The sequence below is a fragment of the Kitasatospora sp. DSM 101779 genome (genome assembly GCF_025655475.1).
Classification (GTDB): Bacteria; Actinomycetota; Actinomycetes; order Streptomycetales; family Streptomycetaceae; genus Kitasatospora.
In genome coordinates this window covers 7,470,374-7,524,845 of sequence record NZ_JAHTIK010000001.1, presented here as the reverse complement: position 1 = coordinate 7,524,845, position 54,472 = coordinate 7,470,374, and the positions used below count along the sequence as shown (strand labels likewise).

The 54,472-nt window shown below is 74.0% G+C and carries 59 protein-coding genes (2 of these 59 cut by a window edge); 43 read left to right on the top strand and 16 right to left on the bottom strand.

Annotated features, from left to right (window positions below; genetic code table 11):
* The 6 genes in view from KSNIM_RS34185 to KSNIM_RS34160 are tightly spaced (at most 48 nt apart) and all read left to right on the top strand, a layout consistent with a single transcriptional unit that may run on beyond the window.
* On the top strand, positions 1-474 hold the 3' end of the coding sequence (locus KSNIM_RS34185; protein WP_263107049.1) for a hypothetical protein. 546 nt of this gene lie to the left of the window's left edge; the window shows 474 of its 1,020 coding nt (coding positions 547-1,020); its start codon lies beyond the left edge, outside the window; the stop codon is at positions 472-474.
* Positions 471-1,457, top strand: coding sequence for a sugar phosphate isomerase/epimerase family protein (locus tag KSNIM_RS34180; RefSeq protein ID WP_263107048.1), 987 nt, complete (start codon positions 471-473; stop codon positions 1,455-1,457). The genes KSNIM_RS34185 and KSNIM_RS34180 overlap by 4 nt, the downstream gene beginning before the upstream one ends.
* Positions 1,454-2,731 (top strand): M20/M25/M40 family metallo-hydrolase, encoded by a 1,278-nt coding sequence (locus KSNIM_RS34175; RefSeq protein WP_263107047.1) that lies wholly within the window; start codon positions 1,454-1,456, stop codon positions 2,729-2,731. The genes KSNIM_RS34180 and KSNIM_RS34175 overlap by 4 nt, the downstream gene beginning before the upstream one ends.
* A 48-nt stretch (positions 2,732-2,779) precedes the next feature.
* Positions 2,780-3,946: an Ldh family oxidoreductase gene (locus KSNIM_RS34170; RefSeq protein WP_263107046.1), complete on the top strand. Its 1,167-nt coding sequence runs from the start codon at positions 2,780-2,782 to the stop codon at positions 3,944-3,946.
* Entirely contained in the window at positions 3,943-4,875 is a 933-nt protein-coding gene (locus KSNIM_RS34165; RefSeq protein ID WP_263107045.1) for a Gfo/Idh/MocA family protein, read from the top strand. Before KSNIM_RS34170 ends, KSNIM_RS34165 begins: the two co-directional genes overlap by 4 nt.
* A complete protein-coding gene (locus KSNIM_RS34160; protein ID WP_263107044.1) occupies positions 4,875-5,282 on the top strand; it encodes a DUF6917 domain-containing protein in 408 nt (135 codons plus the stop codon). The genes KSNIM_RS34165 and KSNIM_RS34160 overlap by 1 nt, the downstream gene beginning before the upstream one ends.
* Positions 5,283-5,365: 83 nt before the next feature.
* On the opposite strand, the gene KSNIM_RS34155 is transcribed toward KSNIM_RS34160, so the two are convergent.
* Positions 5,366-5,905, bottom strand: a complete 540-nt coding sequence (locus KSNIM_RS34155) for an EF-hand domain-containing protein (RefSeq protein WP_263107043.1) — start codon at positions 5,903-5,905, stop codon at positions 5,366-5,368.
* Between the two features lie 331 nt (positions 5,906-6,236).
* On the opposite strand from KSNIM_RS34155, the gene KSNIM_RS34150 reads away from it, so the two are divergent.
* On the top strand, positions 6,237-6,704 hold the full coding sequence (locus KSNIM_RS34150) for a carboxymuconolactone decarboxylase family protein (protein WP_263107042.1): 468 nt from the start codon (positions 6,237-6,239) through the stop codon (positions 6,702-6,704).
* 2 nt (positions 6,705-6,706) lie between these two features.
* A complete protein-coding gene (locus KSNIM_RS34145) occupies positions 6,707-7,543 on the top strand; it encodes an NADH-quinone oxidoreductase subunit J (RefSeq protein WP_263107041.1) in 837 nt (278 codons plus the stop codon).
* 7 nt (positions 7,544-7,550) lie between these two features.
* Here the strand turns inward: KSNIM_RS34145 and KSNIM_RS34140 are convergent, their stop codons facing one another.
* Positions 7,551-8,069 carry a hypothetical protein gene (locus tag KSNIM_RS34140; RefSeq protein ID WP_263107040.1) on the bottom strand — a complete coding sequence of 173 codons (519 nt, stop codon included), beginning with the start codon at positions 8,067-8,069 and terminating at the stop codon, positions 7,551-7,553.
* Between the two features lie 10 nt (positions 8,070-8,079).
* Positions 8,080-8,526, bottom strand: a complete 447-nt coding sequence (locus KSNIM_RS34135) for a hypothetical protein (protein WP_263107039.1) — start codon at positions 8,524-8,526, stop codon at positions 8,080-8,082.
* A 118-nt stretch (positions 8,527-8,644) separates the two neighbouring features.
* Here KSNIM_RS34135 and KSNIM_RS34130 point away from each other — a divergent pair, with 118 nt between their 5' ends.
* The 5 genes from KSNIM_RS34130 to KSNIM_RS34110 all read left to right on the top strand — a co-directional run bounded on the left by KSNIM_RS34130 (position 8,645) and on the right by KSNIM_RS34110 (position 13,982).
* On the top strand, positions 8,645-9,010 hold the full coding sequence (locus tag KSNIM_RS34130; RefSeq protein WP_263107038.1) for an ACT domain-containing protein: 366 nt from the start codon (positions 8,645-8,647) through the stop codon (positions 9,008-9,010).
* A gap of 829 nt (positions 9,011-9,839) precedes the next feature.
* Positions 9,840-10,214, top strand: coding sequence for a hypothetical protein (locus KSNIM_RS34125; protein WP_263107037.1), 375 nt, complete (start codon positions 9,840-9,842; stop codon positions 10,212-10,214).
* 462 nt (positions 10,215-10,676) lie between these two features.
* Positions 10,677-11,249: a DUF6529 family protein gene (locus KSNIM_RS34120; RefSeq protein WP_263107036.1), complete on the top strand. Its 573-nt coding sequence runs from the start codon at positions 10,677-10,679 to the stop codon at positions 11,247-11,249.
* Positions 11,250-11,381: 132 nt separating this feature from the next.
* The gene (locus KSNIM_RS34115) at positions 11,382-11,918 is read left to right on the top strand and encodes a hypothetical protein (protein ID WP_263107034.1); all 537 of its coding nucleotides are present in this window, start codon (positions 11,382-11,384) and stop codon (positions 11,916-11,918) included.
* A gap of 231 nt (positions 11,919-12,149) precedes the next feature.
* Complete coding sequence (locus tag KSNIM_RS34110) at positions 12,150-13,982, top strand: glycoside hydrolase family 15 protein (RefSeq protein ID WP_263107033.1); 1,833 nt, start codon at positions 12,150-12,152, stop codon at positions 13,980-13,982.
* Positions 13,983-14,290: 308 nt separating this feature from the next.
* On the opposite strand, the gene KSNIM_RS34105 is transcribed toward KSNIM_RS34110, so the two are convergent.
* Entirely contained in the window at positions 14,291-14,986 is a 696-nt protein-coding gene (locus KSNIM_RS34105) for an alpha/beta fold hydrolase (RefSeq protein ID WP_263107032.1), read from the bottom strand.
* A 279-nt stretch (positions 14,987-15,265) separates the two neighbouring features.
* Here KSNIM_RS34105 and KSNIM_RS34100 point away from each other — a divergent pair, with 279 nt between their 5' ends.
* Together KSNIM_RS34100 and KSNIM_RS34095 are read left to right on the top strand one after the other, a co-directional pair.
* Complete coding sequence (locus KSNIM_RS34100) at positions 15,266-15,724, top strand: hypothetical protein (RefSeq protein ID WP_263107031.1); 459 nt, start codon at positions 15,266-15,268, stop codon at positions 15,722-15,724.
* 107 nt (positions 15,725-15,831) lie between these two features.
* Positions 15,832-16,248, top strand: a complete 417-nt coding sequence (locus tag KSNIM_RS34095) for an acetyltransferase (protein ID WP_263107030.1) — start codon at positions 15,832-15,834, stop codon at positions 16,246-16,248.
* Between the two features lie 225 nt (positions 16,249-16,473).
* Here the strand turns inward: KSNIM_RS34095 and KSNIM_RS34090 are convergent, their stop codons facing one another.
* Positions 16,474-16,983: a hypothetical protein gene (locus KSNIM_RS34090; RefSeq protein WP_263107029.1), complete on the bottom strand. Its 510-nt coding sequence runs from the start codon at positions 16,981-16,983 to the stop codon at positions 16,474-16,476.
* 765 nt (positions 16,984-17,748) lie between these two features.
* Here KSNIM_RS34090 and KSNIM_RS34085 point away from each other — a divergent pair.
* The 3 genes from KSNIM_RS34085 (at position 17,749) to KSNIM_RS34075 (ending at position 21,732) form a co-directional block, all read left to right on the top strand.
* Positions 17,749-19,161, top strand: coding sequence for a family 2B encapsulin nanocompartment shell protein (locus KSNIM_RS34085; protein WP_263107028.1), 1,413 nt, complete (start codon positions 17,749-17,751; stop codon positions 19,159-19,161).
* A 358-nt stretch (positions 19,162-19,519) separates the two neighbouring features.
* Positions 19,520-20,836 carry a family 2 encapsulin nanocompartment cargo protein terpene cyclase gene (locus KSNIM_RS34080; RefSeq protein ID WP_263107027.1) on the top strand — a complete coding sequence of 439 codons (1,317 nt, stop codon included), beginning with the start codon at positions 19,520-19,522 and terminating at the stop codon, positions 20,834-20,836.
* A gap of 14 nt (positions 20,837-20,850) precedes the next feature.
* Positions 20,851-21,732: a geranyl diphosphate 2-C-methyltransferase gene (locus KSNIM_RS34075; protein WP_263107026.1), complete on the top strand. Its 882-nt coding sequence runs from the start codon at positions 20,851-20,853 to the stop codon at positions 21,730-21,732.
* Positions 21,733-21,872: 140 nt separating this feature from the next.
* Here the strand turns inward: KSNIM_RS34075 and KSNIM_RS34070 are convergent, their stop codons facing one another.
* Positions 21,873-22,652 carry an alpha/beta hydrolase family protein gene (locus tag KSNIM_RS34070; RefSeq protein WP_263107025.1) on the bottom strand — a complete coding sequence of 260 codons (780 nt, stop codon included), beginning with the start codon at positions 22,650-22,652 and terminating at the stop codon, positions 21,873-21,875.
* A gap of 455 nt (positions 22,653-23,107) precedes the next feature.
* The gene (locus tag KSNIM_RS34065; RefSeq protein ID WP_263107024.1) at positions 23,108-23,677 is read right to left on the bottom strand and encodes a TetR/AcrR family transcriptional regulator; all 570 of its coding nucleotides are present in this window, start codon (positions 23,675-23,677) and stop codon (positions 23,108-23,110) included.
* Positions 23,678-23,773: 96 nt separating this feature from the next.
* On the opposite strand from KSNIM_RS34065, the gene KSNIM_RS34060 reads away from it, so the two are divergent.
* The 5 genes from KSNIM_RS34060 to KSNIM_RS34040 all read left to right on the top strand — a co-directional run bounded on the left by KSNIM_RS34060 (position 23,774) and on the right by KSNIM_RS34040 (position 27,878).
* A complete protein-coding gene (locus tag KSNIM_RS34060) occupies positions 23,774-25,246 on the top strand; it encodes a DHA2 family efflux MFS transporter permease subunit (RefSeq protein ID WP_263107023.1) in 1,473 nt (490 codons plus the stop codon).
* Between the two features lie 246 nt (positions 25,247-25,492).
* Entirely contained in the window at positions 25,493-25,708 is a 216-nt protein-coding gene (locus KSNIM_RS34055) for a hypothetical protein (RefSeq protein ID WP_263107022.1), read from the top strand.
* A gap of 129 nt (positions 25,709-25,837) precedes the next feature.
* A complete protein-coding gene (locus KSNIM_RS34050; RefSeq protein WP_263107021.1) occupies positions 25,838-26,467 on the top strand; it encodes a hypothetical protein in 630 nt (209 codons plus the stop codon).
* A gap of 49 nt (positions 26,468-26,516) precedes the next feature.
* Complete coding sequence (locus KSNIM_RS34045; RefSeq protein ID WP_263108226.1) at positions 26,517-26,840, top strand: darcynin family protein; 324 nt, start codon at positions 26,517-26,519, stop codon at positions 26,838-26,840.
* 141 nt (positions 26,841-26,981) lie between these two features.
* Positions 26,982-27,878 carry an IS5 family transposase gene (locus KSNIM_RS34040; RefSeq protein WP_263108050.1) on the top strand — a complete coding sequence of 299 codons (897 nt, stop codon included), beginning with the start codon at positions 26,982-26,984 and terminating at the stop codon, positions 27,876-27,878.
* Between the two features lie 23 nt (positions 27,879-27,901).
* Here the strand turns inward: KSNIM_RS34040 and KSNIM_RS34035 are convergent, their stop codons facing one another.
* The gene (locus tag KSNIM_RS34035; RefSeq protein WP_263107020.1) at positions 27,902-29,641 is read right to left on the bottom strand and encodes a hypothetical protein; all 1,740 of its coding nucleotides are present in this window, start codon (positions 29,639-29,641) and stop codon (positions 27,902-27,904) included.
* Positions 29,638-30,396 carry an ABC transporter ATP-binding protein gene (locus KSNIM_RS34030; protein WP_263107016.1) on the bottom strand — a complete coding sequence of 253 codons (759 nt, stop codon included), beginning with the start codon at positions 30,394-30,396 and terminating at the stop codon, positions 29,638-29,640. Before KSNIM_RS34030 ends, KSNIM_RS34035 begins: the two co-directional genes overlap by 4 nt.
* Positions 30,397-30,543: 147 nt before the next feature.
* Between KSNIM_RS34030 and KSNIM_RS34025 the strand changes: the two genes are divergently transcribed.
* The 3 genes from KSNIM_RS34025 (at position 30,544) to KSNIM_RS34010 (ending at position 33,026) form a co-directional block, all read left to right on the top strand.
* A complete protein-coding gene (locus tag KSNIM_RS34025; RefSeq protein ID WP_263107015.1) occupies positions 30,544-31,179 on the top strand; it encodes a DUF1345 domain-containing protein in 636 nt (211 codons plus the stop codon).
* Between the two features lie 218 nt (positions 31,180-31,397).
* Complete coding sequence (locus KSNIM_RS39220) at positions 31,398-32,042, top strand: transglycosylase family protein (RefSeq protein ID WP_317634090.1); 645 nt, start codon at positions 31,398-31,400, stop codon at positions 32,040-32,042.
* 516 nt (positions 32,043-32,558) lie between these two features.
* Complete coding sequence (locus tag KSNIM_RS34010; RefSeq protein ID WP_263107014.1) at positions 32,559-33,026, top strand: hypothetical protein; 468 nt, start codon at positions 32,559-32,561, stop codon at positions 33,024-33,026.
* A gap of 101 nt (positions 33,027-33,127) precedes the next feature.
* Here KSNIM_RS34010 and KSNIM_RS34005 read toward each other — a convergent pair whose 3' ends face one another.
* Together KSNIM_RS34005 and KSNIM_RS34000 are read right to left on the bottom strand one after the other, a co-directional pair.
* Entirely contained in the window at positions 33,128-33,676 is a 549-nt protein-coding gene (locus KSNIM_RS34005) for an NIPSNAP family protein (protein ID WP_263107013.1), read from the bottom strand.
* On the bottom strand, positions 33,673-34,143 hold the full coding sequence (locus tag KSNIM_RS34000) for a hypothetical protein (RefSeq protein WP_317634089.1): 471 nt from the start codon (positions 34,141-34,143) through the stop codon (positions 33,673-33,675). The genes KSNIM_RS34005 and KSNIM_RS34000 overlap by 4 nt, the downstream gene beginning before the upstream one ends.
* A 56-nt stretch (positions 34,144-34,199) precedes the next feature.
* Between KSNIM_RS34000 and KSNIM_RS33995 the strand changes: the two genes are divergently transcribed.
* From KSNIM_RS33995 to KSNIM_RS33955, 9 genes are all read left to right on the top strand, one after another.
* The gene (locus KSNIM_RS33995) at positions 34,200-35,165 is read left to right on the top strand and encodes a helix-turn-helix transcriptional regulator (RefSeq protein ID WP_263107010.1); all 966 of its coding nucleotides are present in this window, start codon (positions 34,200-34,202) and stop codon (positions 35,163-35,165) included.
* A 381-nt stretch (positions 35,166-35,546) separates the two neighbouring features.
* Entirely contained in the window at positions 35,547-36,260 is a 714-nt protein-coding gene (locus KSNIM_RS33990; RefSeq protein ID WP_263107009.1) for a VIT family protein, read from the top strand.
* Positions 36,261-36,795: 535 nt separating this feature from the next.
* A complete protein-coding gene (locus KSNIM_RS33985; protein WP_263107008.1) occupies positions 36,796-37,980 on the top strand; it encodes a 4Fe-4S dicluster domain-containing protein in 1,185 nt (394 codons plus the stop codon).
* Entirely contained in the window at positions 37,977-38,438 is a 462-nt protein-coding gene (locus KSNIM_RS33980; RefSeq protein ID WP_263107007.1) for a cyclic nucleotide-binding domain-containing protein, read from the top strand. Before KSNIM_RS33985 ends, KSNIM_RS33980 begins: the two co-directional genes overlap by 4 nt.
* Entirely contained in the window at positions 38,435-39,232 is a 798-nt protein-coding gene (locus tag KSNIM_RS33975) for an FAD/NAD(P)-binding protein (RefSeq protein ID WP_263107006.1), read from the top strand. Before KSNIM_RS33980 ends, KSNIM_RS33975 begins: the two co-directional genes overlap by 4 nt.
* A gap of 2 nt (positions 39,233-39,234) precedes the next feature.
* Positions 39,235-40,068: an oxidoreductase gene (locus KSNIM_RS33970; protein WP_263107005.1), complete on the top strand. Its 834-nt coding sequence runs from the start codon at positions 39,235-39,237 to the stop codon at positions 40,066-40,068.
* Positions 40,065-41,411: a Ni/Fe hydrogenase subunit alpha gene (locus KSNIM_RS33965; protein ID WP_263107004.1), complete on the top strand. Its 1,347-nt coding sequence runs from the start codon at positions 40,065-40,067 to the stop codon at positions 41,409-41,411. The genes KSNIM_RS33970 and KSNIM_RS33965 overlap by 4 nt, the downstream gene beginning before the upstream one ends.
* Positions 41,408-41,899 carry a hydrogenase maturation protease gene (locus KSNIM_RS33960; protein ID WP_263107003.1) on the top strand — a complete coding sequence of 164 codons (492 nt, stop codon included), beginning with the start codon at positions 41,408-41,410 and terminating at the stop codon, positions 41,897-41,899. Before KSNIM_RS33965 ends, KSNIM_RS33960 begins: the two co-directional genes overlap by 4 nt.
* Positions 41,900-42,111: 212 nt before the next feature.
* Positions 42,112-42,951: a universal stress protein gene (locus tag KSNIM_RS33955; protein WP_263107002.1), complete on the top strand. Its 840-nt coding sequence runs from the start codon at positions 42,112-42,114 to the stop codon at positions 42,949-42,951.
* A gap of 568 nt (positions 42,952-43,519) precedes the next feature.
* On the opposite strand, the gene KSNIM_RS33950 is transcribed toward KSNIM_RS33955, so the two are convergent.
* Positions 43,520-44,254 (bottom strand): hypothetical protein, encoded by a 735-nt coding sequence (locus KSNIM_RS33950; protein ID WP_263107001.1) that lies wholly within the window; start codon positions 44,252-44,254, stop codon positions 43,520-43,522.
* A 97-nt stretch (positions 44,255-44,351) separates the two neighbouring features.
* Positions 44,352-44,618, bottom strand: coding sequence for a metal-sensitive transcriptional regulator (locus KSNIM_RS33945; RefSeq protein ID WP_263107000.1), 267 nt, complete (start codon positions 44,616-44,618; stop codon positions 44,352-44,354).
* A gap of 189 nt (positions 44,619-44,807) precedes the next feature.
* On the opposite strand from KSNIM_RS33945, the gene KSNIM_RS33940 reads away from it, so the two are divergent.
* Together KSNIM_RS33940 and KSNIM_RS33935 are read left to right on the top strand one after the other, a co-directional pair.
* Complete coding sequence (locus tag KSNIM_RS33940) at positions 44,808-45,170, top strand: thioredoxin family protein (protein ID WP_263106999.1); 363 nt, start codon at positions 44,808-44,810, stop codon at positions 45,168-45,170.
* Between the two features lie 138 nt (positions 45,171-45,308).
* Complete coding sequence (locus KSNIM_RS33935) at positions 45,309-46,553, top strand: GNAT family N-acetyltransferase (RefSeq protein WP_263106998.1); 1,245 nt, start codon at positions 45,309-45,311, stop codon at positions 46,551-46,553.
* Between the two features lie 113 nt (positions 46,554-46,666).
* Here KSNIM_RS33935 and KSNIM_RS33930 read toward each other — a convergent pair whose 3' ends face one another.
* Positions 46,667-48,049, bottom strand: a complete 1,383-nt coding sequence (locus KSNIM_RS33930; protein ID WP_263106997.1) for an MBL fold metallo-hydrolase — start codon at positions 48,047-48,049, stop codon at positions 46,667-46,669.
* Between the two features lie 299 nt (positions 48,050-48,348).
* On the opposite strand from KSNIM_RS33930, the gene KSNIM_RS33925 reads away from it, so the two are divergent.
* The 5 genes from KSNIM_RS33925 to KSNIM_RS33905 all read left to right on the top strand — a co-directional run bounded on the left by KSNIM_RS33925 (position 48,349) and on the right by KSNIM_RS33905 (position 51,441).
* On the top strand, positions 48,349-49,134 hold the full coding sequence (locus KSNIM_RS33925; RefSeq protein ID WP_263106996.1) for a sulfite exporter TauE/SafE family protein: 786 nt from the start codon (positions 48,349-48,351) through the stop codon (positions 49,132-49,134).
* Positions 49,135-49,209: 75 nt separating this feature from the next.
* Positions 49,210-49,776 (top strand): rhodanese-like domain-containing protein, encoded by a 567-nt coding sequence (locus KSNIM_RS33920; RefSeq protein WP_263106995.1) that lies wholly within the window; start codon positions 49,210-49,212, stop codon positions 49,774-49,776.
* Between the two features lie 186 nt (positions 49,777-49,962).
* Complete coding sequence (locus KSNIM_RS33915; RefSeq protein WP_263106994.1) at positions 49,963-50,244, top strand: DUF1876 domain-containing protein; 282 nt, start codon at positions 49,963-49,965, stop codon at positions 50,242-50,244.
* 24 nt (positions 50,245-50,268) lie between these two features.
* Entirely contained in the window at positions 50,269-50,715 is a 447-nt protein-coding gene (locus KSNIM_RS33910) for a universal stress protein (RefSeq protein WP_263106993.1), read from the top strand.
* A gap of 96 nt (positions 50,716-50,811) precedes the next feature.
* Positions 50,812-51,441 (top strand): helix-turn-helix domain-containing protein, encoded by a 630-nt coding sequence (locus KSNIM_RS33905; RefSeq protein WP_263106992.1) that lies wholly within the window; start codon positions 50,812-50,814, stop codon positions 51,439-51,441.
* Between the two features lie 101 nt (positions 51,442-51,542).
* Here the strand turns inward: KSNIM_RS33905 and KSNIM_RS33900 are convergent, their stop codons facing one another.
* On the bottom strand, positions 51,543-52,238 hold the full coding sequence (locus KSNIM_RS33900) for a CBS domain-containing protein (RefSeq protein WP_263106991.1): 696 nt from the start codon (positions 52,236-52,238) through the stop codon (positions 51,543-51,545).
* Positions 52,239-52,443: 205 nt separating this feature from the next.
* On the opposite strand from KSNIM_RS33900, the gene KSNIM_RS33895 reads away from it, so the two are divergent.
* Positions 52,444-54,162, top strand: coding sequence for a GAF domain-containing sensor histidine kinase (locus tag KSNIM_RS33895; RefSeq protein ID WP_263106990.1), 1,719 nt, complete (start codon positions 52,444-52,446; stop codon positions 54,160-54,162).
* 2 nt (positions 54,163-54,164) lie between these two features.
* Here KSNIM_RS33895 and KSNIM_RS33890 read toward each other — a convergent pair whose 3' ends face one another.
* Positions 54,165-54,472 carry the final stretch of an Acg family FMN-binding oxidoreductase gene (locus KSNIM_RS33890; RefSeq protein ID WP_263106989.1) on the bottom strand. 676 nt of this gene lie beyond the right edge of the window, so the window shows 308 of its 984 coding nt (coding positions 677-984); its start codon lies off the right edge, out of view; its stop codon occupies positions 54,165-54,167.

Genomic DNA, 54,472 nt, shown 5'->3' with positions numbered 1-54,472 from the left:
CTGCCGCACTCGCTCGGCCTCTGCCTCGCCCTCGCCGGGCCGGGCGAGGTGACCGGCGCGGGCGGTACCGACATGGTGGTCGACGGCCGGGTGCTGCCCCGGCTCGGCACCGCCTGGCTGAAGGTGGAGCACCGTTCCGGGGTCTGGACGCGGATCCGCTCGGACATGACCTCCCCGGTGCGCGAGCGCCGGGTCACCCTGGAACTCGCCGGCGGCACCCTGATCGGGCACTACCCCGGCAGCGAGGCCGACGCCTACGCCCAGCTGATCACCATCGACCGGGACGGCGAGACCACCGAGCTGCTGCACGACGACTCGCTCACCGCCTTCGTCCGCCGCGCCTACCGGTACTTCGCCGCCGGCGGCGGCGGTCCGCACCCCGACCTCGCGGTCAACACCGACGTGGTCCGGCTGCTCGACCGCGCCAAGGCGGCCGCGCGGCCCGCCGTCCCGGCCCGGACGGCGGCCCGATGAGCGCCTCCCCCGCCCCCGCCCCCGCGCCGCGCATCGACTGGGCCGGCATCGGCGACGAGGCCGCCCCCGACCTGACCGGCCAACTCGCCGCCCTGGCCCGGCTCGGCTGGCGCCACCTGGAGCTGCGCACCGTCGACGGGCAGTGGATCGCCGACCTGCCCGAGGACGCCGTCCGTCGGATCGCCGACCGCATCGCCGACCGGGGCGTGCGGGTCGTCGGCACCGCCGCCCGGATCGGCAACTGGGCGGGCACCGTCGCCGACCCCTTCGACCAGGACCTCGCCGAGCTCACCGCCCTTGGCCCGCGCTGCGCGGCTCTCGGCACCCGGTTCGTCCGGGTGATGTCCTACCCCAACGCGGGCCTGCCGGAGTCCGAGTGGCGCCGCCGGGTGCTGCAGCGGCTCGGGGCCCTCGCCGAACTCGCCGGCACCCTGGGCCTCGTCCTGCTGCACGAGAACTGCAGCGGCTGGGCCGGCGGTTCGGCCGAGCGGATGCTCGACCTGGTCACCACCGTGGACAGCCCCGCACTGCGGCTGCTCCTCGACACCGGCAACGGCGTCCCGTACGGCTACGACAGCCACCGGATGCTCCTGGAGGTGGCCGACCACGTGGCCCACGTTCACGTCAAGGACGCCGTCGGCGGCGGGGAGCGGACGGAGTACGTACCACCCGGCGAGGGCGGTGCCCGGGTCGCGGACAGCCTGCGGCTGCTGCTGGACCGCGGCTGGAGCGGCGCCTGGTCGCTGGAGCCGCACCTGCACGTCCGGCCGCACGAGGGCCGCCCCGCCGCGGACGGCGGGGCGGAGAGCGGCTTCGTCCGCGCCGGGCTCGCGCTGGCCCGGCTGGTCGAGCAGCAACTGCTGCCGTCCGCGACGGGCTGGCGCGCCGTCCCGGGCGGCCTGCGGGGCATCCCCGCGGCGGCGATCCCGGGCGGCCGTCGGGGCGGCCCCGCAACCCGCCGTGACGGGGCGGCGGCCCGATGAGCGGCGACCGCCTGCTGCCCGCCGACCACGCCCTGCTGCTGGACCTGCTGGACCTGCCCACCGCCGGCCCGCTGGAGACCGGGCCGGGCGCACCGCCGCCCCGGCTCGCCGAGGCACAGCTGCACTACGCCTGCGCCGCGGCCCGGATCGGGCTGGACACCGTGCACCACGGCCCGGCCGGGGCCACCGACCTGGACCGGCCCGACGTGCCGCTCACCGTCCGGCAGGCCGCCGCCGCGCAGGACGGCTTCCTCGCCTGCCAGCCCAACCTGGTGCTGCGCCTCGGCCCGCCGATGCCCCTCGCCCGCACCGTGATGTTCAACGTCCACCTGGACACCGTCGCCGGCCACGAGCCGGTCTCCTTCGACGGCCGGCGCTTCCTCGGGCGCGGTGCGATCGACGCCAAGGGCCCGGCCGTCGCGCTGCTCGCCGGGATCCGCGCCGCGCGGGCCGCCGAACCGCTGGTCGGCACCGCGGCTGGCGTGCTGGTGCAGGCCGTCTCCGGCGAGGAGGGCGGCGCGATGGGCACCTTCGGCACCCGCGTCCTGGTCGAGGCGGGCCACGTCGGCGCGCTCAACGTGTTCTGCGAGCCCACCGGCCTGCGCTACCTGCCCCGGGCCACCGCCGCCGCCACCGCCCGGCTGCGGGTCCGCGGAGAGGACGCCGTCGACGACTGTCCCGGCGACGGCCACAACGCCACCGTCCTGCTCGGCTACCTCGCCCAGCACCTGGCCCGCGAACTCGGCACCGCCGCAGCGCCCCGCGAGCGGGTCTGCATCGCCGGGATCGGCACCGGACCGCTGCACAACCGGGTGTACGGCCGCGGCGAGCTGCTGCTCAACATCCCGTACCAGGACGCCGGTTCCGGCCGGCGGACGGAGGCCGCGGTGGAGTCCGCCGTCCGCTCCGGGCTGGCCGCCTTCCGCCGCGAGTTCGCCGGGGTGCCGGAGTTCGCCCGGACGGCGGCCGACTGCGCCGAGGTCACCGGGCTGGACTGGCTGAAACGCGGCCTGCCGACCCTCGACGGCGCCGACCCGGCGCTGGAGTCCCTGCTGCAGCGGGCCGGGATCGACCGCTGGCCGGCCCACGAGCCGGCCTTCACCTGCGACGCCATCTGGGCGGCCGGCCTGCCGGACACCTTCACCGTCGTGCTCGGCCCCGGCGGACTCGCCGCCAACCGGGCGCACGCCGAGGGCGAGTTCGCCGACCTCGACCAGCTCGACGGCTTCGCCGCCGCCGTCGCCCGGCTGCTCGTCGCCTTCGCCCGCCGCTGAGCCGGCACCCCGGGCCCCGGCCCCACCACCGACACCAGGAGCAAGTCCGTGACCCCTGTGGCGTCCGCGCCCGCCCCGACCACCCTCCGCGTCCCGTACCCCGATCTGATCCGCTTCACCACCGAGGTGTTCACCGCCCACGGCCTGCCGGCCGATCGGGCGCGGGCCTCCGCCGAGGCGCTCTGCCACGGCGACGCCGCCGGCATGACCTCGCACGGCCTGACCAACCTCACCCGGCTCTACCTCCCGCTGTTCGCCGAGGGACGGGCCGATCCCACCGCCGAGCCACAGGTGGTGGCAGACCGCGGCGCCGCCGTCCTGGTCGACGCCGGCCGGGCCCTCGGCCTGTGGCAGGCCGGCGCCGCGATGGACCTGGCCGCCGAACGTGCGGAGCGGTACGGCATCGGCCTGGTCTCCGTCCGCCGCGCCACCCACGTCGGCTGCGCCGGCCACCACGCGGCCCGGGTCTGCGACCGCGGCATGATCGGCCTGCTCGCCTCCAACTGCGGCCGCCAGCGGATCGCCCGCCCGCCGGGCGGCGCGGTCGCGCTGCTCGGCACCAACCCGTGGAGCGTCGCCGCCCCGGCCGGTGAACTCCCGCCGTACGTCCTCGACATGAGCACCACCGCGGTGCCCACCGGCCGGGTGCGGGCGGCCGCCCGGGCCGGCGAGCCGATCCCGCCCGGGTGGCTGGCGGACGAGGCGGGCCGCCCGGTGACCGACCCCGCCGCCTTCGACCGCGGCGACGCCCATCTGCTGTGGCTGGGCGCCGGCTCCGGCGGCGAGTTCAAGGGCTTCGGACTCGGCCTGATGGTCGAGGTGCTCGCCGCCCTGCTGCCCGGTGCCGGCCTCGGTCCCGAGCCGGAGGCGCTGGACGGCGACGGCGGACCGACCGGACGGGACGACGACATCGGCCTGTTCGCGCTGGCGATCGCCCCCGCCGCGCTGCGCGACGGCGGGCAGGCCGAACTGGACGCACGCACCCTGTTCTCCACCGTGCTCGCCTGCCCGCCCGCCGACGGCGCCGACCCGGTCGCCTACCCCGGCTGGCACGAGGCCCGGCGCACGGCCGAGGCGCACCGCGCCGGGGTGCCGCTCTCCCCCGCCCTGCTCGTCGAACTCACGGAGATCGCCGCCCGGTTCGGCATCCGCCCGCCGGCCGCGGGGGCCGAACCCGGTGCGGAGGCCGGGCCCGGTGCGGAGGTCGAGCGGTGAGCGGGCTGCGGATCGGCCTGGTCGGCCTCGGGGTGATCTCCCGGTTCTACCTGGCCGCGCTCGACCGGGTGCCGGACGTCCGGCTGGCCGCCGTCTGCGACCTCGACCGCAAGCTGCTGCGCCCCTTCGCGGGCCGGGTCGGCTGCCACACCGACCACCGGGCGATGCTCGCCGCGGGCGGCCTGGACGCCGTGGTGGCCACCGTGCCGAACGACCTGCACACGGTGATCTGCCGGGACGCGCTGCGCGCCGGCCTGCCGGTGTGTGTGGAGAAGCCGCTCGCCCTGCGGGCCGCCGAGGGCGAGGAGTTGACCGCGCTCGCGGCCCAGCGGCGGGTGCCGCTGTTCACCGCCTTCCACCGCCGGTACAACGCGGCGGTCGCCGATCTGCGTGCGCGGATCCCGGAGGAGGCGCCCGTCCGCTCGGTGACCGTGCGCTACCTGGAGCGGATCGAGGAACACGTCGGCCGGGACGGCTGGTACCTCGACCCGGAGCGCTGCGGCGGCGGCTGCGTGGCCGACAACGGCCCGAACGCCTACGACCTGGTGCGGCTGCTGGCCGGGCCGATGGTGGTGGAGTCCGCCGGCATCGTCCGGGACGCGCAGGGCGTCGACCGGCAGGCGGTGCTCGCCCTGGCCGGTGCCGACGGGGTGACCGCCCGGATCGAGCTGGACTGGTCCTTCCTCGGCGAATGCAAGGACGTGGCGGTGGAGTTGACGGACGGCAGCGTGCTGGGTGCGGACCTGCTGGCCGGGCATCCCGGTTTCAAGCAGTCGCTCTGGCACGAGTACGAGGGGGTGCTCGCGGAGTTCGCGGGGCTGGTCCTCGGCGAGCCGCGCGGTGCCGGGCCGGGGTACGGGCCGGACGGGCTGGACGCCCTGCGGGTGGTGGAGGCCGCCTACCGGGCCGAGCGGGTGGAGGCGCTGTGATGCGCGAGGACGGGCCGAAGCGGACGGTGACCGGCACGCTGGTGAAGGTGCTGCTGCACAGCCGCGAGGACCGCGGGATGAACCTGGAGCCGTTCGCCAGCCGGTGCGTCCGGCAGGGCGAGGTGCACGAGCTGGTCACCACCGACCAGCGGGACACCGAGGCGGGCGCCCGGATCGACCGGGTCGGCTTCCTCGGCTTCGCGGAGATCGCGGCGGCCGGAGTGCTGGACCGCGGCGACGAGGTGTTCGTCGGCGAGCACCGGGTGGGCACGGTGCTCGGCTTCGACGCCTGCCACTACCCCAACCACTACAACGTGTTGATCGCCGCGGACCACCTGCTGACCGGGGCGAAGCTGGACCTGCGGCCGGAGCTGCCGGTCCGCTTCGTCCCGGCCGCGCCGTCCTGACGACCGGCCCGAGGAGGCCGGGCAGGTGACATGCCGCGGCCCGGGCCGGGGGGCGCCGTCCCCGGCCCGGGCCGCGGTGCTGCTCAGCGGCCGAGCAGCGGCACGTCGATGTCGCCCAGGTGGTAGGCGCGGACGGCCTGGACGAGCTCGTCGACGGAGAGCTGGCCGTCGCCGTCGGTGTCGATCTGGGCGAAGGCCTCGAGCGGGTTCATGTCCTGGACGCCGATCGCGTCCATCCAGCTCTTGAACTCGGCCGGGTTCACCTGGCCGTCGCCGTCCACGTCGATGAGCTCGACGATCGCCTGGATGGTCGGCTTGACGACCCGGCCGAAGCCCGCGCCGCCGTTCTCCAGGATGTGCTCCTCGGCGATGTGGTTGAACTGCTCCGGGGTGAGCGCGCCGGTCTGCTCGTCGATGCCGGCCTTGTCGGCGAAGAAGGCCCACATGCCGAGGTAGGCGTCCATCAGGGAACGGGCGGCCGGGGTGCCGGGGGCCTCGCCGAAGGCCTGGAGGATGCGCCGAGCCTCGGCGTCCCAGTCGGCGCGGTCGATCTGGCCGTCACCGTTGACGTCCCAGAGGTCGAAGCGCTTCTGGGCGCGCTGCATCTGCACGGAAGTGGTCATCTCGGAAATCTCCAAGGGTGTCTCGCACGGGCTGCCGGCCCAGGGACAGGGCCGGCGGTGGCACCCGGCTGGCCTGTGAAGTGACGGCACGTGATCGGTGCGGCCACGGAACGTCACAGTACCGGCACGGCGGGTAGTCGATCGCATACATACCGCCAACCGGGTGAGCGTGAAGCTTCGTTGACGTCCCACCTCCCGGCTGCCACCCGAAATCACGGGCCACGCGCTCGAATTGACGACACGGTCAACCGATTCCCGCCGGCCCGTCCGCCCGGGTGATCACTGACGTTCGGACAGGTCCCGGGCATGTGACGGCGATTACGCTCGGTCCGTGACCGACGCACTCCCCCCGCTGCCCCTGATCGGCCTCGCCCCGAAGGCCTTCGCCGCCGTGAACGCCCTGCACGGCGCCGTCGAGGAGGCAGCCGCGACCGCCGGCCTGGAGCCGATCCTGCTGGAACTCGTCCGCCTCCGCTGCTCGCAGATCAACGGCTGCGTGTACTGCGTGGACCTGCACACCACCGCCGCCCGCCGGGCGGGAGAGAAGGAGAACCGACTGGCCCAGTTGGTGGTCTGGCGGCAGTCCGAACTGTTCACCGAGCGCGAGCGGGCCGCGCTGGCGCTGGCCGAGGCGGTGACCCTGGTGCACGACCGCGACGGAGGCCGGGCGCTGCACCGCACCGCGCGCACCGTGCTGGCCGAGCCGGAGGCGGCGTCGGTCGCCTGGGCCGCCACCGTGGTGAACACCTACAACCGGATCGCCGTCACCTCCCGGCCGATCGCCGCCGCGGGAGTCTGACGGTGGAGGTCTGGCTGCTCAACAACCTCTCCACGTTCACCCTCGGCGCCGTCGTCGTGGGCGGCATCGTCGTCCTCGCCGTGCTGGGCAGTGCGCTGACCCGGCGCCGCTATCCGCAGACCGCTGACGGCACGCACAACGACATGGTGGGCGTGGTGCTCAGCATGTTCGGCGCCATCTACGGCGTGATCCTGGCCTTCGTCATCGTGACGCTGTGGACACAGCTGGAGAACGCGGAGACCGTGGTCGCTTCGGAGGCCACCGCCGCCGCGCAGATCGTCCGCGACGCCCAGGCCTTTCCGGCTGCGGACCGCGACCGGGTGAACCACGCCGTCGACGGGTACGTGCACGCCGTGGTCGAGCAGCAGTGGCCGCTGATGCGGGCCGGACAGGGCGACTACAACCGCACCGCCGCCAAGCTGGAGGCGGTCTACCGGTCGCTGCAGGCCTACCAGCCCGACACCCACTCCGAGCAGGCCTTCTACGACCAGGCGGTGGAGAGCCTCGGCAACGTCGCCGGCCAGCGCCGGGCCAGGATCACCCAGAGCGGACAGCAACTGCCGGGCCTGCTCCAGATCCTGGTGTACGGCGGCGCGGTGGTGATCCTGCCGCTCACCTTCCTCTACGGCATCCGCAGCCGCCGCATCCAGCTGCTGTTCGTCGGCTCGGTCGCGGCGCTGATCGGCTTCAGCCTGCTGCTGGTGCTGGTCCTCGACCGGCCGTTCGCCGGGGAGCTGAGCGTCAGCCCGAGCCCGTTCAAGGACGGTGCGCTGGCGCAGTTCTGGGAGGGGCCGGCCGTGTCCGGGCCGGGCGTGGCGGACGCGCAGGGCGCACGCTGAACGACCTTCAGGCGTCCGGCCCCTGCGCGCGCAGGCGCCGGACGTTCTCCAGCGAGTCGCGCAGTTCGTCCAGCCACGACTCGGAGTGCTTCTGGACGAGGCGCACGCACCAGGCCAGCGCCTCGCTCCGGCTGCGCGCCACCCCGGCCTCGACCAGGGTGTCCAGCACCTGCCGCTCCGGCTGCCGCAGCCGCGTCATGACCGGTGCGGACACCGTGGTGAACAGCCCGCGGAGACCGGCGCACTCGGCACCCCAGGACACCTTGCGGCCATAGCGCCGCTCGGCCTCCCGTGCGACGCCCATCCGCGCCTCCCGCGTCCGCTCGCGGAACTCCGCGATCCGCCCCTCGACCGCCGCCTCCCGCTCGGCGTCCGACACCCCGTCCGCCAGCTCCGGCGGAGGGATCCGCCCGATCACCGTGATCTCCTCCCGGTCCACGGTGATCTCGACCAGCTCGCTGTACAGCCCGTCCGGCAGCCGGCCGGTGAACCAGCCGCGCAGGGCCTCCTGCTCCGACGTAATCATGTAATCATCATTACTCTGCCTGTGGCTCGCCGCAAGGGTCCGCAGCCTGCCCGTCGCGCAGCAGCCCGGCGAGAGCTGCGCCGACGTCGAGCAGCGGACCGACCGGGACGTCCCCGGTGAACACGTCACCCGGGCCGCCGGCCCCGAGGGCGTTCGCCGCGTCGCACGGAATCGCCGGTGCCCAGGCCGTGACCCGCCGCTCCACCTCCGCCACGAGCCGGAGCACGGCCGCGGCCCGTGCCGGATCGCCGGCCAGCCACTCGTCCAGGCCCGACGGCACACAGCCCACCAACCCGGTCCCCGCGGCCTCCGCCCACTCGGCACGGGCCGCCTCCAGCCAGGCGGGACGGTCCGCCACCCGACCCGCCTGCTGCGCCAGCAGGTGCAGCCACACCTCGGCCTGCCAGTCGGCCGCCCAGAACCCGCGGCCGCCGTACTCGATCCACGATCTCCCCATGCACGGAGGCAACCACGGCCGCGGCCGGCGCCGGACCGGGGGGCTGCACGGGTCCGGCGGCTGGACAGATCCGGGGGCTGCACAGGTCCGGGAGCGAAACACGTGGCATGCTGCCCGGATGGTACCCGCCGTTTCCCAGCAGCTCCGCGTCCTGCCCGGCGAGTTCGTCGTCGAGCACCTGGGCGACGGCGCCCCGGCGCCCGACGGCGAGTGGCTCGCTCTGGTCCGCGCCCCGGAGGGCCTCACCGTCATCCGCCCGGCACGGCCCGACGAGCGCGACCGCTGGACCGCGTTCTACGGCGGCGACACCGCCCACGCGGTCGACGTGCCGGGCATGCTCGCCGCCCTGCTCGCACCGCTGGCCGCCGACGGCATCCCGGTCTTCGTGGCGTCGACCTTCCACGCCGACGTCGTCCTGGTGCCGAGCGAGCGGGTGGCGGCCGCGCGGGCCGCCCTCCGAACGGCCGGTCACATCATCGCCTGACGCGGCGTGGCTTCGCGGACAGCCGGTCGGCATCGGCGAGCGGGACTCGGGGCGGCATTTCGACGCGCGGGGGGACAGGGCCTGGAGGGGCGCGGGGCGGTTCCGCCTGCGGGGCTTGAAGCGGCACGTGTGGATTCGCCGGCGGTGGCCTGTCCGCTCCCGACGGCCCGGGCCGGGCCTGCGAACGCGCGGGAGGCCGTCGGCAACCATCCGGAGGCACAGCGGGCCGAGCGTGTGCGGCGGGCCGCGGGATCGACCGAGGTGACGCCGCGTCCGGCAGTGCCAGGTACCCCAAGTGCCGTCGGGGATCCGGCGCGCGAGGCATCGGGGTACGCCGGCAGGACGGATGCCGGTGGGGACCCGTGGCGGGCAAGGCCCTGACGGCCCGCGCGTCGATTCCACTCACGGCCCCGAACGCTCGCGGCCGGGTTGCGTTCCGTCGCGGGGTGCCCGGGTGGCCGTCAGAGGCAGGCGTCGGTGACGATGCGGCCATCCGCGCCCTGGGCGGTCCGGGTGCCGATACGGACCGAGCGGCCCGTGCTCCGCCAGCCGGCGGCCGGGGCCGGGGGCCGGGCGGGAGTACGGCGCCGAGCAGTGGTTCGGCGTGCGCTCCTCGGTCGCGCCGTCCGGCGGAACCGAACACCGGTCGAGCGCCGAACGGCCGTCAGAACGCCGTGGGCCGAACCCGCGTCGGGCGGAACCCGGCCGGGCTCCGTCGTCAGGACGCGGCCCGGCCCACGTCCCGGCACGGCGACGCACCCGACGGATAATGGTCGGGACCGCAGGCCGACCGCGCCGGCGGCACCGATCGACGGAGAGGCAGAGACGGATGACCCTGGAGGAAGGCCGGCGCGTCAGGCTGGCCGAGGACCTCGGGATCGGCGAGACAGTCGCCGGGGAGCCCGGGGCCGTCGTCGGCTTCCTCTCCCTGGGCGCCGGGATCGAGGGCACCGTCGAGCGGGTGGACGGGGAACTCCCGGAGAGCGACGAGGTCCGCGAGTACCAGCGCCTCAAAGCGCTCCTCGAGGACTACGGCCACACCATGCCGGAGGCGAGCCGGACGCGGCTGGAGACGGAGATCGCCGCGCTCGAACCGGAGTGGGCCGCGCACCGGGAACGGGGGAACCGGGTCACGGTCCGGGTCCGCTGGGACAACGGCTTCGTCCTCGACGGCGCCCACCAGGACATCCTCACCCCCCTCTGAAGCGACGAAGCACCGCCGAACGGCGCATCAATCCCCCGAGAAACCGACGCGACCCGGCCATCCGCTGCTGCCGCGCACGGAGGTCAGGACAGCGCCTGCCCGCCACAGCCGGTCCCGCTGACGCCACGCGGCGGGAACGTCATGGGGCCGATCCGGCTTCGGCGGACCATGGCGGCCTGGGACGGCGGCGGGGCCACCGGGTCGGGCGTCCTCCCCCGGGACCGTTCTCGAAAGACCCTGGGTGGTCGAGGCGGTCATTCGACTACGCACGGCCGTACGGATGCGCGTGCCGGGAGCGGTGCCCGGGAGCGGTGTCCCGTGCGGCCGGCACGCCGATCAGGCTGCGGCGGGAGGCGGGCGCGGGCAACAGACGTTCCCGGCGGACCGGCGCGCCTGATGGATGCGAGGCCGGGGCCTGTGGCACATGGTGAGGAGCCACGGCCGACCGCCCGAGGAGCCCCGATGCGACCACCCGTTCCCCAAGACCCGCCCCGGCGCCGACCGTGGCAGGCGCTGCTGTGGCTCGCGCCTGTGGCCGTCTCACTCGGCCTCTACTGGTACGGCCGCGCCCACACCCCCGACTACACCAGCAGCTTCTTCGGCCAGCAGGGCGACGATGCCACCCGGCTGAAGGCCCAGCTGGGCAGCGTGCTGTTCGGCCTGGCGCTGGTCCAGCTCCTGCTCGCGCTGTGGATGTACCGACGGTTGCCGGGTGCGCCCCGCCCGGCGCCGAGGCCCGTCCCGACCGTCCACCGGCTGGTCGGACTGGCCGCCTTCCTCCTTTCGCTACCGATCGCCCAGCACTGCCTGGTCACCTACGGCGTGCAGCTGAGCGACTCCCGGGTGGCCCTGCACTCGATCACCGGCTGCGTGCTGTACGGCGCGTTCGTGGCCAAGGTGATCGTGGTGCGCAACCGCCGGCTGCCCGGCTGGGCGCTGCCGCTCGCCGGCGGCGTGCTGGTCTGCGCGATCGGCGTGCTCTGGTACACGGCCGCGCTCTGGTACCTGAACGGATACGGGGCCCCCGGTCTGTGAGGGCCGGCGGACCGCCCCGGAGTCCCGCCGTACACGGATGAACGCGGGCGCCCTCCGGCACGTACTGGAAGGTGAACGGCTCGGTCGGCCGCCACACCGGGGCCGGCAATCCGCTCGAAAGGAGAGCCGACCATGCGACGTCTCATCTGGGCGGCCGGGTTGCTGCCCGCCCTCGCCCTGGGAGCAGCGGCCTGCGGCAGCAGCGGCGGTGGTTCGAACTCCGCCACCGCGCCCTCCGTCGCCTACCCGCCGGCCTCGTCCGCCCCGGCTTCCGGGTCCCAGACCTCCGGCCAGCCCGGCGCCACGGGCACGGCGGTCGTGGTGCACGACTCGAACCTCGGCAAGATCCTGACCGACAGTCAGGGGCGCACGCTGTACCTCTTCGAGAAGGACAGCCCGACGATGTCCGCCTGCGACGGCGCCTGCGCGGTCGCCTGGCCCCCGCTGACCACCACCGGCACCCCCCAGGCCGGGGCCGGGGTCAACGCCACCGACCTCAGCACCATCACCCGCGCCGACCACCGCACCGAGGTCACCTACCACGGTCACCCGCTCTACTACTACGCCGGCGACCACAAGCCCGGTGACACCACCGGCGAGGGCTCCAAGGCCTTCGGCGCCGGGTGGTACGTCCTCAACCCCAGCGGCAACAAGATCGACAACGACTAGGGCGCGGACGGCCCTGCCGCGGGTGCGGCGACGTCCGCCCCACGGTGCAGGCCCCGCGGACCTGCACCGACGGGCGGACGTTCGCGACCGGCACCTACGGGTGCCGAGCGCGTACCGGCCGGTGCTCAGGCCCGCCGCTCCCCCGCGCGAGCACCGGGGGCGATCTACCATGAAAGGCAAGGTCCTCTTGAGCCCCGCACCTGCCCACGGCGAAACGGTAGGGAGGCCGGCATGGAGTTCGGGAACGGAGCCGGACACGTGGACGGCCCGCGTTATCTGCCGATATCCGAGCACGGCCTGATCGGTGATCTCCGCACCGCCGCGCTCGTCGGGACGAACGGCACCATCGACTGGTACTGCTGCCCGCGCTTCGACGCACCGAGCGTGTTCGCCTCGATCCTCGACGCCGACCGGGGCGGATCGTTCGAACTGGCCGCCGACGTGCCGACGCGCACCCGCCAGTTCTACTTCCCCGACACCAATGTGCTGATCACACGGTTCTACGCCGCCGACGGCGTCGCGGAGATCCAGGACTTCATGCCGGTCGTCGACGAGTCGCGCGAGGCGGCCCGGCACCGGCTGATCCGGCGGGTGATGTGCGTTCGGGGGACACTCCCGTTCGCCGCGCGGATAGCCCCCCGCTTCGGCTACGGCGCCGAGGCGCACACCGTCCGCCTGCAGGCCGACGAGGCCGTCTTCGAGTCCCCGTCGCTCTCGCTGGCGCTGACCTCCACCGCGCCGCTCGAGTGCGACGGCACGGACGTGTGGTCGCACTTCAAGCTCCTCGAGGGCGAGTCCGTGGTGTTCGCCCTCGACCGGATCAGCGACCGCCTCCGCCCCCGGGCCTGTCCGCGCGCCGAGGCGGAGGAGCAGTTCGAGGCGACGGTCCGGTTCTGGAGCCAGTGGCTGGGCCGCTCACGCTACCGCGGCCGGTGGCGGGAGATGGTGCACCGCTCCGCGCTGGTGCTGAAGCTGCTCACCTACGTACCGACCGGCGCGATCGTGGCCGCGCCGACGACCAGCCTGCCCGAGCAGGTAGGCGGTGAGCGCAACTGGGACTACCGGTACGTGTGGGTCCGCGACGCCGCCTTCTGCGTCTACGCCATGCTCCGCCTCGGCTTCACCTCGGAGGCCGAGGCCTTCATGGGCTTCATCTCCGAGCACGGGATCATGCGCGGCACCAACGCGACCGGCCCACTGCAGATCATGTACGGCATCGACGGGCGCTGCGACCTGCCCGAGTCCGAGCTGCGCCACCTGGAGGGCCACCTGGGGTCCGCACCGGTACGGGTGGGGAACGCCGCCACCCAGCAGCTCCAACTGGACATCTACGGAGCGCTGATCGACTCCGTCTACCTGTACGACAAGTGGGGGCAGCCCATCAGCAGCGACCACTGGGACGAGGTCGGCGCCGTGGTGGACTGGCTCTGCGACCAGTGGGACCAGCCCGACGAGGGCGTCTGGGAGACCCGGGGCGGCCGGAGGAACTTCGTCTACTCGCGGCTGATGTGCTGGGTGGCGCTCGAACGTGCCATCCGGATGGCCAACCGGCGCGGCCTGCCTGCCGATCTTCCGCGCTGGCGGCAGAACCGGGACGCGATCTATCGGCAGATCATGCGACAGGGATGGTCGGCCGAGCGCAGGGCGTTCGCCCAGGGCCTGGGCGACGACGTGCTCGACGCCTCCGTGCTGATGATGCCGATGGCCAAGTTCATCTCGCCCACCGACCCCAAGTGGCTCTCGACCCTGGAAGCGCTCACCGCGGACCTGGTCTCCGACTCGCTGGTCTACCGCTACGACCCGGAGGCCAGCCCGGACGGCCTGCGGGGCTCCGAGGGCACCTTCTCGATCTGCTCCTTCTGGTACGTCGAGGCGCTCACCCGCGCCGGACGCCTGGAGGAGGCCCGGCTGGCCTTCGAGAAGATGCTCACCTACGGCAACCACCTCGGCCTCTACGCCGAGGAGATCGGCCGGACCGGAGAACAACTCGGGAACTTCCCGCAGGCGTTCACCCACCTCTCGCTGATCAGCGCCGCCTTCAACCTCGACCGCGCGCTCGGCTGACTCCCGCGCGCTCGGCTGACTCCCCGGGTCCTGGGCCGACTCCCCGGGGCGTGTGCGCCGGGACGGCACACCCACCACCGGCCCGCGCGGACGGTCACGACAGCTGCCAAGAGCGGAGCTTGTCCGGGTTGCGCACCGCCCAGATGTGCGTGGCTTCCCTGCCGAGGGATGCGGTCATGAACGGTTCCCTCCCGGCCGTCCTGCTGGAACCCGCGTAGCCCACGGCGAAGGATCGGGCGGGGACGGATTTCGCCGGCCGGCGGACGCTCGGCTCCGGCGGGGGCTTCGGCCCGTACCCCTGCCCCCGCTCACAGGCTGAGCAGCAGGTCCCGGACCGCGGCGGGACGGGACAGGAACGGGTGGTGTCCGGCGTCGAGTTCGACGACACGGCCGGCCCGGCGGGCGAACTCGCGCTGCAGGTGCGGCGGGGTGCCCCGGTCCTGGCTGCAGACGAGGTAGGTCGACGGAACCTGCTGCCATGCGGCCGCCGCGACCGGCTGCCCCGTCACCCGCACGCTCTGCCGGGCCAGGTGGTGCGCCGCCTGCGTTTGGACCTCCGGGTCGCAGTCCTGCAGGAACGTGTCCACCAGGAGCTCGGGGCGGACCCCGAAGGTGCCCGCGTCGGGGTCGACGTCGAGGAAGGGGGCGGGACGGCCGTCCCCGAACTCCGACAGGCTCTGCCCGACCTCGGGCAGGTAACTGGAGACCAGCAGCAGGTGGCGTACCGACCCGACTCCCGCGGCGGCCTCCGCGGTGACGATGCCGCCGTAGCTGTGGGCGACCACGACCGTGGGTTCGTCGCTGTCCAGCAGCGCCTGCCGCACCGCCGCGACGTCCTCCGCAAGCCCCGGACCGTTGCCGCCCCCGGGCCGGCCTGCCTCCCCGCAGCTGGGCAGCCCAGGCGCCGCGCTCAGGACCCCTCGCTCCTGCAGCAGCTCGGCAGTGCGGTGCCACCACCACGAGCCGTCCCGCACACACGCCCCATGCACGAACACGACCCTCATCGCCGCCTCCACGTCCGCCTCGGCTGCCTCTGGCTCAACGGTAGACGCACCCGCCGTTCGCGCCCCGGTGCTTCCCGTCCTCGCGCCACCCCGGAGCCGACCGGCGACGACGACGGCGACCCGGTGTCCGCAGAGCAACGCGGCCCGGGGCAGCGGGTGTTCTCCCCGTGGTCCGAGGCGGGCAGGTGCCCCGGCAGCGATACGGCGGCGCTACGCGGCTGCGCCAGCATGGCCGACGTTCGATCGATCATCGATGATCCGCCTCAGACAGGGTTCCGTATGCGCGTCCTCCGCCGAGTCCTCGCCGTGTTCGCCGGTGTGGCGCTGCTCGCCGGCGTCAGCCTGTTCGCGTCCTCCACCGCGCAGGCCGCCACCTCCTGCTCCGGCACCGTCACGTACGACCGGACCGTCTCGCACGACGGCAGTGCCATCGGCGAGTTGGTCATCTACTACAACAGCAGCAACGGCGGGACGAACAGCGCCTGCTTCTACCACCGGGGGGCGTCCTACGGCGTCTCGGCCACGACCGGCGTCGAGATCTACCGGTGCCTGCAGAAGTCCGGTACGGGCGGCGGCTGCACCGTGGATGCCACGTCGCGCACCGACAAGGGGTCGTTCGCCTACAACGCCGGACCGGTCGGTGTGACCGGCACGGCGAACTACTGCGTCTACGCCTACGGCTCCATCGTCTGGGCCGGCCACGAGTACTCCGTGTCGAGCGGAACCCAGGGCTGCTGAGCGACACCCCCGCACCGCGGTCCCGGCAAGCCTCCCGCCCCGGACCGACTCGCACAGCTCAACGTGTCGAACCGCCTGGTGTTCGACACCGGAAAGGAAGTCCTCCCTTGCGCAAGAAGCTCGTCTCCGTCCTCGGTGCCCTCGCGATGGCCGCAGCCGCCACCGTGATGACCGCGCCCGAGGCCTCGGCCCTCACCGCCTCGCCGACGGAGCTCTGCGGCCCCGGCTACAAGGTCGTCGACTCCGAACAGCTCATCAACCGCACCGTGTGGGTCTACCTGACCTACAACAGCTCCAACGGCTACAACTGCGTGGTCACCATCCGCGGGAACGGGGGCGACCCGGTGCACATGTCGGCCGACCTCACCGTCCAGGGCAGCGCCCGGAAGTCCGACACCGGCTACTACAAGTCCTACGCCGGCCCGGTGTACGCCCACGCCGAGGGCAAGTGCGTCAAGTGGGGCGGCTTCTTCAGCGACTTCGACCAGAGCGCGTACGAGAGCCCCTGGAGCCACTGCGGCTGACCCGCCGACGGTGGCCCCGCCACCGGGCCGGATCCCGCCCCACGGCGGCCCGTCCCGGTGGCGGGGCTTCGGCGTTCCGCCCCGCCCAGCGCCGCTGCGGGCCGACGCCGCGGCGGGACGCGGCGGGCGAAAGCAACGGCCGGACGCGGCGGGCGAAAGCAGCGGGCGCTGCCCCGGGACACCGGGTGTCCCGGAACAGCGCCCGGTGTGCGGCGGCGGAGCCGCTCAGGTGTAGCAGTAGTTGAGGTTGCCCCGCGTCGAGCCCGAGGTGCCGGTGGACCAGGTGGCCTTGCCGCTGGTGTTGTAGAAGACGAGGTTTCCGTCGTCCTTGAGCCTGGCGTGCCCGCCGGGCGCCGGGTTGAGGGCGCCGAGGGTGCAGACGATGCCACCGGAGGCGTCGAGCAGCTTCACGTAGCCGGACTTCGACCAGTCCACCCGTACGACGCCCTTGCCCTTGGTCCCCGATGCCCAGACCGGGTACGCGTCGGCTCCGGTGAACTTGTAGAGCACCAGGTTGCCGTCGGACTGGAAGTCCAGCTCCGCCATGCCGTTGTCCGCCGCCGCGTGGCTGCCGGGGGTCCAGTCGCGCTGGGCGAGGGTGAAGCTGGCGACGGAGGCGTCGGCCGATGCGGTCGTGGTGGTCAGGCCGATCGCGCCGGCCAGCGCCGTACCCACCAGGGCGGCCCGCAGGAGACGCCTGCGGGCCGGGGAACCGACGGTCTTGCTGGGTGTCACGGGTGTCCTTCCGGAAGGCCGTCGCGCCGCGGAGTGGCACGGCGGCGGTGGTCAGCGCCCCTGGCACCGACGGCCGGCCCGCCGCGGCGGCGCGGCCGGCCCACGGCCGCGCTCCGCAGCCGCGGTTCGCGGAACCGCCCCGCTCGCACGGCACGTTCGTCCTTCGAGCACAAGGGCGCGGGGTGCGCGCGGGCCTGCCGGCCGGAACCGGTCGGCAGCCGACGGAACCACCCCTCTCCGGACCAACCTAGGGACGGCACGTATCACCCGTGTAGCGCCACCGTATCCCTGCCGGAGGTCACCGGTCGGCACCCGACCTGCAGGCGGGCTCGTGCCACAACGTCCGGACGACCACCCCGCCCGGAGCGATGTGCTCGCTGGACCACGTCCGGCAGCAGCCGCCGGCGAACCGGTCCGGAGCAGCGGTCGCGGACGGTCGGCGGCGGCGGCGATGCCTGGCAGGTGTCGTCATGCTCCAGGCTCTGCCCGTTCCGGTGCCCGACGAACCTCTCCGCCGCCCCGACCGTACGGACCCCGGTGCGGCCGAGCGCTGAATCGCATGCGGCCGGTCCGAGCACAAACATGCTGACGAAAAAGATCACCACATCGAGGCAATGCGAAGGGTGTACAGCGCCAACTGGCCGCGCCGACGGCTAGTTTGCTCCCTGAGGCCAGCGGCCTGCGTGGACGTTCGCTCCGTCCGCCCCGGTCACGTGCGACGTGGACCGTGCCGGTCGCCGCTGTTACTGAAGGAGAGCCTGCTCGATGACGGTGGACACCAGCCAGTCGGCGCAGTCGGAGCCGACTGGACAGAGCAGCCTGGGCACGGCTGCTGCTCGAAATCTCGCCACCACGACCAAGTCCGCTCCGCAGATGCAGGAGATCACCTCCCGCTGGCTGCTGCGGATGCTCCCCTGGGTGGAGACCAAGGGCGGGACCTACCGGGTGAACCGGCGGCTGACGTACACCGTCGGGGACGGGCGCATCGAGTTCGTCCAGAACGGCGCCCGGGTCCAGGTGATCCCCCGCGAGCTCGGCGAACTCGCGGTGCTGCGCGGCTTCGACGACGTGGCCGTGCTGACCGCGCTCGCCGGCCGCTGCGAACAGCGCGACTTCCGTGCGGGCGAGGTGCTGGTGGAGCGCGGCGCTCCTGCCGAACGGATCCACCTGATCGCCCACGGCCGGATCGGCCAGACCTCCGAGGGGCGGTACGGCGAGGCGGTGTCCGTCGCCGTACTGGCCGACGGCGACCACTTCGGCGAGCACGCCCTGCTGGACGCCGGTGCGACGTGGGACTGCACCGCCACCGCCCAGACGGCCGGCACCCTGCTCACGCTCGCGCGGGCGGACTTCGATGCCGTGCTGGCCGCGGCGCCGGGCCTCAGGGCGCACGTCGAACGGTTCTCGGCGATCCCGCTCCAGCGGCAGAACCGCCACGGCGAGGCCGAGATCGCCATGTCGGCCGGCCACACCGGCGAGGTCGAGCTGCCCGGTTCGTTCGTCGACTACGAACTCAAGCCGCGCGAGTACGAGCTGTCCGTCGCCCAGACCGTGCTGCGGGTCCACACGAGGGTCGCCGACCTCTACAACGGTCCGATGAACCAGACCGAGGAGCAGCTCAGGCTCACCGTCGAGGCGCTGCGCGAGCGCCAGGAGTACGAGCTGATCAACAACCGCGAGTTCGGCCTGCTCCACAACGCCGCCTTCAAGCAGCGGATCCAGACCCACTCCGGTTCGCCGACCCCGGACGACCTCGACGAACTCCTCTGCCGTCGGCGTGGTTCCCGGTTCTTCCTCGCCCACCCCAGGGCGATCGCGGCCATCGGCCGGGAGTTCAACGCCCGCGGGCTCTACCCGGACCACGTCGACCTCGGCGGACAGCAGGTTCCGGCCTGGCGCGGAGTTCCGATCCTGCCCTGCAGCAAGATCCCGATCAGTCGGGAGAACACCACCTCGATCCTCGTGATGCGGACGGGGGAGGACAAGCAGGGAGTCATCGGTCTGCACCAGACCGGGCTGGCGGACGAGTACGAGCCGGGGCTGTCGGTGCGGTTCATGGGCATCGACGATCGGGCGATCATCTCCTACCTCGTCAGCACGTACTACTCCGCGGCGATCCTGGTGCCCGACGCGCTCGGCGTGCTGGAGAACGTGCAGATCGGCCGCAGGAACGGCTAGGGCCACGAGCCCGGTTCCGACTGTCTTCGCCGGATCACGTCGGCCCGGCGCACGGAGAGCGGTGTGCGGCGCGCTGCCGTGCGGCGCGTCCACCGCGGGATCCGCCGCACACCGGAGCCGAGCAACCGGTGCGTCGGTCATGCGTGCTGCGCGGTACCGGACCGGCGTCCGGTGCGGACCGGCGTGTCCGGTACGGCCCGGCACGTTCCGGTACGGCCCGGACGGCCGTGCGCGGGACGGCCGTGCGCGCGGGACGGCCCTGAAGTTCCTGGCTGCCGGCGGCCGCAGCACGCACCCCCTCGGCCCCGTCCGGCGTGCCCGGATCCGAGACGTCCCTCACCTCACCAAGGAGCCACGGATGCCCGTCCCTGTGCCTTTGCCAGGGCAGTCGAGCCTGCCCTCCGCCACGTCCCGCCCCGGGCCTCCCTCCCTCGGCCACGGCGGCGGAGCCCGGCGCAGCAGCCTGCCCGGGCCGCCTCCGGTCCTCCCTCCGGCCCCGGGGACCCGACCCGTTCCGAGCGGCGACCCGGTCGGCACGTCCATGCCGCAGGGTGCCGTTGCGGCACGGACGCCGAGCCCCGCGCTGCAGCAGATCCTGCGGGGCCCCAGCGGTCTGGGCACGGCGGGGCTCTACCTGCCCCGGCAGGAGGTGGTGGCCGCGGCCGAGGTGGTGGCCGCGCCGGCGGAACCGGCTGCGGGCAGGCCGGTTCCGGGTCTCTACCACCACCCGGTCCCGGAGCCCGACGCCCACCGGGTGGAGGAGGTCAGCCGCAGGATCAAGGCGTGGGCGGTGGAGGAGGTCGAGCTGTTCCCCCCGGACTGGGAGGACCAGTTCGACGGGTTCTCGCTGGGCCGCTACATGGTCGCGTGCCATCCCGACGCCCCGACCGTCGATCACCTGATGATCGCCACACGGCTGATGGCGGCCGAGAACGCCCTCGACGACTGCTACTGCGAGGACCACGGCGGCTCTCCCGTCGGCCTCGGCGGCCGCCTGCTGCTGGCCCACACCGCGCTCGACCCCCTCCACACCACGACCGAGTACCAGCCGGACTGGGCGGAGTCGCTCCACGCGGACGCGCCGCGGCGGGCGTACCGCTCGGCGATGCAGTACTTCGTCCAGCAGGCCGGTCACTCCCAGGCCGACCGGTTCCGCCACGACATGGCCCGGCTGCACCTGGGATACCTCGCGGAAGCGGCCTGGGCCGAGACGGACTACGTACCGGAGGTGTGGGAGTACCTGGCGATGCGCCAGTTCAACAACTTCCGCCCCTGCCCGACCATCACCGACACGGTCGGCGGGTACGAGCTCCCGGCGGACCTGCACGCCCTGCCCGCCATGCAGCGGGTCATCGCGCTCGCCGGGAACGCGACCACCATCGTCAACGACCTGTACTCGTACACCAAGGAACTCGCCAGTCCCGGCCGGCACCTGAACCTGCCGGTGGTGATCGCCGAGCGTGAGGGCTGCTCCGTCCGCGAGGCCTACCTGAAGGCCGTCGAGGTCCACAACGACCTGATGCACGCCTTCGAGACCGCGGCCGCCGACCTCGCCGCCGAGGTTCCGCACCCCAGCGCGTTGCGCTTCCTGCGCGGCGTGGCCGCATGGGTCGACGGCAACCACTACTGGCACCAGACCAACACCTACCGCTACAGCCTGCCCGATTTCTGGTAAGAACGGACTCATCTGTGACCAACACTCAGCTCGCCACCGCCACCCCCTCGGCCGTGATCCCCGCCCCGGCGACTCCCTACCAGGGCGACATCGCCCGCTACTGGGACCATGAGGCCCGGCCCGTGAACCTGCGTCTGGGCGACGTCGACGGGCTCTACCACCACCACTACGGCATCGGCGACATCGACCACGACGCCCTCGGCGACACCGAGGACAGCACCTACGAGAAGAAGCTGATCGCCGAGCTGCACCGCCTGGAGTCGGCGCAGACCGACGTGCTCCTGGACCACCTCGGGGAGATCGGGGCGGACGGGACCCTCGTGGACGCCGGCTGCGGCCGCGGCGGGTCGATGGTGATGGCCCACCAGCGCTTCGGATGCAAGGTCGAGGGCGTCACCCTGTCGGCCAAGCAGGCCGACTTCGCGAACGGGCGCGCCCGTGAGCTGGGCATCGGCGACCACGTGCGCGCCCGCGTGTGCAACATGCTCGGCATGCCCTTCGAGACCGGGCAGGTCTCCGCCTCGTGGAACAACGAGTCGAGCATGTACGTCGACCTCCACGACCTCTTCGCCGAGCACTCGCGGATCCTCGGCGTCGGGGGACGTTACGTCACCATCACCGGCTGCTGGAACCCCCGTTACGGCCAGCCCTCGAAGTGGGTCTCCCAGATCAATGCGCACTTCGAGTGCAACATCCACTCCCGCCGGGAGTACCTGCAGGCCATGGCCGACAACCGCCTCGTCCCGCAGGCCGTCATCGACCTGACCGCGGCCACCCTGCCCTACTGGGAGCTGCGGGCCACGTCCTCGCTGGTCACCGGCATCGAGGAGGCATTCATCAACTCCTACAAGGACGGCTCGTTCCAGTACCTCCTGATCGCGGCCGACCGCGTCTGAGCACACCGGGCCCGCGCGTCGGACCGTCCTCGCCGCCCGACACACTCCCAGCAGAACGAGGCCGCCGGTACGCGACCGGCGGCCCCGTCGTGGACCCGGGCAGCGCGCCGATCCGGGCGTGCGGGGCGTCCGGCCCGGTGTCACTCCCGCGATGTGGCCAGGAGGTCGTCCAGGGCCCCGACGACGAGTCGCCACGCCGGGGAGCGGGGGTCGACGAGGTCGAAGTGGCCGCAGTTCCCGGGGGTGACGAGGCGGGCTCCGACGGCCGCGGCGTAGCGGCGGGCCATCTCCACGGGCAGGTTCTCGTCCCGCTCGCCGTGCACCACCACCGTCGGCAGGTCGACCTTCCCGAGGGCCGCCGGGTCGGCGGCGGCGTACCGATCGGCGACCTGCGCGGGACCGCCACCGAGCAGGTCGGCCACGGCTCCACGACCGGAACCGAGGTCGTACGTCCCTCGCAGGTCCGCGACCGGGGCCAGGGCCACCACACCGGCGAGCCCGGGCAGTTCGGCGCTCCGGCCGGGCGACCCCTCGGGCAGACGGTGGCGCAGGGCCGCCCAGAGCGCCAGGTGTCCGCCGGCCGAGTGTCCCAGCAGGAACACGCGGCCGGTGTCCACCGCCCCTCCGGCGACCCGGCCGGCCTCGTCGGGAAGCACGTCGACGGCCCGGGCGACGTCGAGGAACGTCGTCGGCCAGCCGCCGTCCCCACCCACCCGCCGGTACTCCGCATTGAGTACCGCCCACCCGCGCGAGGCCAGGTCCCCCGCCAGTGGCGTCAGCCCCGAGCGGTCGTACGGCTCGCGCCAGAAGCCGCCGTGCAGCAGCAGGACGAGCGGCGCCGGCGCCCGCCCCGCGCCGGACGGTGGCAGGTGGAGATCCGCCACCTGGTCCGGGTGCGTTCCGTACGCGATGGTCGTCATGACGGGCTCTCCGTTCGTCGAGCTGGTTGCAACCACGACATGGTCGCCCATCGCACCACGGCAGGCCGCCGGTTCGGGAGGCGGGGCGTGCGAGGCGGACTCACCTCCAGCGCCTGTCCGGCGAACCGCCGTTGACCGGTGGTGGCGGGAGGATCATCCTGCGCATGACGTCGCTTGGAGCCGGCGGGCCGTCGGACGGGTTCCTGCTCGGGTGGAGCCTGTCGGCGATCGTCCTGGCCTTGTGGGTCTCGACGGCCGGGTGCCGTTGCGGCCGGGCACGCCGCCGGGCCTGGAGCGGGGCGTGAGCGCGCTGTTCGCCGTTCTGGGTGCGGTCACCTTCCTCGTCCTGGCACTCGGGGTGCCGGTAAGCATGCTGTCACCAGCCGCAAACGGGGCCGGCCCGTGGTACTCGCGGCGTCCGTCGCGGTCGGGTCGTTCCACATGGCCCAGGTCGGTCAACGCAGCAGAGGCAGGAAGATCGTGTCGACGATCTCTTCGAGGACCCGGTCGGGCGCGGGGGCGTAGGTCGTCAGGATCTCCTGGCGCAGCAGGTCGAACGGCAGGGCCTTGATGCGGTCGGTGAGGCGCTCGGGCTTTGCCTCGCCGCGGGCGACGGCGCGGTCGAATATCGCGTCGACGGCCTGCTTGCGGCCGGTGTCGGCGGGGTCGAGCAGTTCGGCAGGGCTGGTCCCGGTCTCCAGGTGGTAGCTGGCCAGGTAGACGCTCATCACGGTGACGAGCCGGACCCGCGTGGCGTTGATCTCCCGCATGAGGGTCAGCACGTCTTCGCGCAGGCTGCCGGTGTCCGGGACCTTGAGAACGTTCTTCCGCAAGACGTGGACCAGGGTGGCCCGGACGAGGTCGTCGCGGTCCGACCAGCGGCGATAGAGGACCGGGGGGCTGGTGCCGGCACGTTTGACGACGGCGTCCATGGTGAACCTGGCGTAGCCGCCGGCGACGAGTTCGTCCCAGGCTGCGTCGAGCAGCGCCTGCTCCAGGGCCGCTCCGCGGCGCCGCTCCGGCATCGTCATCCCCTCCGCATGAGAAAGACTTGTGTATCTAACAATAGCGGCTTAGTCTGGCCCCTGAAAGATAGAGTTGTATATCTTAAGGAGCGCTCCATGGCCGCCGTCGGCAACCCCGCCACATCCAGCCCGCCGGACGCAGTCGACCCGGCCGTGCGGCGCCTGGTGTTCACCCTCATCGTCGGTGCGCTCGCCGTCATCTTCGACACCACGATCATGAGCGTCGCCATCGACAGCCTCGCCGGACAGCTCCACACCACACTGGCCACCGCCCAGTGGGTCACCACCGCCTACCTGCTGGCCCTGTCCGCCACCATGCCCGCCGTCGGCTGGGCCCAGGCCGCACTCGGCGGCAAACGCCTGTGGATCCTCTCGCTGGCGCTGTTCCTCGCGGGGTCGATGCTGTGCGCCGCGGCCTGGAACGCACCGGCCCTGATCGCCTTCCGCGTCGTCCAGGGCATCGGCGGCGGCATCATGATGGTCCTGATGGCCACCCTGGTCATGCAGGCCGCCGACGGCCGCAACATCGGCAAGGTCATGGCACTGATCACCGTGCCCACCGCCCTGGGACCGGTCGTAGGCCCGGTCATCGGAGGCGCCGTCCTGCACTTCGGCGACTGGCGGTGGATCTTCCTGTTCAACATCCCGTTCTGCCTCGTCGGCGGCTGGCTGGCCTGGCGCAACCTGCCCGCCGACCGGCCCAGCGGCGGAACCCGCCCCCGCCTGGACACCGTGGGCATGCTCCTCCTGGCACCCGGCATCGCCGCAGTCGTCTACGGCCTGACCCAACTCGGCGGAACCGACGCAATCACCTCCACCAAGGTCGGGCTCCCCCTGGCCGCCGGCGTCGCGCTGCTGGCCGGCTACACCGCCTGGGCGCTACGCCGCGGAGCCGCCGCCCTGCTCGACATCCGCCTGTTCCGCCACCGCTCCCTGGCCTCCTCCACCGTGCTGCTGCTACTGGCCGGAGCCGCCTTGTACGGCGCCATGCTGCTGATGCCGCTGTATTGGCAGCAGGTCCGCGGCGAAACGGCCCTGGGAGCCGCGATGCTGCTCATCCCGCAGGGCGTGGGCACCCTGCTGTCCCGCTCGCTGGCCGGGAAGGTCATGGACCGCATAGGCGCCCGCCCGGTCGCCGTCCTTGCCTTCGCGGTCACCTTCGCCGCCACCGTGCCATTCGGCTTCGTCACCGCCACCACCAGCAACATCACGCTGATGGCCGTGCTGTTCGTCCGCGGCCTCGGCCTCGGCGCGGCCATGATCGCCCTGATGGGCGGCGCCTTCGTCGGCCTGACCCGCGGCGAAATCCCGGCCGCCTCCAGCATGAGCCGCGTCGCCCAGCAGGTCGGCGGCTCCATCGGCACCGCCGTCCTGGTCGTGATCCTCCAGCGCTCCGTCGCCGGTACCCACACCCCCGCCGACCTGGCGACCGGCTTCGGCGACGCCTTCTGGTGGGCCGCCGCGTTCACCGCCGCAGCGATCCCGCTGTGCCTTCTCCTTCCGAAGCGAGCCGACACCGAACCACAGCCCCAGGACACAAGTTCTGACGGACAGCTCGCCGAAGTCTGACCAGCCCCGCACCGCAACCCGGCGCCCTCGCTCCGTCACCACTCGCGCCCATGCCGTCCGGCGCGTCAAGCGCGAGGCCCCCAACACTGCTTGACCTCACAGGATCACCGCCAAGGGCGGTGCCACGGAGTGGATCCACTGGCAGTCCGGCACCGCCCAGCTCCCGCCCCGGCTCCTCGCCCGCCGCACCCGCGGCCCGGTGTTCCTCACCGACCGCAAGGCCCCGTCGGGACGCCGACACGCGACGTGTGCCCGGAGACCGGACGGGCCCGGCTCTCCCACCGCCGGGTCGAAGAGATCTTCGAGGAGAACCCCCGGCTGCTGGCCAACCCCCTCGCCTCGCCCAAGGACATCGAGGACATCGAGGACCTGGACGGCTGGACACTCCACCGGCTGCGCCACCGTGCCCTCACCCACGACGCCGAAGACGGCACCTCACCGGCACCCCCACTCCGCGCCTGACCGCCGACCGGGGCGCCATCGTCTTGAACGCGTTCAGTATCTGTGCCAGGCTGCTCCCGTCCGGCGGCGCTCCGAGCACGACCGGTCCGTTCGCCGTGCCCGGGCACGGCTCAAGCCCCGGGGGGGGACGTGGCACAGGGACGGCCGCACGGCGAGGCCTCCGGCCCCGGAGCCGACAGCGGAGACCTGCCGCGGCGTGCGGAGTGGAAGGGCCGACTCGGCGTGGCCTTCTACCTGGTCGGCGGCGCGGCGGTGGTGTTGGGGTTGCTCGGCTGGGGGGCCGTGGCCGCGATGAGATCGACCTCCGGGCTGCCCGACAACCACGTGGCGAAGACCGACTCCCGCGTCTGCCCGGACACCGTGGCGAACAACCTCTCCTACGCCGACGCCGTCCACCACTTCAGTCTGTCGGTCCCGAAGGACGCCTCCGGGCTGGTGTTCACGGCGAGCACGCACCCGCTGTTCGGGGAAGCCTCGCTCGATCTGCGGTTCACCACCACCCCGGCCGGCCTCTCCGCCTTCCTCGCCGTGAGCGGCTTCCCGTCGCCCGTGACCGACACGACGCTGGGGCTGGGCGACTGGAGCTACTACGTACCCGGCAGGCCGCCGAAGGATGCGAGTGGTGCCTGCGGCCTGCACCCGGCGGTCCGTCCGGGCATGACCTACGCCGAGGACACCTCGAGCGGCCGGCGCTTCCTCGCCGTGGATTCGACCGATCCCGGGCATCCCGTGGTGTGGGTCTCCGCCATGGACATGTGACGCCGGGCGGGCCGAACGGCCCGTCAGCCGGCGATGTGTCAGCAGCGACCTGGTCAGGACCACGCCCGAGTGGCTCGCCCTGACCGTCCGGGAACGCGTGGACGCCTTCACCGCCCAGGTCCTGCCGGCCACCGGGGCCAGGACCACCGGCGTCCGGTCGCGCTTCTACGACACGGTGTTCTACTCCGTGCGCGTCACCGACGTCTGGGTGTGGGAGGCCGAGGACCACCACGCCTACCGGCTCCTCATCGACGCGCTGCGCGAAACCCCGTTCTGGGAGCGCTACTTCGAGGTCGTCGACCTTCGGGCCGGCACCGAGAACGGCTATGCGCGGGCCTACGGCCTCGAACCCGTCGCCACCGTCGCCACCTGACGCGCCGCCGCTTGCGCCCCCGGGCCGGGACCAGTCCCGGGCCGGCCGGTCCCGGTCCCGGGGCCTCAGAAAGTGTTGGGTAATTGATCAACTGCGAGACGTGATGCGCGGGCGGTGATCTTTGCGGCCGTGGTGTTCGCGATGATCGCCGCCATGTGTGTCTGCGTGTGCAAGCCGTCCTATGACTCGTCGTTGACGGATGCCCAGTGGGCGGTGATCGAGCCGTTGTTGCCGGTGCGGGATCCGCGCCGGGCGGGTCGTCGGTTGAAGTTCCCGCGTCGGCTGGTCGTGGACACCGTGCTGTACGTGCTGGTCAGTGGCTGTGCCTGGCGGTTGGTTCCGCACGACCTCGCCCCGTGGGACGTGGCCTACCGGTGGTTCCGGGTCTGGGCGGCGGACGGCACCTGGGACCGGGTCCACGACGCGCTGCGCGAGCGGGTGCGGGTGGCGGACGGCCGGGACCCGCAGCCCTCGGCGGCGGTGCTGGACTCTCAGTCCGCCCGCAGCCACCAGGGCGGGCAGGCGATCGGCTACGACGCGGGCAAGCGCGTGCGGGGCCGCAAGCGGCACCTGCTGGTGGACACCTGCGGGCTGGTGCTCCGGGCGGTCGTGCACTCGGCCTCGGTGCAGGACCGGGCCGGCGCGAAGTTGGTTCTCGCCGGCCTGCGGGAGGTGTTTCCGCAGGCCGGGCTGGTCTGGGTGGACGGCGGCTACGTGAACGTCGTCGACGCGGGGCTGGTCGGCTGGGCGGCCGAGCACGAGAGGCTGGAGATCGTCGCGGTGCCCCGAAACGCGGATGTGAAAGGCTTCCAGGTGCTGCCCCGCCGGTGGGTGGTCGAGCGGACATTCTCCTGGCTGGGACGGTGCAGACGGTTGGCACGGGACTACGAGCGCAAGACCGCGCACGCCGAAGCAATGATAAAGGTCGCCATGATCCGGCTCATGGCCGCCCGCCTCGCCGGCGAGGAGATCGAACCACGCGGCCCCATCGAGACCGAAGCAGCCCGCCGCCTCGCCGACGACCTCGAGAACCAGTAATCACCCGATTACCCAACACTTTCTCAGCCGACCCGGCCGGGACGCGCCTGGGCGACCAGCTTCCCCGCCCTGACCCGGGCCCAGGAGAGCAGCCCCACCGCCACGGCCGCGCCGAACGCCGCCGCCCCGCCCAGGGAGTCCGCCGTCCCGCTGCGCAGGGCCGCGGAGAACGGCAGCGCCAGCAGGGGCACGGCCACGGCGGGGCCCGCCGCGTACCAGGCGGCGAACGCCGCGAGGTTGCCGCCGCCACCGCCGGTCGCCCGCGCCGGGCGGTACAGCAGGTCGCGGCGGGCCGCGCCCCGGCAGGCGTTCACCAGTCCCGCGCCGACCAGCGCGGGGACGGCGGCCGGTGCCAGCCAGGCCGCGGGACCTGCGCCGCAGAGCACGGCCACCGTGCTCCCGGCCGCGCCGAGCAGCACGCCGAGCACGGTGGGGACGACGGCGTGGCGCAGCATCAGGCCGGCGAACGGGTACGGCGTCCAGAACGCCCGGCGCACGTCGTCCGTGTCGATCCGGGCCGGCTCCAGCAGTTGGGCGACGGCCAGGTGGCCGAAGGTCAGGGCGAGGCCGGTGGCGGCCAGGGAGACGCTCCCCGGGGCGGTGCGGGCGGGCACGGCGCACAGCAGCGCCGGAACGGTGAGCAGCACCGCGCGGCCGAGCCGGGCGGGCGAACGGACGAGGCCGAGGACGTCCCTCCAGTGGACGACGAGCCAGGCCCTGCGGGGCGCCGGCAGCCGGAGCCTCAGTCGGCGGTCGCCTCCGGAGGCGGCGTTCACGGCCAGCCGAGCGGCGCGCAGTTCGACCGTCCGCAGTGCGGCGAGCACGCTCGCGGCGTTCCTGGCCCGCTCCCGCAGCCGGGTCAGCGACACGGTGGCGGCGGCCCGGTCGGCGTGCACGAGGCACACGGCGGTCGACGCGGCCAGGAGCGCGCCGGCCGCCCAGCTCCCCGGGACGGCGGCCGGCGTCGGCGCCAGGGCTGCGATCCCCGCCCAGCCCCACGGGCCCGACCACAGCACCATCTCGTCCAGCCAGTGGACGGAGTGCCCCGTGGCGGCCAGGGCGCTCTGCGCGGCGAGCGCGAGGACCAGCACCGTGGCGTACGGGGTGAGCCGGCGGGCCAGGCGGGCCGCCCGTTCGCTGCGCTGCACGGACAGTGCGGCGCAGACGCCGAGCAGCGGCAGGCACGTCCCGCCGAGCAGGCACCAGCCGAGGGCGGCGGGCAGGCCGGCCCGCACGGTCAGTCCGAGCACGACCGTGCCGCCCGCGGCCGCGACCAGGCCGGGGAACACCGCGAGCCCGCAGGACAGCCGGAACCAGGGCCGCAGCACCGGCCCCGGGCGGACCGGGTGGACGAGCAGCCAGTCGATGGTGGCCCGCGGCGGCATCACCGGCCCGCGCCAGAGCCCGTCGCGTACGGCGAGCAGGAGGACGGCCAGTCCGACGGCGGCGACGCCGCCCGGTACGGCGGCCAGCAGCGCCGGGCCGCGGCCGGTGTAGTCGGCGCCCATCGCGGCCTGCAGGAACAGGCCCAGGCTCGGCACGCCTCCCCAGACGACCAGGAGGAGCACGGTGCAGTAGAGCGCGTAGGCCGCCTGGCGGGCCCGGTCGAGGCGGTACCGGGTCCGCAGGGACCGCAGCAGGGCCAGCGCTTCGTCGGTCCAGTCGTCCTCGTCGCCCCACTCGGCGGGCGGTCCGTCGGCCGTGGCGGCCGGTTCCTCGGGCACGTCCTCCGCCGCGACCGCCGTGCCGTCGGTCGCGCTCACCGGCCCGCCCCGTTGTGCGCGGCGCCGGCGGCCCCGGCGGCCGAGGCCTCCGCCGCCAGCATCGCCTCTGGGGCGCCCTGCCGGGCGATGCGGCCCTCCTCCAGCACCACCACCCGGTCGGCCACCGCCAGGGCGAGATCGGCGTGGTGGGTGACCAGCAGCACCGCCACGCCGTCCGCGAGTTCCCCCTTGAGCAGGTCGGCGAGTCGTCGGCGTGCGCCCGGGTCGAGGCGCTGCTCGGGCTCGTCCAGGAGCAGCAGGTCCCGCGGCCGGACGAGCGCGCAGGCCAGCAGCAGGGACTGCATCTGCCCGGAGGACAGGGCGGAGGTCAGCGCGTCCGCCCGCTCGGCGAGCATCCGGTCCTCCAGCACCTGCTGGACCCACTCGCTGGCGCCCGCGACACCGTGCGCGACCGCCACCAGCAGCAGGTGCTCGCGCACCGTGAGGTCGGGGTAGCAGGCGACCGTGTCGCCGACGACCGCCACCCGGGCCCTGATCCGCGGGTCGTTCTCGTCCATCTCCAGACCGTCGAACCGGACGGTGCCGGTGGTCGGCAGGTCGCGGCCGGCGGCGACCCGCAGCAGCGTCGATTTGCCCGACCCGTTGTGCCCGACCAGCGCCACGCACTCACCGGCGGCCACCGTCAGGTCCACCGGATGCAGGACCTCCCGGTCGCCGTACGAGCGGCTCACCCCGCTCAGTTGCAGCAGCGGCGACCGAGCGGCGGCGTGCGGCTCGGCTGGATTCTCCACCACGTGGACCTCTCTCGACGATCGATCGGATCACAGTACCGACCGACCGTCCGGCCCCTTCGCCCGCACCGCGTTCACCGGGTGCCACCACGCGCCGACGGGGCCGCGGGTGGGCCGGCGGAACGGCGGAGGTGGATACTGTGAGACCCCATGAGCCGGTGGTCACTGCGGTCCGCCCTGCCGCGACTGAACGGGGCGCTGGTTGCCGGAGCGGCGGTGGGCGTCCTCGTCTGGCTGCTGCGCGACCTGCCGATGGGAATCCTCGCAGGCATCACCGCGGCCCAGACGTTCTTCGTCGCGGCCGGATGGATCGCACTGTGGCCGATGAACGCCACCGCGACCCGCCACAACGCCCGGCGCGAGGACTTCCGGCCCGTCCTGGAGGAGTTCGTCGTCGTCTCGGCAGCCGTCGGCGGCCTCACCGGCATCGTGCTCCTGCTCCTTCTCGGCAGGTCCGCCGACAACCACGCCGCCGCAGCGACCGCACTCGGCGGCGTCTTCATGGGCTGGGCATCACTGCACCTGATGTACGCCACCCGCTACGCCGAGCTCCACCTCGCGCCCCCGACCGGCGGGATCGACTTCAACTCCGACGAACCACCGTGCTACAAGGACTTCCTCTACTTCAGCTACAACCTCGGCATGACCTACCAGGTGTCCGACACCAGCGTCACCGCGTCCGCCGTCCGTGCCGTCGTGCTGCGCCACTGCCTGCTCTCCTACGTCTTCGGCACGAGCATCCTGGCCACCACCATCAACCTCGTCACCGGCATCGTCACCGGCTGACCGTCCGTCGGGGCCGCCCGCGAGTCACCGGTGGCCGGCAGGACGTCCGCGACCGAGACCGTCCGGGCCGTGCGGTGCACGGGTGGGGTCGCACGGCCGGGAGGGTGATGCCACCGGGGTGTCGACCGGCCCGGGCATCAGGCTGTGCGAACGCTGGAGGGGCGGTGCCCCCGGGGCGCCGGCCGCCCGATCGCCGACCACTCGGGGAGTGCTCCGCCATGTCCGTGGCCCACCGGATCCTGCAGTTGCTCCTCGCCCTCGCCTGCGCCGCCGGCCTGTGGACTGCCGCCGCCACCCCCGCAAGCGCCGCCCCCGCCCGGACCGCGGCTGCCGCGCCGGCCGCCGGACAGGGGATCGACTGGGACCGGATCGCGGCCTGCGAGAGCGGCGGCCGCTGGCACACCAACACCGGCAACGGCTACTACGGCGGCCTGCAGTTCGACCGGGCGACCTGGCGCGCCAACGGCGGCCTCGCCTTCGCGCCCCGCCCGGACCTCGCCACCCGCGACCAGCAGATCGCCGTCGCGGAACACCTCGCCGCCCGCCGCGGCCTCTCTCCCTGGTCGGCCTGCGGATCCCGCGCCGGCCGTACCACCGGCCACCACACCGTCCCGTCGCCGCGGCCCGGCACCCGGCAGCCGGCCGCCGCCGAACCGGACACGGCCACCGACCCGGACACGGCCACCGACCCCGCACCGGACACCGGCAGCACCGTCGTGGTCCAGGACGGCGACACCCTCGACGCCATCGCCCAGGCGCAGCAGCTCGCCGGCGGCTGGCCCGCCCTCTACCGGGCCAACCACGACACCATCGGCGACGACCCCGACCTCATCCTCCCGGGCCAGACCCTCCGTCTCCCCTGACCCGGCAGCGTCCGTCCCCGCCTCGGACACCGGGATGCGCGGCCGCCGGGCGGTCCGCCCGACGGATGGCGCACCCAGCCCGGGCCCGGAGGGACGGTCCGTCAGTTCCGCTGGCCGGCACCCTCGTCGAGGAGGTGCGTCGCCCGTCACCGCCCGCGCCGCCGTACGACCGTCCGCAACTGCTGGGCGCGATCGACGCCGCGGCCCGGCGGGCAGCCGTGGCGGCGACCGCGGACCCGGCGCGAGCCGCCCTGCTGGCACTCCTGGGCACCCGGGCGGACCAGCCGTTCGCCGCCGCCGGAAGCCGCTGGTGGGTGGGCCGGGCTCCCGCCGCAACTCTGGACGCGCTGCGCGAGGACGGGACCGCGGCGGCCTCCGCCGCCGTGGTGGGCCGCACGGACTCCGTGCCCTCGGCGCCGCGGTTCGCCGCCGGGCGCGCTCGACCGGGCTCGGCGTGGACCACCGGCCGACCGGCGCGCACGACCGGCTGCCGGCCGCGGCTGCGATCATGGCGCGATGAGTGCGGACATCACCTTCTTCCTCGTCCCGGACGACGACCGGGCCCGCGCTGTGCGCTGCTGCGGCCCGAAGGGAGGTCTGCCCGCGGTGGCCGGCCACTGGTTCTCCGCCGCGGACGCGGTCGAGACGTGGGAGACGTACTTCGTCCCGCCTCCGCCGCCGACCCGCAGGTTCCTGCGCCGCCCTCGCCCGCAGCCCGACCTCTGGGACCGGCTCCGGTGGATCGTGCCCATCAGCCACGACGCCAGCGGCACGTTCGCCGTTCCCGATCCGGTCACCCACGCCCTCGCCGCCGCCACTCCCGAAGAACTCGACGACCTCGCCGAGCAATGGACGGAACAGCTGCGCCGCGAGGACGGCGACGAGATGACCGACGACGACCTCGCGGCCCTCCTCCGTGCGGTCGCGCAGCTCGCAACGACCGCACTGGACACGGGAGGCACCCTTTACTGCTGCTTCTGCTGACCGCGCCACCGGGCCGCCCGCACTCCCGCCCTTCGACTCCTCGCGCACCGTCCCGTGACCACGGCGTGCCGACCTCGGGTCCGGGCGGGGCCGGGCCCCCGCTACGGTGCCACCGGTCCGAGCCGCAGCTGCCGGGTCGGCCAGGGTGGTGGCTCGGCCGGGCCGAACCAGACCCGGACGTCCTCGCCGGTGCGGACGGGCAGCCGGGGGAAGTCGTTCTCGGCGTGTTCGGTGCGGTGCAGGGCCTGGGCCGGGCCGAGGTGTTGACGTGCGTAGGCGTCGAAGGCGGCCGGGTCGGTGGGGTGGCAGACGGTGGCGAGCACCGTGCGGCCGGCCGGGGCGGGGGTGAAGCCGGGGCCGCGCAGGAGGAGCACGTCGTCGCTGTCGATCATGGTCGCGTTGGCCGCGGCGCGGTGCTCCCGCCAGACCGGGCCGTCGTAGAAGGCCTCCAGCGAGCGGCGTCGGCGGGCCATGTCGGGGAAGGCGCGCAGCCAGACGAAGCGGTCCGGGTCGTCGAGGTCGCGGAACCGGCCGCCGACGGTGATGCCGACCGCCTGCTGGCCGGTCACGAACTCGCGCTCGAACAGCTCGATCAGGGTCTCGCGGGCGCCGGGGTGCAGCACGTACTGACGCAGTTCGACGATGCTCATGCGCCGGCCGGGGCGGTGCGGGTGAGGTCCATGACCCAGTTGAGCTCCCAGGTGCGGCCGCCGTCGGCGGAGAACTCCTGCTCCCAGCGGGCGGTGTCCGGGCCGAGCCGGTACCACGTGAAGTGCACCCCGATCGGGCGGCCCCGGTAGGTGTCCTCGCCGTGGAAGTCGCCGCGGTCGCCGGTGAAGCCGCCGACCACCGGGGGGTCGAGGCGACCGGTCCGGCTGTCGGACCAGTGGATCGCCCACTGCCGGGTCTCGTGGTCGAACAGTCGCAGGGTCACGCCCTGGCGGCCGAGGGTGGGGAAGGTGATCTCGTCGATGTTCCCGGCGCCACCGAACAGCGGGCGGACCACCGCACGGGCCGGGAACTCCTCCCAGCTGCCGGTGTCCGCGCCGCCGAGCGGGGTGGTGAGGCGGCGGTTGGCCACGTTCCAGGAGCCGTGCAGGAAGTCGAAGTCGTTCATGCACCGCACGCTAGGAGCACTCCCCTGACATCCAGTGTCAGTGGATACTGAGCGGCATGCGCGCGAGTCGGCTGGTCACCCTGCTCCTGCTCCTCCAGAACCGGGGACGGATGACGGCCGAGCAGCTCGCCGAGGAGCTGGAGGTCTCCGTCCGCACGGTCTACCGGGACGTGCAGGCGCTCGGCGCTGCCGGCATCCCGCTGTACGGCGACGCGGGGCACGCGGGCGGCTACCGGCTGGTCGACGGATACCGGACCCGGCTCACCGGCCTCACGGCCGACGAGGCGCAGGCCGCCTTCCTCGCCGCGCTCCCCGGCGCCGCCGCCGAACTCGGGCTCGGCGAGGCGCTCGCCACCGCCCGGCTCAAGCTGCGGGCCGCCCTTCCGGCGGAGTTGCGCGAGCACGCCGGGCGGATCCAGGAGCGCTTCCTGCTCGACGCCCCGGGCTGGTACGGCGATCCGGACGACACTCCGCACCTCGCAGCCGTCGCCGAGGCGGTGTGGGCTCGACGGGCGGTGCTCCTGCGGTACCGGCGCTGGCGGGCGCCGGAGGAGATCGAGCGGCGGGTGGAACCGTACGGGCTGGTGCTCAAGGCCGGGCGCTGGTACCTGGTCGCCGACGGCCCGACCGGGATCCGCACCTACCGCATCGACCAGATCGTCGGACTCCACGGGCTGGACGACGGGTTCGCGGTGCCGCACGGGTTCGACCTGGGCGCGTACTGGGCGGGCTACCTGGCGGACTTCCGGGCCCGGCTGCACACCGGGGAGGCACTGGTACGGCTCACGCCCGAGGGTGCCCGCCGGCTCGGGGTGGCACGGGCGGGCGACGGCTGGACGGAGGCCCGGGTCCCGATCGAGTCGGTCGACCACGCCCACGGGGAGTTCCTGCGGCTCGGCACCGACGTCGTGGTCCTCGCGCCGGCCGAACTCCGCGACCGCATCGCCGCGACGGTCCGCACCCTGGCCGCACGGTACGCGGAGGACCCTTCGGCCGACGGAACGTCAGGACGAGTCGGCTGAAGACGTCATGACCGGGGGGTCCGAGGTGGTGGATGCCGCGGCACTCCCGGGGCGAACGCGTCACGGCTCGGTGCGCGTGGGATCGGTGACGGTGGGTCCCGGGCCTCCGGGACCGTTCACCGATCAGCCGCGGTGATCCCAGCCGGGCGCGCGCCCGATGCCCTCCGCGGGGCCGCCCGACGAGGTGCACGTTCGGCGGTGTCCCGGTGGGTTCCCCGCCGCCGCCCGGGACATGGGGCTGCTGCCCGGCAGGGGGCTCCCGCCGCGTCGGCTGCATCCCGAGGAGCACCTGGCCGTACCCGGCAGGTCCCTCGGGAGCGACAACCGACCACCGCCCGCCGATACTGATCTGGACGACCCGAACACCAGGAACGCCGACGAATGACCTTCTTCGACCGGCTCGGTCCCCACAGGGAGAGCCACGCCGCCGGCCGGGCCGGGTGGCTGCGGGCCGCCGTGCTCGGCGCCAACGACGGGCTGGTCTCCGTCGCCAGCCTGATGGTCGGCCTCGCCGCCAGTGGGGCGAGTACCTCCACCGTCGTGACCGGCGGCCTGGCGGGCCTCACCGCCGGTGCGATGTCGATGGCCGCCGGCGAGTACGTCTCCGTCAGTTCGCAGGTCGACGTCGAGACCGCCGACCGGGCCAAGGAAGCTCGGGAACTCGCCGAAGCCCCCGAGGCGGAGCTCGACGAACTCACCGCCATCTACGAGGGCCGCGGTGTGCCGCACGACCTCGCCCGCCGGGTCGCGGTGGCCCTGCACGAGGCCGACCCGCTCCAGGCGCATCTGCGCGACGAGCTCGGCCAGAGCGAACACACCGCCGCCAAGCCGCTCCAGGCCGCGCTCGCCTCCGCCGCCAGTTTCCTCGCCGGTGGACTCGTGCCCTTCCTCGGCCTGCTCGCCGGATCGGCCGGCGCACGCCTGTGGCTGATCGTCGCCGTCACCCTGTGCGGCCTCGCCCTGGCGGGCGTGCTCGCCGCCCGGGCCGCCGGCACGGCCGTCCTCCGGCCGACCCTGCGCGTCGTCCTCGGCGGCGGACTCGCGATGGCCGTCACCGCAGCCGTCGGCCAGCTCGCCCAGGTGTCCGGCGTCTGAGGCTCCTCGCCCGACACGACGGGGTGGCCCACCCGCCGGTGGCGGCAGGCTGCAGACCCTCGACGGCTCCGGACGGATCACCGGCATGCTCTCCGGCAACGCCGCCGGCGGCCAGGTCCGGTACCACACCTGGAACGGCACCTTCACGGACCTGCAGGAACACCCCGAGGCCGGCTGACGCGCCGTCCGGAACCTCGGAGCGACCACCTGCGCCGGCCCGGGCGAGCCGGACCACCGAGCGAGGTCGGGCATGCCGTCGACGGCGGCTCGGCCGGAGGCGGGCCGCTGCAGGCACCCGGGCCTGCGGACGCCCGCAGGTGCTCGCGTACCCGGAGCACCCGCCCGCCCGGCGGCGGAACCAGGACGGCCCGAGGAGCGCGGCGCGGTCAGTGGGCACGGTTGCCCCCGGAGCACGGACCGGGCCCGGGGTGCACCCGTCCGGGCGTATCCGGCGGTGTCGGGGCCGGCTTCGCCCTCGTGAGGGAGCGATCTGTGCGACACATGGAGGCGGACGTCGGCGAGGAGGGTGCACGGCATGACGGCACGCAGCGGCGCCCCCGGCCCCGCCGCCGAAGGCGGGGTCATCGGCACCGACGGCCTGACGGCCCTGGTGGACGTGCTGCTGGCCCGGGGCTTCACCGTGGTGGGCCCGACCGTGCGGGACGGAGCGATCGTCCTCGACGAGCTCGCCTCCGCCGACCAGCTGCCCTACGGCTGGGGTGTCGAGCTGGAGGCCGGGTCGTACCGGCTGCGCGAGCGGTCCGACCGTGCGGCCTTCGCCAACGCGGCGGGCCCGCAGTCCTGGAAGTCCTACCTGCACCCGGCCCGGGTCCGCCAGTGGAGGGCCGACCGGTCGGCCGGCCAACTGGTGGTCGGGTCGGACGAGCCGGCGCCGCACCGGTTCGCGTTCCTCGGGGTGCGGCCGTGCGACCTGCGGGCCATCGCCGTCCAGGACCGCGTCCTGGTCGGCGGCCGGCACCGCGACCCCGTCTACGAGGGGCGGCGGACGGGGGCGTTCCTGGTCTCGGTCGAGTGCACCGAGCCGGGCGGTACCTGCTTCTGCGTGTCCATGGGCACCGGCCCGGCAGCAGGCCCCGGCTACGACCTCGTCCTGACGGAGGTGACGGAGGCGGCGGACTCCTCGGACCACCGGTTCTGGATCCGCAGCGGCAGCCCGGAGGGCGCCGAGGTCCTCGCCGAGCTGCCGCTGCGGCCCGCGGATCCGCAGACCGTCAGCGCCGCACGGGAGGGCGTCTCGTCCGCCGCCGGCCGGATGGGCCGCAGCATGCCCGCGGTGGACCTGCACCGGCTGATGGCCGGCACGCTGGACGCCCCGCGCTGGAACGAGGTCGCCGAGCGCTGCCTGACGTGCGGGAACTGCACGATGGTCTGCCCGACCTGCTTCTGCACCACGACCGAGGACGTCACCGACCTGACCGGCGACCACGCCGAACGGTGGCGGGTGTGGGACTCCTGCTTCGACCTCGACCACTCCTACCTGCACGGCGGCCCGGTGCGCTCGTCCGCCCCGAGCCGCTACCGGCAGTGGCTCACCCACAAGCTCGGGACGTGGTGGGACCAGTTCGGCTCCTCCGGCTGCGTCGGATGCGGGCGGTGCATCGTCTGGTGCCCGGTCGCGATCGACATCACCGAGGAGGCGGCGGCGCTGAACGACTGGGCCGGGCTGCGGGCCTCCGCGGACGAGGTCGACGGGCCGTGACGGAACGACAGCCGCAGCCACTGCTGGACGGCCTCTCCGCCCCGCACCGGGCCCGCCTCCTCGGCCTCGCCGACGACCGCGAATTCCCGGCGGACATGCGCCTGTTCGACGAGGGCGGATCGGCCAACCGGTTCTGGCTGCTCCGGTCGGGCGAGGTCGCCCTCGATCTGCACGTGCCCGGGCGTCGGCCGCCGGTGGTCGAGACGGTCGGCGCCGGCCAGCTGCTGGGCTGGTCGTGGCTCTTCCCGCCGTACCACTGGCACCTCGGCGCCCGGACGCTCGGCCCGGTCTCGGCCTGGGAGTTCCCTGCGCACCGGGTACGGGCGCTGTGCGAGGCCGAACCGGAGTTCGGTCTCCGGCTGGCCCTGCACTGCGCCGCCGTGATCGCCGAGCGCCTCCAGGCCGCCCGGCTGCGCCTGGTGGACCTCTACGCACCGGACGGAGGCGGTCCGCCGTGAGCACCGTGCCCGTCCCGTACCGGGTGCTGTCGTCCCGGCCCGAAACCCCGGACTGCGTCTCGCTCACCCTCGCCGCGGACGGCGCGACCCTGCCCGCGTTCGCTCCCGGGCAGTTCGCGATGGTGTACGCCTTCGGCGTCGGGGAGGTGCCGATCTCCGTCAGCGTCGTCGGCGACGGCACGGTGACCTTCACCGTCCGCGCGGTCGGCGCCGTCTCGGCAGCGCTCTGCAAGCTCGCCCCCGGCGAAACCCTCGGCCTGCGCGGCCCGTTCGGCAGCGGCTGGAACCTCGACGCGGCGGACGGCTCCGATGTCCTCGTGGTCGCGGGTGGCCTCGGGCTGGCTCCGCTGCGGCCGGCCGTGCACCGGTTGCTGGGCCGCGCCGCCCGCCTCGCCGTCCTGGTGGGGACGCGGACCCCGGCGGACCTCCTCTTCCCCGGCGAACTCGCCGGGTGGCGCGAGCAATGCCGAGTGGAGGTGACGGTGGACCGGCCGACTCCGCAGTGGCGGGGCAGCGTCGGCGTGGTGACCGCCCTGCTCGACCGGGTGGCCGTCGGAGCGGAAACCGCCACGGCGCTCGTCTGCGGGCCGGAGGTGATGATGCGGCACACCGCGGATGCGCTGCATGCACGGGGCGTGCCGCCCGGGCGGGTCCAGCTCTCGCTGGAGCGCAACATGCGCTGCGGAACGGGACACTGCGGCCACTGCCAGCTCGGACCGCTGCTGCTGTGCCGCGACGGCCCGGTGGTCGACTGCGCCGTCTCCCGGCAACTGCTTTCGGTGAGGGAGTTGTAGACATGGACGATGCCGACCGGCCGACCCTGGCGGTGTGGAAGTTCGCCTCCTGCGACGGCTGCCAGCTGACCCTGCTCGACTGCGAGGACGAACTGCTGCCGCTGGCCGGGCGGGTGAGCATCTCCCACTTCCTGGAGATGAGCAGCGCCGAGGGCACGGGCTCCCGGGGTGCGGCAGGCCTGCAGGGCGCCGGGCCGTACGACCTGTCACTGGTCGAGGGCTCGATCACCACGGACGAGGACGCCCGGCGCATCCGACACATCCGCGGGATCTCCCGTCGCCTGGTCACCATCGGCGCCTGCGCGACCGCCGGCGGCGTCCAGGCACTGCGGAACTTCGCGGACGTCACCGAGTTCCGCGCCGCCGTCTACGCCCGACCCGAGTACATCGCGACCCTCGACACCTCCACCCCGGTCTCGGCGCACGTCCCGGTCGACTTCGAGCTGCGCGGCTGTCCGATCGACCGGCGCCAGCTGATCGAGGTGATCACGGCGTACCTGGCCGGACGCAAGCCCGGCGTCCCGGCGCACAGCGTCTGCTACGAGTGCAAGATCCGCGGCACCACCTGTGTCACCGTGGCCCACGGCACACCCTGCCTCGGCCCGGTCACCCACGCCGGATGCGGCGCGATCTGCCCCACGTACAAGCGCGGTTGCTACGGGTGCTTCGGGCCGGTGGCCGACCCCAACCTGGAGTCGATGATCCGTCAACTCGGACGGGACGGCATGTCCGAGCGGGACGTCGTCCGTGTCTTCCGCACCTTCAACGCCGCGGCGCCCGAGTACGGTCCGGTCGCGGAGATCGCCGAGGGGCTCGGCACGGAGGAGCCGCGGTGAGCCGCGGGCCTTCGCGGGTGCTGCGCCTGGACGCCCTGGCCCGGGTGGAGGGCGAGGCGGCCGTCCGGCTGCGTCTGCGGGGCGGCGAGGTCGTCGCCGCGGAGCTGCGGATCTACGAGCCGCCCCGCTTCTTCGAGGCCTTCCTGGTCGGCCGGGGGCACACCGAGCCCCCCGACCTCACCGCCCGGATCTGCGGGATCTGCCCGGTCGCGTACCAGATGACGGCATGCCAGGCCATCGAGGCGGCCTGCGGAGTCACCGTCGACGGACCGGTGGCGCAGCTGCGCCGGCTGCTGTACTACGGCGAATGGATCGAGAGTCAGTCCCTGCACATCCACCTGCTGCACGCCCCCGACTTCCTCGGCTGCGCCGATGCCGTCGAGGCCGCCCGCGGACACCGGGCGGCCGTGGAACGCGGGTTGCGGATCAAGCAGGCGGGCAACGCGGTGGTGGAGGTGCTCGGCGGGCGGCCGATCCACCCGGTCAACGTCCGGGTCGGCGGCTTCTACCGGACCCCGTCGCGGACCGAACTCGTCCCACTGGCCGAGCGACTGCGCCGGGCTCGGGACGAGGCGCTGGAAACGGTGCGCTGGGTCGGCGGCTTCGACTTCCCGGAGGCCTCGTTCGACGGCGAGTTCCTGGCCCTGCACGACCCGGGCCGCTACGCGATCGACTCCGGCGCGCCCGCCGTGCTGCCCGCGCCGGAGAGCAGGGAGGGCCGGCGCAGCTTTCCCGTCACGGAGTTCGAGAATCGCGTGGTCGAGGAGCAGGTGCCGTACTCGACGGCGCTCCAGTCGAGGCTGGACGGCCGCCCGCACCTCACCGGAGCCCTCGCCCGCTACGCACTCAACGGGCGCTGGCTGCACCCGACGGCCGCGGAGGCGGCGCGCGGCTCGGGACTCGGCGATCCCACGGCGGGCGTGGTGTGCCGCAACCCGTACCGCAGCATCGTGGTCCGGGCCGTCGAGGTGGTGCACGCGCTGGAGGAGGCGCTGCTGATCATCGAGGGCTACCGGCCGCCGGCCCGGGCCCAGGTGGCGGTACCCGTCCGCGAGGCCGTCGGCTGCGCCGTCACCGAGGCACCCCGCGGCCTGCTGTACCACCGCTACGCGCTCGGCCCCGACGGCGCCGTCACCCGGGCGCGGATCGTGCCGCCCACCGCGCAGAACCAGGCGGCCGTCGAGGAGGACCTCCGCCGCCAGGTCGGAGCCCGGCTCGCGCGGTCCCGCTCCGCGGTCGGGGACGGGGAACTCGTCGCGCTGTGCGAGCGGGCGGTCCGCAACCACGACCCGTGTATCTCCTGCGCCGCGCACTTCCTCGACCTGACGGTGGAACGGGAATGACCGGCCGGGTGGTGGTGATCGGGGTCGGCAACCCCTTCCGCCGTGACGATGGGGCCGGGCCGGCCGTGGTCGAGGCGCTGAGGGCACGCGGCACGGCGGCCGCGGTCCTCGCGGTGAGCGACGGCGATCCCGGCCGGCTGCTGGAGATGTGGCGGCCGGCCGACACCGTGGTCGTCGCCGAGGCGCTCCGCTCCCCGGCCGGGCGCCCCGGCCGGCTGCACACCGTCCGGGCCGAACGGGCCGCCTCGCTGGCGGCCACGACCGCCAGTACGCACGGACTCGGCCTCGCGGAGACGGTGGCCCTGGCCGCCGCCCTCGACCGGCTGCCGCGCGCACTGGTCGTGCACGCGGTCGAGGGTGCGGACTTCACCGCAGGGGTCGGTCTCACCGGCCCCGTCCGGTCGGCACTGCCCGCCCTCGTCCGGTTGGTGGCCGACTCCGTGCGGGCCGGGCAGCGACCGAGGCCGCCGTCCGGCGGTGTGCGGTGATCCTCCACCGTCACCGACGGGCCGTCCTCCGCAGGACGGGGGCCGACCGGCCCTGCGGCGACCGCCACCCGAGCCGAGACTGGAGGTGTCGCACGACGGGGTGGTCGCCGTCCGCCGGACACCGGGCCGCCCGCCGGTGGAGCCCGCCGTGGGCCCGCACGCGGCCGCACAGCAGTGAACGGAACGCCACCGGCCACGAACAGGAGTGAACCGTGCACCAGGAGATCGCCGTCGGCCTCGACGGCTCGCCCGAGAGCAGGTCCGCCGCGCACTGGGCAGCCCGCGAGGCCCAGCTGCGCGAGGTGCCCGTGCGGCTGCTCCACGTGTGGGTCCTGCCGCCGATGACCGCTCAGCAGACCGCCCGGGAGGGCGAGCAGGCCCTCGCCGGGGAACGCCTGCTGCAGGACGTGGAGAGCGAATTGCGGGAGCAGTACCCCGATGTTCTGGTCCTGACCAGACTCGTACCCGCCGAATCACCCGCTGACCTGCTGCCCGCCGCGCGCGAGGCCGCACTCCTGGTGGTGGGATCCCGCGGTCTGGGGGCCGTCCGCGGCCACCTGCTCGGTTCGGTGGCCCTGCACGCGGCCGCCCACGCCGAGGCGCCGGTGGTCCTGGTCCGAGAGTTCGGGCGGACGGCCGCACCCCAGGACGCGGCCGCACCCTCGGGAGCGGCCGTTCTCTCGGGCGCGGTCGTGGCCGGGGTGAGCCTGCGGGCCGGCCACGAGAACGTCCTGGAGTTCGCCTTCGCCGCGGCGGAACGGCACTCCGCGCCCCTGCTCGCGCTGCACGCGGACGGCGGGGCGCCCGCGGACCGCGATGCGCTGGCCGCAGCGCTGCTGCCGTGGCGCGAGCAGCACCCCGGCGTCACGGTGGTGGAGCGCTGTGTCCCCGACGGTCCGGCGCACGCGCTGGCTGCGAACTCCGACCGGGCCCGGCTCGTCGTGGTCGGCCGCGGCGGCCACCGCAGCGGTCCGGCACCGCGCCTCGGCCGCGTCGCGCACGCGGCCGTCCAGCACGCGACCTGTCCGGTGGCCGTCGTCCCCGCCACCTGAGCGGCGCGGGCCGGGCGGCCGGCCCCCGGCGGCTCGGCTCGGGGCGCGGCCTCGCGGCGCGTGGCAGGAGACGGGGGACAGCGGCACACCCCGCACCCGGAGCGCTGCGGGGCCGGCCGGGAGCAGTTCCGTCTCCTCGTCCCGGTGCCCGGCCAGCCGCTCCGCCGGACGGCGCGGTCGTGCGCGCCGTCACCGGAGGAGCAGCACCCCAGGTCGGGCCGGTCGTCAGCCGCTGACCTGGTGCGCACCGCAGGGCGCTGTCGTGCGACCACCCCAGGGAGCGGGTACGCGGGTACGCGGGTACGCGGGTACGCGGGTACGCGGGTACGCGGAACATACCCCAGGGGGTATCATTCACAGTCAAGGCCCCAGAAACACGAGACCGGGAGTTCCACCATGTGCCGACGAACGATGTGCCGCACCTGCGGCAAGGCGAGCTACGCGGGCTGCGGGATGCACGTCGAGCAGGTCCTGGCCGGCGTACCCAAGGGCGACCGCTGCGCCTGCGACAGGAGTGCGGGGAGGGGCCGCGGATTTCTGGCCAGGCTGCTGGGTCGCGGATGAACCGTCAGACGTCGCGACGCAGTTCGTCGACCCGGGCCCGGAAGGCGCGCCAGCGGCGCTCGTTGTCGTGCACGAGGCCGGCCGACTCGCTCAGCAGGTCCGCGGCGCGGGCGACGAGCTCGGCCGCCGAGTAGAGCCGCTGCGGGCCGACCGGGCCGGCGGCGAGGTCCGCCCTGAGGACTGCCGGGCCGAGCTCGACCCGTTCGAGGACGTCGGCGGCCCGCTGCAGCAACAACCCGGCGAGGTCCGCGTGGTGGGCCGCCTGCCAGTCGTTGGCGATGATGCGGTGCCGCTCGCCCAGCAGGTCCGCGAAATCGGGGAGGTCGAGCAGCGCCCGCGCACTGTCCCACGACGCCTGCATCGCCTCGGCGAGCCACCGGGCACCCGACCGCAGGTCGTCCGCGGTCCGCACGAGATCCCGCTTGAGACGGGCGAGTTCGACCGGCTCGCCCTCGCCCTCCATGAACAGGACACCGCGCAGCTGGATGCCCACCGGCGCGGTGAGGTCCTCGGCACCCTCGAACGGGTTCAGCGGTGAGGGAGTTGCCGGCCGGCCCTCGGACCAGCGGTCGGCCAGCGCCAGCAGGGTCCGTGCATCGCGCTGGAGCAGCACGGCCTGCTCGCGGGGCGCCGAGGCGTAGAACTCCTCGTGCTCGCGGTGGAACCGCGCCAGGTTCGCCATCGTGTCGAGCAGGGCCTGCGGCGGGCCGGCCGGGCCCGGCGATGCAGTCCCGTCCATGCCTCCATCGTCGCGCGCCGACGGGCCCGCGGCCCGTCGAGACGCGTCACGGGAAGCCCCGCGCAGCCGAGGTGCACGCCCGGCAGGGCAGGGCCCGTCAGGCGAGGGCGAGGAACAGCTTCTCGAGTTCGGCCTCGGTCATCGGCGGGGTGTCGCCGTCGGCGGCGGCCATGCACTGCCGCATGCCGCTCGCGACGATCTTGAACCCGGCCCGGTCGAGCGCACGGGAGACCGCGGCGAGCTGGGTCACGACGTCCTTGCAGTCGCGCCCTGCCTCGATCATCGCGATGACCCCGGCGAGCTGACCCTGGGCCCGGCGGAGGCGGTTGAGGACCGCACCGACCGAATCGTCGTCGACCTGCACTGTTGCACCTCCGCTTGTGTCGGGCGAAAGTCCAGTGTACCCCGTGGGGTATATGTCCCGGGACCGCGGCCGGGCTCGCGACCGCACCGTCCGCACGGACCGCGCATCCGGCCACACCCGCACGGGAACAGTCGGTCGCCTGTCGGCGCTTGCATACCCGAGGGGGTATTTTCGGAAAGGAGAGCGGCCATGGCCACGGTCGAGCTGACCGAGACGAACTTCGACGAGATCGCCACCCGCGAGGGCATCCTGCTGGTGGACTTCTGGGCCGGGTGGTGCGGCCCGTGCCGGCTGTTCGCGCCGGTCTTCGAACGTGTCTCGCAGAACCACCCCGACATCGTGTTCGGCAAGGTCGACACCGAGGCGGAACGCCGGCTGGCGTCGGACTTCGGGATCTCGTCGATCCCGACCCTGATGGCGGTCCGCGACGGCATCGTCCTGTACGCCCGGCCCGGTGCGCTGCCCGAGGCCGCCCTGGAGGACCTCGTCCGGCGGATCCGTGCGGTCGACATGGACGAGATCCGCCGGAAGGTCGCCGACACGGCCGCCTGACGGCGGCACCGCACGGCCGCCACCTCCGGACTGGCCCTCCCCCGGTGAAATCCGGTTGACCCGGCACCGCGGTACGGCTGCACTGTGGCGGGACACCACGGGGCGTGGTGCCGGTCTTCAGAGGAGGCAGCCGCAGCCATGCACATCCGTCCCACGAGCGACCAGGACCTGGACGTCTTCGTCGACACGCTCCATGCCGCGTTCGGGCGGTTCCCGGAGACCCCCGTCGACGGCGGCGGGGTCTGGTGGGCGGCGCTCGAGATGGACCGCAACCTCATGGCCGTGACGGCGGACGGCCGGCCCGTCGGCACCGCCGGTGCGTACTCCTTCGAGCTCACCCTCCCCGGCGGGACCCTCGCCCCGGCCGCCGGGGTCACCGGCGTCGGCGTCCTGCCCTCGCACCGCCGGCGGGGCGTCCTCACCGCGATGATGTCCCATCAGCTCGCAGACCTGCGCGGCCGTGGGGAGTTCCTCTCCGTCCTGCTGGCGTCCGAGGCCCGGATCTACCGCAGGTTCGGCTACGGGCCGGCGACCTACACGGCGCGACTGACGGTTGCGTGCCACCGGTCGGCCCTCGCGGCCTCCCGGGCACGCGGAGCGGCCGAGGTCGCGGAGACCGGCTCGGCGACGAGTTCGGCGGCAGGCTCGATCGAGGTGATGCGGCGCGCCGAGTGCGGCGACCTCCTCGAAGCGGTCTACGACCGCTACCGCCGCGCACAGCCCGGTGCGCTGTCCCGGCCGCACCGCTGGTGGTCCTCCGGTGCGGGACAGCCCCCGGTCTCTCCGGCGCCGCGCTATGTCGCCGTCCACCGGGACTGTGACGGCGTCCCGGACGGGTACGCCAGCTACGCGCTCGGCGAGTCCGAGACCTTGACCGTCGACGAGATCATCACCGCCGACGACGCCGTCCACACCGCCCTGGCCGGGTTCCTGCTCGAACACGACCTGGTCGGCCGGGTCGTGTTCAAGCACGTCCCGACCGGGCACCCGCTGCGCTGGCGGTTGGAGGACTTCCGCGCGGGCGAGGTGAGTGGCGACACCGACTGGCTCTGGGTACGACTGCTGGACGTCCCGCGGGCGCTCACCGAGCGCGGCTGGTCCGGAAACGGCGAGCTCGTCCTCGACGTCGACGACCCGTTCCTCGGCGAGCACGGCCGCTACCTGCTGGCCGTCCGGAACGGCAAGGCCGACTGCGTGCCGACGGACCGTGAGCCCGACCTGTCCGTGGACGTGAGCGACCTGGGCTCGATCTACCTCGGCGGCACCACCCCGAGCACGCTGGTCCGCGCCGGACACGTCCGGGCCCACCGCCCGGGCGCGGCCGCGCTCGCGGACACCCTCTTCGCGGCCGATCGCTCCCCGCACTGCCTGCACTGGTTCTGACCCCGCGTCGGCCGACCGGCACTGTCGCCGCGGCCCACCCGGCCCGGAGGAGGCCGGGTGGGCCCCGCCGGCACGGGCCGCCCGGTGCGCACGGACCGCCCGTGTGCACGGGCTCAGGCCGCGGCCCGGTGCGCGGCCTCCCATGCGCCGTAGCCGCCGAGCAGGTCGGACACGTCGGCGAAGCCGGAGTGACGCAGCAGGCTGGCGGCGATGGAGGAGCGGTGGCCGCCGGCGCAGTGGAGGACGAGGGGCCGGTCGGCCGGGAGTTCGGACAGGCGGCGGGGCAGCTCGTTCAGGGCGATGTGCAGGGAGCCTTCGACCGCGCCCTCGGCGCGTTCGGTGCAGGTGCGGACGTCGACGACGAGCGGTGGCCGCTCGGCGGTGAGCTCGGTCCGCAGCTGGTCGACGGTGAGGCGGCTTGCGGGGGTGAGGTCGTCGGCGAACCCGACGAGCGTGGTCTCCGGCTCGTCGAGGTGGCCGGCGGTGCGGTCGAAGCCGATGCGCGCGAGGCGGGTCACCACCTCGTCCTCGCGGCCTTCGGGCGCGACGACCAGGATCTCGGCGTCCGGTGACAGGACGGCGCCGGCCTGCTCGGCGAAGCGGCCGTCGACGGGGACGTTGATCGCGCCGCGCAGGTGGCCGGCCGCGAACTCCTGCGGGCTGCGGGCGTCGACGACGACCGCACCGGCAGCGCGGCGGCTGCGGAACTCCTCGGCGGTGAGCGGCCGGTGGGCGCGGGCGGTGTCGAACAGGGCGCGGTCCCGGCGGTTGAGCACGGCGTCGTGGCCGAAGTAGCCCGGCGCCGCGGACTGGCCCGCGGTGACGATGGCGACGAACCGCTCCTCGCTCATCGGCGCGCAGGCGTAGTTGGTGGCGCGCTGGGCGCCGATGGTGGACTGCCGCTCGGTCGACAGGTTCTTGCCGCACGAGGACCCGGCGCCGTGGGCGGGGAAGACCCGGACCTCGTCGGGCAGGGCCATCAGCTTGCGCTGGACGCTGTCGTAGAGCATCCGGCCGAGCTCGTCGGCGCTGCTGCCGGCGGAGGCCAGCAGGTCGGGGCGGCCGACGTCGCCGATGAACAGCGCGTCGCCGGTGAGCACCCCGTACGGAACGGCGTCCCCGGCGTGTTCGAAGACCAGCAGGCTGATGGACTCCGGGGTGTGGCCGGGGGTCTCCATGACCTGCAGGGCGACGTCGCCGAGGCTGATCCGCTCGCCGTCGGCGAGTTTGCGGATCGGGTACTCGGTCTCCGCTCGCCGCCCGTAGCCGATCCAGGCGCCGGTGCGGGCGGCCAGTTCCAGGTGTCCGGCGAGGAAGTCCGCGTGGAAGTGGGTGTTGACGACGGCCTCGACGGTGAAGCCGTGCGTCTCGGCGTCTGCGACGTACTCGTCGATGTCACGGCGCGGGTCCACCACCACAGCGCGGCCGGTGGTCTCGTCGGCGACCAGGTAGGACGCCTGGGAGAGGCAGTCCAGGTAGTACTGGGCGAAGAACACGTGGATCTCTCCTGCTCGAAAAAATACGGTGGGGGGTATCCCTTGCCCTCCAAGATACCCCCATGGGTATTATCGGAAGCAAGGGGCGGCGCTCATCGGCCGCCGTCGTCACGCGGCCCGCCCCCCTTCCCCGCCCGGCCGGAGCCGTTGTCGGCATCGAGCACCGTGGCCCGTCGCCCTGCAGCACGTCCCCGGAGGCACCCCATGCTCCTGTCCCCCCAGCCGCGCGCACCGCAGCAGGCGACCCCTGCGGCCGGGCCGCCCGCCGTCGCGGCGGACGGCCCGCAGGGGCGGCTCGCATGACCGCGCTCGTGCTCGCCCTGGTCGCCGGCGCCGTCGTCGGTCTGGCGCTCGGTGGCCTGGGCGGAGGGGGCAGCATGCTCGCCGTCCCCGCCCTGATCTATCTGCTCGGCTTCACCCCCGCCCATGCCGGTACCGCCAGCCTGCTGATCGTCGCCGTCACCTCGCTGACGGGCCTGCTCGCGCACGCCAGGGCCGGCCGCGTCCGCTGGCGCACCGGTCTGCTGTTCGCCGCGGCCGGCCTCCCGGTCGCGGCGGCCGCAGGGGCGCTGTCCTCCCTGCTGCCCGCCACCCTGCTCACCGTCGCCTTCGCGGCACTGGCGACGCTCGCCGCCTGGCGCATGCTGGCCTCCGCCCGCAAGCCCGAGGACGCCGCACGGCACCGCCCCGAGGACCGGCCGGACGAGCGGCCGGATGCGAGCGGACCGGCACGCTCGGCCACCGCGGGTGCCGGCCTCGGCGCCGTCACCGGCCTGCTGGGCGTGGGCGGCGGCTTCCTCGCCGTCCCGGCCCTGGTCTCCGTCCTCGCCTTCACCATGGCCGAGGCCGTCGGCACCAGCCTGCTGGTCATCTCCGCCAACTCACTGGCCGCGCTCGTCCCGCGGATCGGCACGGCCGGCTCCCTCGACTGGGCCGTCGTCGCCCCCTTCACCGCCGCTGCGGTACTCGGCGCCTGGGACGGCAAGCGGCTGGCCGACCGCCTCGGCGGCCGCACGCTGCAGACGGCCTTCGCCGTCGCGCTGCTGGCCGTCGCGGCCCTGATGCTCGTCGACGCCCTGCGCTGACGGGCCCCCTGCTCCGCCCGGTGCCCCCGCCCGGGCGGCCCCCGCCCCGATGACTCGGAAGGACTCCCCCGCACCATGACCACCCCCGTGACCGTCGAGCAGCTGCACCCGCGCCTCGCCGACCTCACCGTCATCGACGTCCGTTCCCCCGGCGAGTACGCCACGGGCCACGTCCCCGGCGCGCACAACGTCCCGCTCGACCGCCTCGACGAGGCCCTGCCCGCCCTGCGCGCCGTGGCCGCGAGGGGCGGGATCGCCGTGGTGTGCGCATCCGGCAACCGCTCCCGGACCGCCTGCGACCGGCTCGCCGCCGCCGGTGTCACCGCTCTCACGCTGACCGGCGGCACCTCGGCCTGGGCCGGCGACGGCCACCCGCTCGACCGGGTCCCCGGTGCACGCGCCGTGTGGGCCATGGACCGGCAGGTCCGCCTCGTCGCCGGCAGCCTCGTCCTCGCCGGTGTCCTGGCCGACCTCGTACGGCCCGGCGCCCGCTGGATCTCTTCCGCGGTCGGCGCCGGGCTCGCCTTCTCCGCCCTCACCGACACCTGCGCCCTGGGCAACCTGCTCGGCAGGCTCCCCCACAACCGCCCCCGGTCGGCCGGCACCGATCTGGAGGCGACCCTGGCCGGCCTCCGCGGCTGACCCTGCGGACCATGTGCCCCGTGGACGGGCGGCCCGTGCCCATCCGTCCACGGGATCAGGGTCGAACGGCCCCAGCGGCGGGCCGGCCCCCGGCCGACGCTGGTGGTACGGACGCAGGCGCAGCGTCCCCCGCCCGGTGGGTCACACGCCCCACCCCGCAGGATGCCGGAGGAGGCGACGGAAACGATGACCGGAGAACCGGCCCGAACGCCGATGCACGTCAAGACCTGGACGCTGAAGCTCGACCTGTTCGAGTCCGGGGACACGACCACCGCACACGGCGTGCTCGACACCGGCGACAACGTCCTGGAGAGCCGGAGCAGCGCCCGTCGCAGCCCGCAGGATGCCGCCGTCCCGGAGATCGGCGACGAGTACGCGGCCGGGCGCGCCCTGGTGGAGCTCGGACACCAGCTGCTGGTGGCCGGCATGCACGACGCCGCCGCCAACACGCCGGCCGCGGGCCGCTGAGGTGCACGGGCGGGAGGAGGAGTCATGACCACCGATCGGCAGGCACGGGCGATCGTCGTCGGCGTGGACGGCTCGGAGCAGTCCCGGCGGGCCTTGCACTGGGCGGTCCGCCAGGCCGAACTGACCGGCGACACGGTGCGGGCGGTCATCGCCTGGGAACCGCCGTTCACGGGGTGGGGCGCGGACGTCCCGGCCTCGGGGGAGAAGGCGATGGACGACATCGCGTCGAGGGTGCTGGCGGAGAGCGTGACGAAGGTCGCCGGCGCCGAGCCGACGGTCGGGATCAGCACGAGGGTCGCCCGGGGCACTCCGGCGCAGGTACTGCTGTCGGAGGCCGGCGAGCAGGACGTCGTCCTCCTGGTGGTGGGGAGCCGCGGGATCGGTGGATTCGCCGGTGCCCTGCTCGGCTCGGTGGGACAGCACTGCGCACAGCACGCACCGTGCCCGGTCCTGATCGTGCGCGGCGACTAGGCCTCGGTGGAAGAGGAGCGAACCATGCCCAGGCAGCCGACCGGCAGCGGGACGGCAGGAGTCCCGACCGGGCAACGGGGTGACATCGCACGGCGTGTGACGCTGTGCAGGGAGCGGCTGGGCCTCGGCCGCGAGGAGGTGGCCGAGCGGGCCGGGATGGCGGTGGAGTACCTGGAGTACCTGGAGTCGTCCGCCGCCGTGCCCGACTCGGCGCCCCTCACCCGCCTGGCGGGCGTGTTGGGGGTGTCGGTCGGCGAACTGCTGGGCGCCGGTGCGGAGGTACCGCCGGGGCGTTCGGCAGCCGCCGCGCACCCGGTGGTCGAGGAGCTCACGCCGGCGGAGTGCTGGGCGAAGCTGGCCTCCGGCGGGGTCGGCAGGGTGGTGCTGTCCGCCCCGGACGGTCCCGTTGCACTGCCCGTCAACTTCCGGGTGATGGACGGGTCGGTGGTCTACCGCACCGCCGAGGGGAGCAGCGTGTGCCCGGAGCCCGGGACACCCCTCGCCTTCGAGGCGGACCGCATCGACGAGGCGATGAGCTCGGGTTGGAGCGTCCTGGTCAAGGGCACCGCCATCCGGCCGGACGGGTCCGAGGCCGTCGAGTACCTGAGGCACCGGGGTCGTCCCGATCCGTGGGTCGGTGAGGGACGCGACGTCCTCGTCCGGATCCGGACGTCGTCGGTGACGGGACGCTCCATCCGCACCGACGGCCCCGCGGCCGCCCGTTGAGACCGTGACCGGTGCCGCCCGCGAACTTGGCGGGCGGCACCGCCGCACGCCACGGACCGCCGTCGTGGCGACGGCGGTCCGTGGCGTCGTACGCTCCGGCGTCAGCTGCCGGCCTGGTAGGCGTGCGGATGCTCCAGGCGGACGTCGGTGTCGTCCTCGGTCCAGTCGAGGGTCTGATGGACGGCCACGACTCCGTCGACGGCCCGGCACAGCTGCTCGGCGATCGGGATCAGGCTGCGGCGCGGGAGGCGGCCGGCGACGTTCACGACACCGTCCTGCACGGTGACCCGGACGTCCTCCGAGGGGGTCCAGAGGATCTGGCCGAAGACGTCGTGCACGATCTCCTCGCGGATCGCCGCGTCGTGCCGCAGGAACACCTGCAGCAGGTCGCGGCGGCTGACGATGCCGACGAGTCGGCCGGCCTCGTCCACCACGGGGAGGCGCTTCACCTTGTGCTTGTCCATCTGCCGGGCGGCCTCCGGCACCGACCAGGTGGGCCGGGCGGTGACCGCGGGGGTGGTCATCAGCCCTCCGGCGGTCTCGGCCTCGGCGCGGGCACGGTCCTTCGGCGGCAGCCAGCGGCCCGGTGTGCGGCCTTCGGGGTCGGGCAGCACCGCCTCCTTGCGGATCAGGTCCGCCTCGGAGACCATGCCGATCGGCCGGTCCTGCTCGTCGAGGACCGGGACGGCCGTGATGTCGTTGCGGTGGAACAGGCCCACGACCTCCTTGAACGGCGTGTCCGGCCGCGCGGTCACCACTTCCTGGGTCATGACGTCGTGAACGCTCCGGTGCTGCATGGTCCTTGCTCCTCCCTCGTCGGGTGTGCACTTCCACTGTCCGTCGGCCCGTCCCGGTCGGAGCAGGGCCGTTCGGTCCTGCCTGCCGGGCCGATCCGCCCCCGACGGACCACCGGTCCGGGCGGCCCGACCACGGCGGGCCTCCGTGCCGCGCGGGTCGCCGCCTCCTACGCTGGAAGGCGGCCACCCGACCGGAGGGGACGACGTGGGAATCGCCCGCGAGGACGGCACGTCCCCGCTGCCGCAGCTCCGCCTCGACGACCTGCTCGACGAGCTCCAGGCCCGGCTGGACGCCGCCCGCCACGCCCGCGACCGGGTGCACAGCCTGCTGGAGGCCGTGCTGGACGTCGGACGGGACCTGGAGCTCACCCAGGCCCTGCGGCACGTCGTCGAGGCGGCGGTGACGCTGGTGGACGCCGAGTACGGCGCCCTGGGGGTGATCGGTGAGGACCGTACCCTGGCCCAGTTCATCCCGGTGGGCGTGAGCGACGAGGAACGGGAGCGGATCGGTCCGCTGCCGTCCGGGCGCGGGCTGCTGGGTGAGCTGATCCGCCACCCGGCGCCGCTGCGGCTCGGCGAGATCGCGGACCATCCGTCGTCGGTCGGCTTCCCGGCCGGCCATCCCCCCATGCACAGCTTCCTGGGGGTGCCGATCCGCGTACGGGACACGGTCTTCGGCAACCTCTACCTGACGGAGAAGCGCGGCGGCGGCGGGTTCGACGCCGAGGACGAGGCGGTGCTCGCCGCACTCGCGGTGGCCGCGGGCGTGACGATCGACAACGCCCGCCTCTACACGCAGGCACGGCTGCGGGAACGCTGGCTGACCGCCGGTGCCGAGGTCACCAGCAGCCTGCTCTCCGGCGAGCCGGAGCAGGCGGTGCTCGACCTGCTGGTCACCCGCGCGTCCCAGATCGCGGGTGCGGACCTCGCGGTCGTGGCCTTCTGCCTCCCGCGGACGCAGGAGCTCGAAGTCCGGATCGCGGTCGGCCTGCGCGGTTCCGACCACCAGGGCCTGGTGCTGCCGGTCAGCGGCTCCTTCATGGGCGCGGCCGTGCAGTCGGCCGACCTCGCGGTCAGCGCGGACGTCCGCAAGGACCCGCGGATCACCGTCGGGCCACCGCGCTGGGAGGGGCTGGGGCCCGCGCTCGCGGTACCGATCGGCACCGCCGAGGGCGGGATCCGCGGCGTGCTCATGCTCGCCCGGGCCGAGGGCGCACCGCTCTTCGACGCGGACGAGTCCGCTCCGCTGAAGGGCTTCGGCGCGCAGGCCGCCGTGGCGATGGAGCTGGCGGAGCGGCGCCGCGACTCCGAACAGGTCTCCCTGCTCAAGGAGCGCGACCGGATCGCCCGCGACCTGCACGACCTGGCCATCCAGCGCCTCTTCGCCACCGGGATGACCTTGCAGGGCGCCATCCGGTTCATCGAGCACCCGGAGGCCGCCGACCGCGTGCTGCGGGCCATCGACGACCTCGACGAGACCGCCAAGACCATCCGGTCGACCATCTTCGGCCTGCGGGCCGGGCGGTCGGGACCGGGCGGCAAGGGACTGCGGGCGCGCGTCGTGGAGACCGTGGACCGGGCGGCCGCCGTCCTCGGGTTCACCCCGGCGCTGCGGATGACCGGTCTGATCGACGTCACCGTCCCGCCGGAGGCGGCGGAGGAGGCGCTCGCCGTCCTGCAGGAGGCACTCTCCAACGCGGCCCGGCACGCCGAGGCCACCTCCGTGGAGGTGGCGCTCGCCGCCGGTGCCGACCTGGTGCTCACGATCACGGACAACGGCATCGGCCTGCCGGAGGGCGGGCGGCGCAGCGGCCTGGCCAACCTGGCCGAACGGGCGGCCGCGATGGGCGGCGGGTTCGACGCCCGCAGCCGCCCCGGGGGCGGCACCGAGCTGGTCTGGCGGGTGCCGCTGCCGGCCGCCTGAGGTCAGTCCTCGGGGTCGATGCTCTCGGTCACGGGGAGCCTCGGCGTGGGTGCGCCTTCGGGGCCGTAGCCGAGCCTGAGGAGCATCTGCACGCAGCCGGGCCCGTGGGACGGGTCCCGGGTCGCCCACCGGACGTGGGGCCACTCGACGGCCTGGTGCATCATCGACGCGCGGACCTGGTGGAGGGTGGCGACCAGCAGGACGTGCTGCAGGGCCAGTCCTGCGCGCAGCCAGTCCACCGGGCGGTCCTGGTGGGTGGACAGGACGGCGAGGCACGGGTGGGCCTCGAAGACGGCGGGCGGCAGGTGGT

Coding starts and splice junctions, on each gene's coding strand:
- KSNIM_RS34155 (WP_263107043.1), bottom strand. CDS start 5,905: ATGACCACTTCCGTGCAGATGCAGCGCGCCCAGAAGCGCTTCGACCTC.
- KSNIM_RS34180 (WP_263107048.1), top strand. CDS start 471: ATGAGCGCCTCCCCCGCCCCCGCCCCCGCGCCGCGCATCGACTGGGCC.
- KSNIM_RS34070 (WP_263107025.1), bottom strand. CDS start 22,652: ATGACGACCATCGCGTACGGAACGCACCCGGACCAGGTGGCGGATCTC.
- KSNIM_RS34105 (WP_263107032.1), bottom strand. CDS start 14,986: ATGAGGGTCGTGTTCGTGCATGGGGCGTGTGTGCGGGACGGCTCGTGG.
- KSNIM_RS34175 (WP_263107047.1), top strand. CDS start 1,454: ATGAGCGGCGACCGCCTGCTGCCCGCCGACCACGCCCTGCTGCTGGAC.
- KSNIM_RS34080 (WP_263107027.1), top strand. CDS start 19,520: ATGCCCGTCCCTGTGCCTTTGCCAGGGCAGTCGAGCCTGCCCTCCGCC.
- KSNIM_RS34120 (WP_263107036.1), top strand. CDS start 10,677: ATGCGACCACCCGTTCCCCAAGACCCGCCCCGGCGCCGACCGTGGCAG.
- KSNIM_RS34135 (WP_263107039.1), bottom strand. CDS start 8,526: ATGGGGAGATCGTGGATCGAGTACGGCGGCCGCGGGTTCTGGGCGGCC.
- KSNIM_RS33935 (WP_263106998.1), top strand. CDS start 45,309: ATGCACATCCGTCCCACGAGCGACCAGGACCTGGACGTCTTCGTCGAC.
- KSNIM_RS34110 (WP_263107033.1), top strand. CDS start 12,150: ATGGAGTTCGGGAACGGAGCCGGACACGTGGACGGCCCGCGTTATCTG.
- KSNIM_RS34005 (WP_263107013.1), bottom strand. CDS start 33,676: ATGAGCATCGTCGAACTGCGTCAGTACGTGCTGCACCCCGGCGCCCGC.
- KSNIM_RS33950 (WP_263107001.1), bottom strand. CDS start 44,254: ATGGACGGGACTGCATCGCCGGGCCCGGCCGGCCCGCCGCAGGCCCTG.
- KSNIM_RS34100 (WP_263107031.1), top strand. CDS start 15,266: ATGCGCGTCCTCCGCCGAGTCCTCGCCGTGTTCGCCGGTGTGGCGCTG.
- KSNIM_RS33995 (WP_263107010.1), top strand. CDS start 34,200: ATGCGCGCGAGTCGGCTGGTCACCCTGCTCCTGCTCCTCCAGAACCGG.
- KSNIM_RS33915 (WP_263106994.1), top strand. CDS start 49,963: ATGACCGGAGAACCGGCCCGAACGCCGATGCACGTCAAGACCTGGACG.
- KSNIM_RS39220 (WP_317634090.1), top strand. CDS start 31,398: ATGTCCGTGGCCCACCGGATCCTGCAGTTGCTCCTCGCCCTCGCCTGC.
- KSNIM_RS34140 (WP_263107040.1), bottom strand. CDS start 8,069: ATGATTACGTCGGAGCAGGAGGCCCTGCGCGGCTGGTTCACCGGCCGG.
- KSNIM_RS34010 (WP_263107014.1), top strand. CDS start 32,559: ATGAGTGCGGACATCACCTTCTTCCTCGTCCCGGACGACGACCGGGCC.
- KSNIM_RS34125 (WP_263107037.1), top strand. CDS start 9,840: ATGACCCTGGAGGAAGGCCGGCGCGTCAGGCTGGCCGAGGACCTCGGG.
- KSNIM_RS33940 (WP_263106999.1), top strand. CDS start 44,808: ATGGCCACGGTCGAGCTGACCGAGACGAACTTCGACGAGATCGCCACC.
- KSNIM_RS33920 (WP_263106995.1), top strand. CDS start 49,210: ATGACCACCCCCGTGACCGTCGAGCAGCTGCACCCGCGCCTCGCCGAC.
- KSNIM_RS33970 (WP_263107005.1), top strand. CDS start 39,235: ATGGACGATGCCGACCGGCCGACCCTGGCGGTGTGGAAGTTCGCCTCC.
- KSNIM_RS33960 (WP_263107003.1), top strand. CDS start 41,408: ATGACCGGCCGGGTGGTGGTGATCGGGGTCGGCAACCCCTTCCGCCGT.
- KSNIM_RS33910 (WP_263106993.1), top strand. CDS start 50,269: ATGACCACCGATCGGCAGGCACGGGCGATCGTCGTCGGCGTGGACGGC.
- KSNIM_RS34000 (WP_317634089.1), bottom strand. CDS start 34,143: ATGAACGACTTCGACTTCCTGCACGGCTCCTGGAACGTGGCCAACCGC.
- KSNIM_RS33925 (WP_263106996.1), top strand. CDS start 48,349: ATGACCGCGCTCGTGCTCGCCCTGGTCGCCGGCGCCGTCGTCGGTCTG.
- KSNIM_RS33990 (WP_263107009.1), top strand. CDS start 35,547: ATGACCTTCTTCGACCGGCTCGGTCCCCACAGGGAGAGCCACGCCGCC.
- KSNIM_RS34025 (WP_263107015.1), top strand. CDS start 30,544: ATGAGCCGGTGGTCACTGCGGTCCGCCCTGCCGCGACTGAACGGGGCG.
- KSNIM_RS33985 (WP_263107008.1), top strand. CDS start 36,796: ATGACGGCACGCAGCGGCGCCCCCGGCCCCGCCGCCGAAGGCGGGGTC.
- KSNIM_RS34040 (WP_263108050.1), top strand. CDS start 26,982: ATGATCGCCGCCATGTGTGTCTGCGTGTGCAAGCCGTCCTATGACTCG.
- KSNIM_RS34115 (WP_263107034.1), top strand. CDS start 11,382: ATGCGACGTCTCATCTGGGCGGCCGGGTTGCTGCCCGCCCTCGCCCTG.
- KSNIM_RS34085 (WP_263107028.1), top strand. CDS start 17,749: ATGACGGTGGACACCAGCCAGTCGGCGCAGTCGGAGCCGACTGGACAG.
- KSNIM_RS34160 (WP_263107044.1), top strand. CDS start 4,875: ATGCGCGAGGACGGGCCGAAGCGGACGGTGACCGGCACGCTGGTGAAG.
- KSNIM_RS34060 (WP_263107023.1), top strand. CDS start 23,774: ATGGCCGCCGTCGGCAACCCCGCCACATCCAGCCCGCCGGACGCAGTC.
- KSNIM_RS33900 (WP_263106991.1), bottom strand. CDS start 52,238: ATGCAGCACCGGAGCGTTCACGACGTCATGACCCAGGAAGTGGTGACC.
- KSNIM_RS34065 (WP_263107024.1), bottom strand. CDS start 23,677: ATGCCGGAGCGGCGCCGCGGAGCGGCCCTGGAGCAGGCGCTGCTCGAC.
- KSNIM_RS34130 (WP_263107038.1), top strand. CDS start 8,645: ATGGTACCCGCCGTTTCCCAGCAGCTCCGCGTCCTGCCCGGCGAGTTC.